Raw genomic sequence first — 57,671 nt, 5'->3', positions numbered from 1 at the left:
CAATGAGAGCAGGAATATTCACTATCCATTTTTATTCCTTGATTAACGAATACGCTGAAATCTTCTTAATTGGCATTGACAATCCTATACTTATCACGAAATTTATTACAATCTGCAATAGCGCAAATAAAAACAATACTGGAACTAATATCTCAAAATTATTCTTCTCAGCACCTATTATTTCAAATAAAGCTTGATTTATAACGGGCATATATAAGATTCCTAATCCTGCTGAAATTAGTATGGAAATAACAGAAACCGGTAAAAAACTAAACGCTAATTGCAATGTAAGCTGATTATTCGAATAACCAATTGCTTTATAAATACCAAACTCATGTTTTCTCTGTGTAATCTGTGATCTTATAATAACATAAAGGATTAGTAAAACAATTAAAATGGTTAAAGCAAAGATTACTGCAACAATCAGTATAACTAATTTCGAATACATAGATTGTGATATTTCCATATTTTTTGCATAATTTACACTGCTTATTATTTTATCATTCTGCTCACTTTCTATACGTTCGATAAACCCTTCCTGATCAACCTCATCTTTAAGATACACATATAATGAATTGGCCTGATAATCTTTTTCAATCCGCTTATATCCCTCATTTGTTAACTCACATACACTACCCTGATAATTAACACCTTGAATAAATCCTACAATTATATATGAAACAACTACATCTCCATGAGAAATCTCTATTTTATCTCCAATTTCATAATTCTCTTCAAAAATATTTCCAATTGCAATTTCTGTCTCATCATTCGGATTTCTTCCTTTATAACATAAGTCATTAGATACACGGGAAAAATCATCACATACAAATGCAGTTATACTATTTTCTGATATTTTTACATTCTGCATGCTATATTCTAATACCTTTTCAACCTGTGCATCTTTTTTTAAACCCATCCTAACGCTTTCCTCATTCGTCTGCAAAACTACGTCTGGTGTTTCCTCAAGCAAAGTTGTCATAAAATTATCTGGTTTAACAATAACATTATATAATAATGTGCTTGCAAATGCCATTAAAACCATTACAAGGAAGGAAACAGAAAATAGTAGCACATTGTGCTGTGCCGATAATATTGTGTTCTTTAAGATAATATTAAACTTTAAGTTTCCTGGTGTTTCATCCAGTGGAAGATGGTTCTTCTTTCCTTTTATACTTCCCGTAGTTCCTCTAATAGCTGTAATGGGCTGTAATTTGCGAATTCTTCTTGCCGAAAAAAGGACAAATGCTAAGGTACTGATTTCCAGCACAATCAATACCGTTAGAAACGCATTTATGTCAAATTTTAAATTAAAACTAAAACCGGATTGCAATGCTAACATATTTGAAAGTGTTGGAATCACTGTATAAGATGCTGCCACACTAATAATAGTTACTAACGTAACTATTGCCAAATATGGAAATACCATAGATTGAATAATCATTCCTCCGGTATAACCAAGTGCTTTTAAAACTCCCATGGAAGCAATCTTTTCTTCAATGGTATTCTGTATTTTAAACTTACATAAAAATATACTTACCAATAAAATGATGAATGCAAAAGCCACTAAAATTGAAATAGTCAACTTGCAGACCATCATTCTTGCCTGTTTTCCATCTTCACTACTACTTAAGGATAATAATGTTATATTCTCCTCTTCCAACAAATCATTAATTTTATTTTTAATCTTAATCTTATCTGTCTGTTCTGTTGTCCGAAGCGAGTATTCTACAACTTTATATGTTTCTAGATTTTCTAGCGTATCTTGATATACTTCATCTGGAAGATATAACCCAATAAGACCTGTACCGTAATTTCCATACTGCATCTCATTAATAACACCTGCAATTTGAAAATCATACTCATCATCACCAATCTCAAAACATATTGTATCTCCTACAGAATATTGCCCAAACTGAATATAATACTCCGGAACATAGATTGGATTCTCAAAATCTGATTTATCATCCTCTTCTTGAATTTCCAACAAATTTAATTTTCTATCCTCATCTAAATTATAAAAAATAACATTCATTGTAAAATCTGTTCCTCTAAAATCCTTGACGATAGATGAAACTTTAATTCCATCTAACTTTTCAACCTCTTCAACACCACTTATCTCAAGACATTTATCTTCCAATATATCTTCATCCTGAACTGCTGGAATACAAAAATTATAATTAGCTGTTTCTAATTCTATGAATCTGTCTTCATATGCATTCTCTACTTGAAAAGTCAAAACAAATGCAATATTTAAAATAAAAGCCGTTAAAAATATAATAATGCCATATGATATATACTGTGTTGTTTCTGATTTAAAATTATACTTAATAAGATTTTTTAATTTCCCCACATTACCACCCCATTTCAATCAGAAATTTTTCCAGCTTTGCGGTTCTATCTGTATTATTATCTTCATACTCTCCTAAATTACAATCACCACAGACCTTACCATCTTTTAAATAAATCAAACGGTTAGCACGAAGTGCAGACTGCTTATCATGCGTAACCATAATAATACTTTGTCCGTCTTTGTAAAGTTTTGAAAAGATATCTAAAACTGCTTTGGAATTATCTGAATTCAAGGATCCTGTTGGTTCATCTGCAAATACAACGTTTGGGCTATTTATAACCGCTCTTACAATGCCAACTCTCTGAGCCTCTCCTCCTGATATCTGATTTGGAAACTTTTTTTGAATGTTTGGTGGAATATTAACCATCTCAAATATTTTTTTTGCTTTTTCTACGATTTCGTTACGTTTATTGCTCACAAGAACGCCTGCAACAATAACATTATCAATTAGACTCATTCTATCCAATAAATAATTTTGTTGAAATACAAACCCACAATTTTTTCTTCGAAACACAGCCAGTTGATCATCCGTTAAATTTGTCACCATTTCTCCGCAAAACTTTACTTCACCCTTTTGAGGTCTGTCCATTCCTGAAAGAGAATATAAAAGAGTTGATTTTCCGGCTCCTGATGAACCCATAATAACGGTAAAATCACCCTTATATATATCCAAACTTAAATTTTCAAAAATTACCTGTTCCACATCTCCGCAGCGAAAACTCTTTTTTAGCCCTTTTGCCTGAATAACTACTTCCTTTTCTTTCATATCCTCTATTATTCCTTTCATTATTTAAACTATTACCTATACAAATTCTTTTTTATGTATTCTATATTTTTACATACCTAATCATTTGTCAGCCTATTCTTTGCAACAGCAAGAGGATTATTCAAAAATAGTAATATAGAAATTTTCTTTCTTGCAAGCAACTGTAGTTTACATTCCTCATTTTTGCTATTACATAACATTATTTTTTAAATAAAGAAACGATTTTTTCCTCTTCGTCACTATTATCAGCAGCAAATACATGCAATGTTTTTATTTTCTCTTTAATAAGATTTTTAATAATTTTATTCGGTCCGATATCTATGTATGCATCATAGTTTTTGTTAACCATTTCTTCAATAACCTGATTCCATAAAATGGGTGACGACATCTGATCAATCAATAATTGCGAAATTTCTGAAGAAGTTTGAAGGATTTTCCCATTGACCGTAGAAAAAACAGGAAAATTAGGCACAGAAAACTCTACTCCCTCAATCATTTTTGAAAAATCTTCCCGATAAATATTCATCAACTTACTATGATAAGGTGCACTTACCTTCATTGGTATCATTCTGTAAGGAATATACTGTCCTCCAAGTGATTCAATTTTATCATCCAGCTTTTTTTCCATCTCCTTATTTCCTGCAACCATAAATTGATTCGGGGAATTATAACCTGTTATGGCAACATACCCCTCTGCATTCATTTCCAGCAAAGTTTTTTCTAACGGTTCCTGCTCCATATCTGTAACAATTCCAGAAAATCCGAGTTTTTCCCTAAATGCATGTTCCATCAACTCGCTGCGCTTTCTTACAAAAGCAACAGCTGTATCAAATGGAATACTCCCTGTACAGACGAGTGCTGAAATTTCTCCTAGACTATGCCCTACAACTATCTCCGGCTCTTTTTCATATTTTATCATAAAATCCGTATATAACGCATAACTTGCCGTAAGAACTGCTGGTTGAGCATTTTGGGTTCTTGTTAATGTACTTAAATCTCCATTGTCTATCATTTTCCAGAGATCATAACCTAAAATTTCTGAAGATGTTTTAAAAATTTTTCTTATTTCACCACTTTTTACATACAAGCCATGGCACATATGAAGGTATTGTGATCCCTGCCCTGGGAATAGCATCGCATAATTCATACTTGTATACTCTCTTTCCTAAGGTAAGCTTTTTATGACAAACTTTCCAAATATTCTGCGAGTTCTGCAATACACTTATATTCAAAAATAGCCGCTGGATTAATCTCCACATCAAGGGTCTTTCTCATTTTATTAATAACCTTCAATGCCTGAATCGATGTAACCCCCAATTTAAAAAAGCTTGTATTCTCATCGATATCCTCTATATCACACTCCATTGTTTTGGCAAGTGCAGCTTTTAAATACTCCTTAATGCATCCTTTTTCCATATTAGTTACTCCTTATACTTTTATTTTAAAAGTGAAACTATCATACAACAGATATCTGCATTTTATTTAATTCGTCTAATATTTCAGTAACATCTGCCACAATAGAATAATCTGCATACTCAAAAATTGGTGCCTTTAGATCCCTATTAATGGCAATAATTTTCTTTGCATTCCGAATGCCAACCAAATGTTGACTGGCACCAGACACACCAAACCCTACATAAAGCTGAGGTGAAATACTTTTCCCTGATTGTCCTACCTGACGTGCTTTTTCTATAATACCGTCTTCGACTATAGGTCTTGTACCAACCACACATGCATTATATTTTTGGGCAAGTAAATAGATTGCCTCTACACATTCTGGTGAAGAGGCACCTCGTCCAATACAAAATACTGTAGCATATTTGTTTATATTTATTTCATTTTCTATCTGTTCTACCTGCTGAACTTCCAGACAAATTTCATTCTTACCATATTTGCCTTGGTCATCGTGCACTGTAAAATCAAGAACCTGCATATCTGATTTTCTATCTATCTTAGATATTTCAAAAACACCCTCTTTTACCGTTCCCATATTAATATCACAATTTATACAACTGATCTGTGCAACCACGGAATCACAAATAGCGGCACGGACAAAAAGAAAACCTTCTTTCGAATCATATAAAATTTCAATACAATCTGCAGTTAACCCTGCTTCAAAACGGGTGGATATGACTGCTGCAATATCTTTGCCTAAATTGGTTGCCTGGAAAAGGATTAATTGTGGCTTTCTTTCTTTTATAATATCAGTAATAATATCACTATATTGCCACATTCCAACATTCTTGCAAGATGTCCCAAATAACACAAGGTCTGTACCACACTCCGAAATTACTTTTATCGTGCTCTCCTTCTTCTCCCCTATATATAAAGCACAAACAGTATGGTCACTTTCATCTGCCAAGGTTCTTGCCTTAGATATAATCTGTGCCATGTGATCGTTCATCTCTGTAGAACAATCACATACTACAAGGATTTCCTTTTTGCAATTAGCCTCCAAGATTCTCCCCCTTTCCATGTTCTCCATGCTCAATAAGATTTGATAAAACTTCTGCCATTTCATGAACACCGCCATCTACTTTGACTTTTTCGCTTTTAACAAATTTGTTTCTAATTTCCTTAACCTTTGTTTTTGAACCTTTCAATCCGCATTTCTCCGGATTTATTTTCATATTAGTAGAATCAAACAATAAGATTTCTTTTTTCTTTGCTTTTTTTATGGCAAGCAAACTTGTAATTGGCAAATTAACTCTAAAATCATTAAACTTCACAATCGCAGGTAGTTTCGATTGTAATATTTGTATTACATTACCATTTCTACTCTTATAAATAACATCTGTATCCGTGATTTTTAATATTTCATTTCCATTTGCAATGGATGTAAACCCAAGTCGCTCACCCAATCCTTGAGGTACCTGACCGGTTTCTCCATCAATGGTTTTCACTCCACACACTATCATCTGAACATTGTCTAACTTAACCATTGCCTTTTGTAAAACATATGCTGTTGCTACGGTATCTGATCCTGCAAACATCTTGTCGCTGACAAGAACTGCCTCATCTGCGCCCATGGCAAGCGCCCGTCTTAAGACACTTTCTGCTTTTTTATCTCCCATACAGATACAGGTCAGACAAAAATCACCTTGATTACTTTTCTTTAGAGTAGCCAGATTCTCCAATGCCTTTAAATCATAGGGATTCATCTGAAAAGGTTCACTCTCTGTATTACCACTTTGAAATAGTAAATCTGTTTTTATCGGTTTAATACATAAAACCACTCTTTTTTCATTTTCCATTCTTTCATTTTCCATTCTTCTTTATAGACGCGTCATTTTCACCATTTCATAAATTGTATTTTTTTGCATCTCATTTGTTCCTGAATAAATACTGCAAGCAAGTGCATCTCTAAATTCTCTCTCGATTCCATATTCCTTTGTATAGCCATAAGCTCCAAATATCTGCAATGCATCACGACAGGTCTTAATGTAATTCTCACTCACATAAGTTTTAAAAATAGAAACTTCTGTATAAGCAGTTCTCTTTTTATCCTTCAGCCATGCAATCTTATACAACATCAATTTTGACATTTCTATTGCTATTTTCATCTCAGAAATCTTGTGTGAAACCGCCTGATAATCTCCTATCGGTTTACCAAACTGGCTTCTCGTTTTTACCTGTTCTATGCATTCTTCCATTATTCTTTGCATAACTCCAACATGAGGAGCAAACTCGAAACATCTTTCCCACTCAATCGCCTGAGTTAAAATATTAGTTCCTCCACCAATGCTTCCAAGAATATTTTCCTTTGGGACCTTAACATTATTTAAAATCAACTCACTTGTGGGGCAAGCATTAAGTCCCATTTTTTCAATATCTGGACCTGTTTTAACTCCTTGAAAAGCTCTCTCTACCACGAAGGCTGTTATTTTTTTTGGATTATCCTGTGTTACTGCAAAAACTATGTAAACATCAGCAATCGGTCCATTTGAAATAAACATTTTACCTCCATTTAAGATATAATGATTTTCCTCTTCTTTTGCTGTTGTCACCATGCTAAATGCATCTGATCCCGAATTTGCTTCCGTAATAGCAATCGCACCTATTTTTTCTCCAGTTATCATAACAGGAATATATTTATCCTTTAATTTCTTAGAACCATATAAATAAATAATATTCTGAGACACCCATACATGATTATTAAGCACAAAAATTAATCCATTATTTTTGCATGCATAACCCAGACTTTCATACATATATGCAGCTGTCTGGTAACTCTCGCCTAACCCTCCATATTCCTCTCCAATATTTAAGCCAAGAATCCCGAATTCAGATATTTTATTCCACATTTTGGGACTATACTTTTCCAAATACTCTTCATCGTTTAGATTTTCTCTTGCAAAATTAATAATTTCCTTTCTATATTCTTTTTGTTCTTGCGAATATGCAAATTCCACTGTCTATGCCCTCCTATACTACAACTAATTCCACATATTTTGGAATTTTTCTTTCATGAGCCATATCTGCCTCAAATACGATCAGGTTGTCTTTCTTTATTTCTTTAAATCCGTTAAATTTATATGTAATGTACATAATACGGTTTTTATCTGTTGGAACAAATTGTGCTTGCAACTTTACAGCTGCTTTTTTCGCCTCATTACAAATGTAATTTAGCAAAATATTACCTACTCCTCTTGACATAACGCGGCATGACATAATCAATAACTTTACTTCCCATACTTCTTCATTCTTTTCTACTAAAGCAAGACCAATGGTTCCATAAGTACCGTATTTATCATCCAGTCTGGTCACGAACACTTCGTATTTTTCATCTTCAATACATGCCTTTAATTCGGCATAGGAATACACATACCCCGTTGAATTCAACTGATGTGTTCTTACCGTCAGCTCCTCTACTCTTTGCAGATCGCTTTCTTGAGCTTTACTTATGTAAAAAGTCATATTCAATGAACCCAGAAATTCTTCTTTCGTTCCCTTGAAGTCCTTTTCTATACTATTCCTCGCAATATCATTCTGATACATTGCTCTTCTGTTTTTTGAGTCCGAAGTAATAAACTTTGGCATCATACAGTCCATGGAAAGAATTTTTCCGCTATCCAATGTATCAATACAGAGCACATCCTGATGTGAAAAAGACACTTCATCACGTTCAAATTCCTGATCATCTACAAACGCAAGTGTGTTTATGCCAATATTTATACTGTTTGTAATTACTTCAATTGCTTCTGATTTTGGATTCCAATTGATTTGTGGATAAATAAAATAATCCCACAAGTCAAACTCTTCCAGCTTTTTCTTTGCAGCATCATAATCGTTTTTACTGCTGATTGATTGTAAAATTCCTCTCTTATCCAACTCTTTTATTACTTCCACCACATCGTCCTTTAAAACAACATCTTCGCTCTCTAGCAATATTCCATCCCACAAGGTATTATCCAAATCCCACACAACACATTTAATCTTTGTATCTTTCAATATATTAATACCTCCACAATTCTTAATCTATTACTATAATTTATCCAAGTTTGGAGTTTACCAATGCAGCAATAGAATTAATATCTTTGAAATTATCAATATCTAATTCATGGTTCTCAATACTAATTTCGAAGTTCTTCTCGATAAAGCTAACTAACTGCATTGCAAAAAGTGAGTTAACGAGTCCTGTTTCAAAAATATTATCACCATCTGCTATATTGCTTTCATCAATAAATGATCCTAAAAATTCTCTAATTTTTTCTTTCATGTCTTATTCTCCAATTCTTATATACTTTTTTTATTTAAATTTGCCACTACATTTTTAATATTGATAAAATCCCTTTTTACCCTTCCTCCCAGTCTCTCCCATTTCCACCATGCGACGAAGCAACGGACATACTCTGAATTTCGGATCCTCATATTCCTTGTAAAGAACCTCTAAAGAATCAACTACTGTATCAATTCCTATCAAATCAGAGGTCTCTAATGGTCCCATTTTATGACCAAATGCCTTTTTGAAAATATTGTCTATCTGCTTTGCATCTGCTACTCCTTCATAAACAAGGAACGCTGCTTCATTCATAAATAAATGAGAGAGCCTGTTGGAAACAAATCCCGCACTATCATTCACTGTTTCAAAACTAATTTCAACGCTATGCAAAAGTTCTCCGACCTTATCAATTGTATTCTGCGAAGTCTTCTTTCCCAGAATAACCTCTGCAAAGTTCTTTATCGGAACAGGATTCATAAAGTGAACTCCTATTACTCTTTCTGGTGTTCCAGTATATGCGCCAATTCGAGTAATAGGTATGCAGGATGTATTTGCCAAATAAATACAGTCTGTTTTTTTGATATCTTTCAGCTGCTCATAAACTTCCTTTTTTACCTCTTCTTTTTCGTATACATTTTCTATAATAAAATCTGCATCCTGAAGTTCTTCATATTTTCTAATTATGGATATATTTTCCATTACCTCCTGCACCTTAAGAGATTTATCAAACATGCTTTTCATTTTTAAATCGCGAAAAATCTCACCCGTTGCATTTTTCAAAGCCTCTGGATCATTGTCTAAAAGCATTACACTATATCCATATTTTGCGAAACGTTGTGCCACGCCTTTTCCCATGACTCCCGCTCCGATAACCCCTATTCTTTTATTCATTGCATTCCTCCATTATATTCTTCCATTATTTTTATACTTCTATTTTTGCCATAATCCGCATTACTTCCTCTTGTCGCTGAAGCAATGAATTTATTTTTTTATCCCATCTTCCAAGTATTTTCTTTTTATATATGCATCCATCAAGTAAAAACCAAACCTGATTCGCTTTCGCAGCAACTTTGGCATCATGTGTAACAAGCATAATTGTGCTTCCTGCTTGATTTATATCAACAAATATATTCATTACCTCATCGGAAGTTTTCGAATTTAATGCACCTGTTGGTTCATCCGCAAATATAATTCTTGGATCGTTCATAAGACTTCTGCAAATACTGACTCTTTGCGCCTGACCACCGGACAGCGTACTAATGTCACGTTCCGCGAGATTTTCAATTCCCAATTTTTCCATCAGTTTTTTTGCTTTATTCTCCAGTTCATCATCTACACGTTCATGAAGAATAGAAGCTCCAAGAATAATATTTTCCATTACGGATAGACTTCTGATCAAATGTGGATGTTGAAATACATAGCCAAGCTTACGAAGTCTTATGTCTGATAATGCCTTTTCACCAAGTTCACTTATTTTAGTATTATCCAGAAAAATTTCCCCTAAAGATGGCTGATCCATTCCACTGATATTATAAAGTAAGGTAGATTTTCCTGATCCCGATGGACCCATAATTGCAATAAAGTCCCCTTCTTTTATCCCAAACTCGATTTCTTTTAATGCCTGCTGTTCGATTCCCTTTTCCATATGAAAGGTTTTACTTAAATTTTTTACTTTTAAAATTGTATTCACTGTTCCGTATCCTTTCCAATATTTCTACATTCCTTCTACAATTCTTATCTTCTTTAGTTCTTTACTTGCCACAATAACCGTAAGAAACGCTGTAATAAACATGCTCAATGGATATAAAAAATACGCATGAAAAATATTTGTAACAAATACAATTTCTGCTGCACCCATGGATGCAGTAACCATACCAACCAATGGCTGCCCCACAAGATTCACTAAAAACGCTCCGATCACAATTCCAACCAAAAGAGATAACATAATTCGTACCCCATACTGAATCCTGATATCTATGTTTTTAAAACCAAGTCCCTTCATAATAGCAATATCATCTTTGTTTCTGATAATTAACAGCTTCAAAAATACCGTCAATGTGAAAACAATGATTAACATCGCAATCAACATCGTTATAGCCGTAATTTCACGAAGTTGTGAAATAGAATCTCCCATACTTTGCGACGCATAATTATTAATATCTGTTATCTTTCCAGCAGAAAAACTGTTTCCAAATGTCTGTATCTTCTCAGATACATCTGTTCCGTCCAAAAGATTAATATTGATAACACTTCTGATTACCTTAGCATCATCTGTATTAATCATTGACTTTGCACTCTTTCCACCATTTGTAATATCTTGATATATACCACAAATACTAAAGGTATACTGTTCTCCATTCAGTGTAATTACTATCTGATCGCCAACTTCTTTATTCAACTGTGTCGAAGCAAGGTACGATATTGCTAGTTCTGATTCCTCTTCAGGTAATCTACCCTTTATACAGAAAACAGTAAATTTCCGAAAATCTCCAGTCTCAAAATTTAAATAAACATCTTCTCCTTCTTTATTCTCAGATGTTGCTGAATATGTATTATACACTCCATACAATTCTACATCATTGTCATTCGCAAGAACCTCTTCAATTGCATCGCTTTCCTCTGAAATCGTATCTCCGTTCTGCAAATCTACTCGTATATCACATTCTGCCACACCCATATATGATGTAAATTCTTTCGACTGAACTGTAGTTGTAAGTTGCAAAGGAAGTAAAATGAAAAAGGTCATTGCAATAAAAATCAATGTAATAATCAGATATGGCTTTTTATAACTTACCATATATTTTATACCTAGCTTAACATTAACCCATTGTTTTCCTATTCCCTTTAAGGAAGGGTGACGTACAACCACATCATTATTCTTCGTTCTTCTACCCTGTAATGCCTCTACAACATTAACTTTATCAGTGCGCTTTATTGCTTTTCTACAGAAGAAAAGTACCAAAAGTCCCGTAATTATGCTAGTAAAAAGCTGCAAACCATAATTTCCAAAGTTTTTGTCTACCAGCCCCATATATGAATCCAGATTTTCCTGAACAATTCCTCTGATATGGAAAGATGCATAATATCCGATAATGCAGCCAACCATAGAAATAATTAAATATTTTCTTAAGTATATATCAGCAATGAATTTCGCTGGAATACCAATTCCCTTCATCGCTGCTATATCCATATATTCCTCATCAATACATGCAATCATCGTAAAACGAACACATAAAATCGAAATGATAATCAGGAAAATTGCAACAAGGATGATCAATGCTGCCATCATAATATCTGTTAGACTGTTCAACAATCTTATTTCTGAATATGTGATGATTGGACCATTTGAAGGAAGTCCTGCTTCTAAATATGCGGCTTCCAACACATTGATCTTCTCTGTGTCAAAAACACGAAATTCAACCATATATTCAATACTTCCTATTTGTGCTTTCAGATTGTTCCAGTCTTCCTTACATAACAAAATTCTTTTTGATGAGATATAGGAAGAATTCATTTCCGAATCCCTCACAAAAGCGGAAATAACAAAGTCAATCGTTCCATTTGACGTCTTGATGCTTACGGTATCTCCTTCTTTCAGACCATACTTTATTTCATAATATACTGGTACGGCAGCTTCACCCTTTGAGACTTTAGCTACTTTGTTTTCCTCATCTAACAGATAATCAAAATTCGTATTTTGTATCACAAACGAATTATCTATTACACTTCCCAATTCGCTATTTCCGTTTTGATCAAGAACAAGAGCATCACCCTCTACATTCAGTAAAGTGACAATCTGATAATCTTTGATGTAATCATTTTCCTGTACAAACTCGTCAATCTGTTCTTCATCAATGCCACCGCTGTGCATCTGAAGTAAATGGGATGTCTGTGATATTTCAAAAAAGTTATTCATAGAACCAGCTAAGGAATACAGTAAATCTGCTGCACTTGCACTTAACATCGCAGAAATCGCAATGAATAATGAAAGTATGATACTAACTACTTTCCCTCTTTTTAATTCTCTAAAAATGATTTTTTTAAGCATAAATTTCCTTCCGTAACTTTTTTCTTTTTAAGAAGATATTCTTCTTCAACCTTTTTCATTGATTTATTACTTTTGATAATTATACTAAAAATAAACATAGATAATCCACAGAACACCATCATAAAAGCTATGCCTCGTTCTTCACCTATGCCGACAATTTTTCCAATACTTTCAGCGAGAGCACCGTCATGATAAAAAAGTGGATTAAACACATAATCTGCTAAAGGGCCTGATATTCCATATGCCACTATGTAACCGATCTGGGAAATAAGCGATATCAGTCCCCACACACGTCCCTGCGTCTCTTTTTCCAAATTACTTCTTACTAATACATCTATACATGTATTTGCAATTGGAATCATAGCAAAAAACAGAAAACCTGCAGCTGTGATAATATACAGATTCGTAATGCAGCCAACAAAGCAAATTAATATGCCCATCAATGAAAATGATATTGCAAGCGCATTTACATATTTCTTTTCAATCCCCTTAATTCCAAGTATAATGCTTGAAATTAACATGCCAATTGCGCTGACCGACGTAATAACTCCGAGCGTAGCAGAATCAGTTAATTCTAATAGCATTGGAGTAAGTAGCGTTTCCACAAAACCAATGTAGAAGGTAATCACTGTAGAAAGTGTTAATAATACCATTATTCCTTTGTTTTTTATCAAACTCTTCCAGCCCTCTGCTAAATCTGAAAAAAAACTGAATTCTTTACTTTTATCTAAATTCTGTCGTTCTTCCATCAAATTACCAGCATAAATTACAGTTAAAAGTGTAAGGAAAAATGTACATATGTCTATCATTAAAATCAGCTCAATACCACCAAGTTTTATAATTATTCCTGCTAGTGCAGGTGCAATTAAAAACTTGGCAGATGATGCCAACTGGATTAGACCGCCAGCTTTTGAGAACTGTTCAACGGTAAGCAGATCTGTCACTGTTGATTTATAGGACGGATCCATTAATGATGAAAAAATAGCACTACAAAATACACAAACACAAATCATTACAATATTATCTTTTCCCGAAAAAATCCCTGCAAGCATCACACATAGACAAATTGCTGAAAAAAAATCACCAATAAGCATTAAGATTCTTCTGCTATACCGATCTGCCAAAACTCCAGAAAACGGTGTTAGTAACACCATTGGTAGAAATGCGCATAACATAACTATGGAACACGCTGCCGCACTTCTTGTTTGCTGAAATACATAAATATTTAATCCAAATGAAGTCAGCCCACTTCCTATACTGGAAATTAACTGCCCAAACCATAACACTAAAAATACCGAATAACTATTTTTTTCTTTCATTTTTTCCCTTTTTACTCCTTTAGGTTCATATAATCGCATATCATATCTGCAACCAAATCAGCATATTTTGTCAAATACATATGTCCCGCGTCCTCTGGCATTGTTCTAATCATGCAGGCTTCATTGATATACTTCTTCCACTGTAAAAGATTCTTTACTTGCGTCATTTCATCTTTATAACACAAAATAAATTCTGCCGGAATATTAAGTGATTGCGGTGATATTTTTGATGCATCTTCTAAAATTTTATAATCCGCCCTAAAAATCGGAAGAAAATAATCCAGGAGTTCTCTATTTTCTAACAGTTCCTCAGGAGTTCCTCCCAATCTTTCCATTTCTTTTAAAAGGATTGCATCATCACTAGTAGACAAACTTTTTCCAAACATAAAGTCAGGTGCTGGGGAAGCAGATAAAATAATAGATGCTGGTTTTAACTCTGGGACATACTCCCAAAGTCTCTTTGCCAAATAATATGCAATTACTCCGCCCATGCTATGTCCAAAGAAAATACTATTTGGCTTTAGAATCTCCTTAACATGTGTACAATAAAGCTCCAGCAAATCCTCCAGATTATTATAAAGTTCTATTTCAGATCCCATATGTCCAGGTGGAAAAGCCACAAAAATATCACAGTCGCTTCTTTCATCCAATTCTTTTGCAAGCTTAAACAATGATGCGCCGCTTCCTCCTAAATAAGGAAACATCACAATCTGTCTGCCCGACTTATCATTTGTCTTAAAAAATACTTTTTTCATCCCGTCTTTTCCCTATTTTTCTATAAACTCTGGGAAACAACATAAATCACTTGTATTTAAATCTTCCCCTTTTGTTTTTCTATACCATAAATAAATAGCTCCTGCTGCAATTATGAAGAAAACCATTTCCAGAATCTGCACACTTACAATAAAATTATAAAACTGCAATTTACTACCAGAAGCTACCAACCAGAATGTGAAAACGAAAAACAATACATTTCCTCTTGTTTTATTAAAAACAAAAGCTATAAATACTGAGAAGAACATTAACTGCAATACATAAAATGGATATGCCGTTGCTGTTTCAAAGGAGGAGAACAAATATCCAGGTAATACAAATAAACCAAATATAAATCCTGTTGCAAGGCCTGCTTTTATACTGGATTTTGTTTTTCTCTGTAAATATGGAAGCAAAAATCCATACCATCCAAGTGCTCCTCCCAAAAGTCCTGTTTCCTCATAAATATTTTTCAGTAACATAATCACTCTCTCTTTGGTATTCATTGTGACTTCTGGAAGTGGAATTCCAAAAAGTATAGAACCATAATGTATACACACATAAAACACTACAGATATTCCCAATAAAATCAGGAACCAGATACACTCTTTTTTATTCGGAATTAAACGTTTCAAAAATTTTAACATTCCTTTTCCGCCTCCATATATGAAATAAATAAAAACACCTGCTATAGATGGAGAATTGAGTGATACTATTACAAAAGGATTACTTAAATCCAAAGTTCCAACATATGGTGAAAGCATATCGTAAAAAATAACATATAAAAAACTCATTCCCCAGCTCAGACCAAAGGTAATACCTATATAAATCCAAAAATATTTTTTATATCCATTATCTTTCTTGATTTTTGACGTATCTTTTTCTGCTGACATATATATCACTCCCTTTCTTTTATTCATATAGTTCATCTATTAATTGTTTTGCCTCTCTGATTGCTTGACCAGCTCTTTCTTCAAACCAGTCAACATCCTTTCTTGAAAGTGTAATATTCGGATATATACGCGAAATACTGGATACTAAAATTCCATTTTTCCGCAAAGCTGAATTTAAAATCACATCTTTAATTTGAATATCCGATGTATACTCAGATGGCTTTTTTAATTCTGTTTCGCAACAATGATATGCTCCACACAATACAGGTCCCTGAACGATCAACGGGAACTTCTCTTCCTTTGCTAATTTGCGTAATATTTCATATATTTTGTCTACATGCTCTTTCATAGATTCATAGGCAACTCCATTGTCCCGACTCAAAATGTCTATTGTGGTCTTCACTGCTGCTGTTCCTAATGGATATCCATTGAATGTTCCAGCATGAATCACTCTTTTTTCTGTTAATAACTGCATAATTTCTTTTTTTCCAGCTATGGCTGCTACAGGTACTCCACCACCAGCAATTGCCTTTGCAAGTGTTGTCAAATCCGGTGTAACTCCAAATTCCATCTGTGCACCACCAAGTCCCATTCGAAAGCCAGTAATAATTTCATCAAAAATAAGCACGATGCCATATGTATCACACAGCTGTCTTACTTTTTGTAAATATCCTGGTGCTGGCATAATACTTCCACCATTTACGCATACCGGTTCCATAATAACAGCAGCGATTTCTTCTCCATGCTTCTCTAACAGATTTTCTAACAGTTCCGCATTATTCCACTCAATTAAATAAGACTGATCCTCTAATATGCCATTAGCTCTTCCTTCTGTACCTTTTGTATCACCAATGTAATCAATTGGTATAGGATTCTCCTTATTTGTGCTATGACCACCCATAATATTATCCGCATTTCCATGATAATGATTATTAAATCTAACAAAACGATTTCTTCCTGTATACGCACGTGCAATTCTAATAGCATTCTGTACAATTTCTGTACCAGAAAGTCCAAAACGAATCATCTCAGCTGATGGAATAAACTGATGAATCGCTTCCAATGCTTCTGCATCCAAATCACAATGACTAACTGATAATATTCTGTCAATAACATCTTTTAGGCTGTCGCTATATTCTTTATTTCCATGCCCTAAAATCATTGCACCAAAACGAGCATATAAATCAAGATATTCCTTACCATCCATATCCCAAACGCGGCTATCCTTTGTTCTTTGATAATGGATAGGACTCTCTTCCCAAGGTAAATTAAAGTTATAATGCACTCCACCCGGTAATATTTTTTTTACTCTCTCATGGTATTCCTGCATTTCTGACATACGTAATAAAACCCCCTTCTTTCTGCCTTTTTGTAATACTACTTTTATTAAGATTCAATCCAAGAGATTGTTTTTTTAAATGGATACGACGGAAGTGAAATCATTCTTCCTGCCTCTTCCTTCCATACCTGTTCCCAATCAATCTGTGCACCACATGCATACAATTCTTTTAATAAAAGCTGTAAAAATAATTCTTTCTCTTCATTTTCGAAGGTACAATTTAATGTTCTTACCTCTTTTGCCTTTGATGCCACATCCTTTGTAAAAGCATCTGATGAATTCAAGCATACAATACAATCCGCCTTAAAATCATCATCCTTTTTCTTAAAACTGCATTTTCCATTCGTGGCACGCTTTATCATATCTGAAAGTAATTTCGTATCTGCTTCATCCATAGTAGCCTTTTCACTTAAAACTACAACCTTACTTCCATTCACTCTGTAACTCATTCCAACCGCTTTTTCGCCATAAATATTCTTTTTCTCGTCTATCACAAGTGCAAAGCGATATTTATAATGATTTCTTCCTTTTCCCAGAGTATAACTTATATCTTGAGGCTTTACATCTTCATCTTGTAATGCATTAATAAGATCCTTCTGTACAATAGAAAGTGTTTCCTCATCTTTTGCAGATCCTGTAACAAGATAATATTTTTGTTTAGAAATTTCCTCAGGACTTATCGGTGCATCTCTAATAATAATATGAGCATTCGTTCCTCCAATACCAAATGAACTGATGCCTGCATAGCGACAACCATTTTCAGGGCAATTCCACTCCTGTACCTCCGTGATAATTCTAAAAGGAAAATCTTTACTTTCTAATAAAGGATTCACTTCATTTACATGAAGACTTGGTACCAACTTGTTATTTTTTAAACACAATAATACTTTTATAAGTCCTGCTCCACCTGCACAAGAAAGCAAATGTCCAAAGTTCGATTTTATTGATCCTACCGGTATCTTTCGATTTTTTATTTCTTCATCCACTCCCTGAAACATATGCTGTAAAGCAGATAATTCAATTGGATCACCAATCTGTGTTCCTGTTCCATGAGCTTCAATATATGAAATATCGTTCGTTCCTACACCAGATACCGCATACGCCTTCTTCAAAACATTATATTGCCCCGCCGGATTTGGAGCCATTACACTTAAAGATGCTCCATCATTATTCATAGCTCCGCCTACAACAACACCATAAATATTCTTTTTATATTTTTTTGCATGTTCTAGGCCTTCTAAATAAACTGCAACAATACCTTCTCCAAGAAGTGATCCATCAGCATTTTTATCAAAAACCTTTGTGCAATTTCCCTTGGAAAGGATACCTGCACACTTAGCAATGGAATGCGTATATGAAGTAGGATAAATATTTGCTCCTAACACTAAGGCTCCCTCACATTCCCCTGCTTTGATCATCTTCTCTGCAATAAGAAATGAAGTCATAAATGACGAGCATGCAGAATCCACTGCTAATGCACAGCCTCTGCTATTCAAATAATGCGCTACTCTTGTAGCAATAGTACTTCCTAAATTTCCTACCATCGTTGTTGCTGGCATATGTCCTGTTCCATTTTTCTTTACATATTCAAGCAGCAGTGGATAATACGAATTTCCGCTTGTTGCTGCAATAATTGCAATATTTTTCTCCTCATCTTCTAGTACGCCCTCGCCACTGTCATCCAAGGCTTCATAGGCTACTTCGAGAGAAAGCCTCTGCTGCGGATCCATAAAATCAGCTTCTTCCTTGGAGAGATTAAAAAACTCATAATCAAAGTTATCTATTCCTTCAATTTCTCCGAAGATATCATTCCATGCTTCTTCACCGCTTAGTGCTTTTCTTTTCTCACTTACTTTATGTACACAATCCCTACCTTCTACAAGGATCTTCCATAATTCTTCCTGATTGGAAGCGCCCGGAAAACGAAAGGCCATTCCTGTTACAGCTACTTCTTTTTCCTGTTTTTCACAGTAAACCCCAGACTTTGATTTTATACTAAGGGTCTCTATATAATCTGTCATTTCCTGTATCGTTGCACATTTCACAAGAAGATTCTGATTCAACTTAATTTCAGACTTTCCATTCTTTTTCAAGGTCTCCTCTATCTTTTGAATAAGATAGAACCCTTTTACTGAGTTTCCACCAAGACTTTTAAATGATGCATGAAATGAAATACTTTCAGGATCTAAGTCTAAAATTTCTCCCCAACATTTTTGCACCTCATATACTAAACCTTTATTCTGGTCCTTCTGTATCTCGTTATCAGAAACAACGATTTCTTCAAACTTCTGTATCTTCTGTAAAATATCATCATATTTTCCGCTCTGATATTCCATTTTCATACCATAACGATCTAACTTTCCACTAGTATTCAATTTAATCTTAGGTATGGGAATGATTGGTTTTATTTCTAAACCAAATTCATTTCCCAGACAATTTTTAATTTTCTTAACCAGCGACAGATATTTTTTTTCAGTTTTCTCTAATAATTTAAACTCCAAAAAAGCAACCAGCTCTTCTTCTGATTCATTCTCCAAAGCAATAAATAATACTTTTTCAGTCCCACCTAGCTTATTCTGCACAAAAGCCTCTAAATCAGTGAGCATATAATTAACACCGTGAATAATGATAATATCTTTACTTCTTCCTGCAATATATAACTTTCCATCACGTATGAAACCTATATCGCCAGTAATAAACCATCCATCTACAAAAATCCCCTCGTTGTCCTGTTTATTACAGTAACCTTTAAAGACCGTAGCACTTTTTACGCGTATACTACCCATTTCATTTTCGTTTAAAAGATGGTTTTTATCATTGAAAATACCTACTGTAACATTCGTAACAGTCTGGCCATGTTCCAATAAAGTAATACAATCATTCAGATTCTCTCCTGCAAAATCCACTGCTTTGTTATTTTCGATCATTTTCCTTCTGGAAATCTTAAGAATCTCCCTACTACGATATCCCTCGCTAGAACATATGGTCAACACAGTTTCTGACATTCCATATCCAGCTCTGAAAACATCTTCGCCTAGATTATATGCCTGTGCAAAAGCACTCATCAATTTGGCAGATGGTTTTTCTGAACCTATATAGATGGCCAAAAGATCTGAAAGATCAAACTCGACATTTCTAATCTTTTCTGCCAACCCTAATAAAATTTGAAGTCCGAGATTATTAATACACAATCTCGTTACCTTGTGTTGTGCTACCTTCTGCATAAAGAGAAGTGGATTTCTTATAAAAATCTCCGTCCTCATGCTCCATGAATCACATCCTAATACCACCGCTAAAAGGCAGAACGTAAAGGCTCCAAAATTATGTGTATGCGGTAGCCACATTAACGGTCTTTCAAGATTGGTACAATGTTCAAAATCCACAATGTTGCAACTGGCTTCGATAAGATTTCTATTACTTAAAATAACACCCTTTTTGTTTCCTGTACTTCCAGATGAGAATTGAATATATGCTGCATCATCATTTAAAATATCAGCAATAATTCCTTCCTCTTCTGAATGCAATTCTTGTGCGAGCTCAACATTACTAATGCCTAATGCTTTTTTATAGTAATCCACTACTTCCTTATCGGTTATGAACATCGGTTTTCCCAACGTTTCCCATATTCTTATTGTTCCATTTAAAGTTTCTGAATCTGCTACGCTAAAGTCCGGCCTTGGGAGGGCGGTAATAATAATACCGCCATAAAAGCATGCCCACATTATCAAATGATAATTTTTAGCCTCTGACACGTCTACTATAATATAATCTCCCTTTTTTAAGCCTTTCTTCTGTAAAGAAGCCAAAACTCCTAAAGCAATCTTTTTTTGCGTGCAATATGTAACTTTTTCCTCGCTACCATCTTCATAAATATAGTACGTTCCATTCTCCGGTTCAATTTCTACAGCATTATCCAACATATCATATGCATGTATAAATCCGCGTGAAACGTCTTTTTTTGCTCCCTCAACCAATGCTAACGCCATTTTGTCACCTCTCAGCACATATATCTTTTTGTTTATTTCTCCAACTCAAAGGCTGTATTGGAGAGTGTTTTCTTCAATGCTTCCATCTCAAAGCCATAGGATGACTCCAAATGTACATATATCCCCATTTCATCATAACCTGCTGCAATTACAAAATCTGCAATCATATCAGTTGGTAACAACTGCACTACCTTTTCAAAAATATCACGCTCTTTCTTTTCTACATATCCTTGGAAATTCCAAAGAATAAACTTACCTCTTCCTTCCTTTGAGTATAAATCATCGAACAAATCAGTATCCTTTGTATTTGCCAGAATATGCAACAGATTTCTCCCCTCTTTCTTTTTCATCGCTTCTTCTACGGTACTCTCTGATGCATCTTCCTTTAATACGACTGGAACCAAATCAAGAAATTCTCCAACACAATTATAGTATTCCTGCCCATGTAAGTTCCTTCCATAATTTAATATCATGATGGGAATTTCTGTCGCATTAACATAGCTTTGCAAAAAGCTTTTTGTATTCTTAAGCGTCAGCTTAAAGGCTTCTCCAGAATTCTCTCCCAATTGCATTCTTAAATTAACCTGTTTTGTTTTTCCGGCTTTATTTTCCAAGGAAGTAATACAATTATGATTCAACTCATTCCAATTCAGAAGGTCCTCTTTTAATGTTTTTAAATCTTCTGAAATCACTCCATCCTTCTGTATGGACTCCGCATAATCACTGTACTTTTGCGATTCCGGCAAAGTGGTTTCATTTTGTGATAACATACATGATAAATCTTGCCGAATAATTTCTGCACTCATACCGTCAAAACAAATATGATCAAACACCCAGAGAATCAAATAGCTTTCGCCACTTTCTTTCACGCAACATAATCTCCACATAACTTCACCACTTGTTGGCTTTTGATTCATCAGATTTATATGTAGCATTTCTTCCAAGTCTTCCTTTGTACTTTCATCATAGATTGACGCATCCACAATAGAAATGTACTGAGCCAGCTGCTTACTATTTAAATCACAGTCTTTTTCCAGCCACATTTCACGCTCAAAGTCTGCAATTGAATGAAGTAACTGATGTCTATATATTTCCTGTGCAATTGCCTCTTTAAACTCTTCTGTACTCTTCCTCGTATGAATTCGCACATTCATACCACTAACTCTTTGTGTTTTCGCCAAATGCAATTTCTGAATAGGAGTCATTGAAAACTCTTCCTGCGTCTTTCTATTCTTCAATACCTGTCGTAGAATATCCGAAGTCAAACAACTATACCGAACGATTCCTTCCAATTCATCTGATTCTGCATGGCGAAGTAATTGATTATTCACTTTCTTTGTAGCATTTTGCTTCTGATTTTTATCTAATTTCTGAAATGCTGGAAGAGCAGCAAGTTCTAATGCAGTTGTATGTGTCAGTATGTCATTTACACTCACTTCATATCCTGCTTCTCTAAACTTTTGAGATATAGCAATTGCTCTAATAGAAGTTCCGCCGCAGAAGAAAAAGTTATCATTTGGCTTAATTCCCAAGTTATTTAGAACCTCTCTCATAACATCCAACACATATTCTACAGTATTTGGTAAATTGATACTGTCTGCTGTTCCCAGATCAATAGTTTCATTTTCTCCTATCTGGATTAGCTTATGATAATCTATCTTCTTGTTTGTATTTAATGGCATCTCCTTAATTAGAACAATTTTTGCAGGAATCATATATGCTGGCAGAAGTTCACGCAAATAACGACTAATATACGCAGGTGTCAAATATTCATATTTCTTTTCCTGAATCGTATAATATGCGGCTACCAACTTTGTGCCATGAGTATCTTTTTGAACGATGACAGCAGTTTCCTTCATTCCTTCTATATTGTCAAAATATTTTTCAATTTCTCTTAGTTCTATACGGAAACCGTTAATCTTCACCTGAGAATCTGTTCTTCCAATGTATATGATTTCACCATCACTTCTAAGAATTACCCTGTCCCCAGTTCTATAGACCCGCTCTTCACAATTTCCAAAAGTAATATTATGGAATTTTTCACTCGTCAGTTCTTTATTATTAATATATCCTTTAGAAACCCCGGATCCTCCGACACACAATTCTCCCGGTACTCCTGGTGGAACGATACGTCCATGGGAATCTATTACATAAAGCGTAGTATCTGTAATTGCATGTCCAATTGGAATACTTTCACAATTATCTGCGATCTCATCCACTGGATAAAACGTTGCAAATACGGTTGTTTCTGTCGGACCATAGTTATTATATAAACGACCTTTTCCAAGTTCATTCAAAGCACGTTTCATATGTGAAACGGAAAGTGCTTCACCACCTACAAATATCTTGTCAAAATTCTTCAGCATATTGATATCATAGTCAACAATCATATTAAAGAGCGATGCTGTCAAAAACTCACCTTTTATCTTTTGCTGATCCAGGATTTTTGAGAACTTAGAAAAATCTAACAGTGTATCTTTTGGAACAACAATACAATATGCTCCATTCAGTATTGTCGCAAATATTTCAAGAATTGATGCGTCGAATGCATAATTTGCTAATTGCAACAAACAATCTCCTGGTTTTACCTGTATATAATTCGGATAACAGGCAATCCTTAAAATATTCCTTCCGGAAATGGATACGCCTTTCGGTTTTCCTGTTGAGCCTGAAGTATAGATAACATATGTCTCATCATCAATTGACAATTTTTCTTCCTGTACAAACCTTTCGTTGGTAGCTTTCCATACTTCTTCATAAATAAAATTTTTATTTATCTGTAATTCTTTCACGTAACTTCCGCAAATCCCTGCAAACTCTTCCTGCACAACAGAAACATTTATATTACTATCTAAAAGCATAAAATCAACTCTGTCAGATGGATATTGAGGATCGATAGGTACATAACTTGCTCCGCATTTCAAAACTGCTATAATCGATGCAATCTGTAATGCTCCCGGCTCTAATACAAGTGCTACCCGGTCATGTTTTTGGGTTCCCATTTTCTTTAATTGGGTTCCCACATAATTCGCCATCCGGTTTAATTCTTCATATGTTGTAACTGTTTCTCCGCATTTAACAGCGATTCTTTCTCCTTCTCTTCTTACTACATCCTCAAAAATTTCCGGAATGGACTTATCCAAGCTGATATCCTGATGATGACTGATTTTCTCGTAAATCTTCTCATCTTTCTCTGTCAAAGGTATTACTAATTCTTTTAAAGGTAATTCTGAATTATCGATAATTATATTGAGTAATGAAAGGAATCTTTGTCCCATCAGTCTTATGGTTTCCTCAGCAAATAATTCTGTTGCATATTCAATATCTAATGCGTAATTGTTTTCACTCTTTTCAAATACGAACATTAAATCAAATTTTGCAATGGTATCTTCTGTCTCATATGGATATAGTTTTAATCCTTCTACATTAATTTCCTGAGTTCCTTTTGTTACATAATTCATCATGACATTAGTTAAAGACTCATTCATTCCTGTTCGGTAACGTAATTCTTCAACGATTGAATCAAACTGACAATCCTGATTTCTAAAAGCAGAAAGAATCGTCTTTTTCACTTCCTCTAACTGCTGTTTCATATTCTTCTCTTCATCAACAGTCGTACAGATTGTAATTGTATTTACGAACATTCCCACTAAATTATGCAGATCTGCATTTTGTCTTCCTTCTACAGCGGTTCCAATGATCATGCTGTTTTGCTGTGTATATTTCCAAAGCAGCAATTCCAGTGTTAAAAACAGCACCATATATGGAGTCACACCGTTTTTTGTTGAGAAGTCATCTAATCGATCAGATAAATTCATTTCAAAGTGAAGCTTTTTCCCTGCATAACTTCTCTTGGCCGGAACCAAATAGTCATGATACAGGTTTGTCTGTAATGCTTCCTCGCAGAACTGATTCATCCAATATTCCAGCTGTTGATTCGTCTCTCCGTTCTGGATTTTTATATTCTGCCATTTTGCAAAATCTTTAAACTGAATGTTTAATGGAGCAAGTATTTCACCCCGATATATTGAATAAAAATCATTCATTAAAACATCAATTGAACTTTGATCCGAAATAATATGATGCATATCCATTAGGAAATAATGTTTACTCTCTGCTACGCTGACCACCTTCATTCGTAGCAATGGTGCCTTCTCCAGATCAAATGGTCTCACAAATTCGTTGACCAACTCTGTTAAATGGTTCTTCTTGTCATGTTCCTCTTTTACAAACTTAATTGGAGCCTGAACATTTTCCGCAATATATTGAACAATTTCTCCATCTCTGATTCCAAAGGAAGTTCTGAATGCTTCATGCCTTTCAATCAGCTTTTGTACCGTATCTTTCACTCGCCGTACATCTATTTTTCCTTCTACTATGTAGATGGCTGCCAGATTATATGCTATACTATCCGGCTGCATGTTTTGAACCGTATATAAACGCTTTTGAGCTGAAGATGTCTCATAAAACCCGTGTTTCTCTAAAGGCTTAATCTCACTTTCCGATAGTTTCTGCTGTTTGTTATAAGCTTCTAAATTCTCATATATCCATGCAGAGATTTCTCCAGCTGATACCTTTTCAAATAACACCTCCTGTGAAATTGAAAGTCCAAAATCCCGCTCAATCAAAGCTGCCATTCGGATAGATCCTAAGGAATCTCCACCTACTTCAAAGAAATTACTATCCTTTGTGATATTTTTCTCTCCAAGAATTTCCTCCCAGATCTTTTTAAATTCTTCAAACACATCTTCTTCCGAGTTAAATCTCGATACGTTTTTCTGTACTTTTAATTCTTGCTTCTGTAGCATTGAATTGGATTTTACATCAGCTTCAAACTCTTCCTTTTCAAAAACGTATCCATGGATATGCAATTTTCTTCCCGGATTTATTCTGCCAGTATCTATGTTGCAACCACTTGCCCACAGGTTTCCTACTATTTGCAATAATTCTTCCTGTGATGTGATTGAATCATCATAGGACTTAGTGCTGATAGAAACAGAACATAACTTCTTATGATCAACATGCTGGTGCGAAGTATAATTTACCTGTTCATCAACTGCATCTGCACTAATAGCATTCAAGGCTTCATCAAAATCTAATCCTTCATCTATTACTGCCGTTGCAACTCTGCCTACTCCTTCGTTTTCCAATAAAACCTTCTTAACGCCATAATACTTAAACAAGCGATATAATGCTATTTCAGCTGCAGCAGCCGTAACGGTAAGCTCTGTTTCATCATATGCACCAGATGTAATTTCTTCCTCTCCATAGATTACATTCTCGATTATCTGGCTATAATTCCATTCACTGTTATCTATGAGTTCTCCCAATATTTTTCTAAAACGTCTTGCCAGTTCATGTCTTGCTCTTGAAGCCATCAATCCTCGTACAAATTGGCATAATACTTCTTTCTCACCAGATAAAATATATACGCCATTTATTCGATTATCACTTTCCTCATCCAACGAATAGATTTTAGAAGGTTGCTCCAAAATCTGTATCTTTGCTCTATTTTCTGGCACGACAATTGCCATTCTTAAAGGTAACTCTACACGTCCTACACTAAGTGTATGTGCCACATCCGCTACTGAAAAATCCTTTTCCTGCAATTCATTCAATACGGCTTTTGCAGTTTGCGTTAACGACCTCTCCGTCTTAGCACTAAATAGCAATAATCCCATATCTTTATTTTTATATTGTTTCTTTTCTGCTGGAGCGGCTCCTAAAATCGCATGAGCATTTGTTCCTCCAATTCCAAACGCACTCACAGCTACATTATTATATTTTTCCTTCAACTCCATAGCTTGTGTAGGCACAAAAAATGGCGTTCCCTCCATATGAATCATTGGATTTGGCTTTGAGAAATTAGCAATCGGTGGTATCACTCTATGATGTATTACGTTAACTGCCTTAATAAAGCCTGCTACACCTGCTGCTGCATCAAGATGACCTACATTGGTTTTTACCGAGCCTATTGCACAATTGTTTCTTTCTTCAATTTTCCATGCCTGCTTTAATGCTTCAATTTCAATTGGATCTCCCAATTTTGTTCCTGTTCCATGTGCCTCTACATATCCGATATTTTCTGGTGCAATATTTGCTCTTGTCAGAGCTTTTTCAATTACCTTCCTTTGTCCTGTAATACTTGGTGCAGAATATCCCACTTTTCCTATACCGTCATTGTTTATAGCAAAACCTTCCAGAACTGCATAAACATCATCTCCATCTTCTAATGCTTTTTCTAATGGTTTTAATACTACTACTCCGCAGCCATTACCAGACACTGTTCCTGAAGCATCCTCTGAAAATGCCCTGCAATGTCCATCCCTAGAATAAATCATGCTTTCATGCCATACATATCCTTCCTTTCTAGGATATGTAATAGAAACACCACCAGCGAGTGCCATGTCAGCATCTCCATTAATCAAGCATTGTGCTGCCTGACAAATTGCCACAAGCGATGTGGAACATGCAGTCTGAACATTTATACTTGGACCTTTCAAATTTAACTTATATGAAATCTGTGTTGTAAGGAAATCCTTGTCATTAACTGTCATAGCACTGAAAATATCTACGATATCATTATTTCCTGCAAATTTTGACATCCATAATACATTTGAACTGCTTCCTGCAAATAATGCTATCTCTCCCTCAAATCTCTTCAGATTACAATTTGCATCCTCTAAGGCATGGTAGCAGCATTCCATCAAAGTTCGTATCTGCGGATCCATAATCTGAGCCTCTCTCTTCGTCATTCCAAAGAACTTTGCATCAAAATATTGTATATCCTCCAGATAACCCTTTGCCTTTACATAAGCGGGATTTTCTATATCAGGCTTTGATATACCTGCTTCTAACAATTCTTCATCACGAAAGAAACGAATGCATTCCTTGCCCGCTTTTATATTATTCCAGAATTCATCAACATTCTCTGCTTCTGGAAATCTTCCCGCCATTCCTACTATAGCTATTTTCCCACTGCTGTTTTCCTGCCTTAATAACTCCTGATTTTTTACCTCCTGTATATTACATTTGATAAACTCATTTTCAACAGGTGCTCTTTCAGGCACTATTTTCTCATCTAACCTTAAGTAGTCTACAAATCCCTGTACTGTAGGATATTCAAATAAAATCGTCAGATCTATACTTCTTCCAAGAAGTTCTTCAATTTTATTGGCTACCAGCATCAGACTATAAGAATTACCACCGATATCAAAAAAGTTATCGTTTACTGTTACAGTTTCGTTATGTAAAACTTCTTTCCAAATATTTAAAACATCATTTTTAACACTTTGTTTATCATTTACCATATCAATAAGTGTATGCGTTTTTTCTCGAACACAACCTCCGCTTATATTTAAAATTGCGTCTGATACAATCTCTTCAAGATACTTCCTGTCAATTTTCCCATTATTATTAATTGGTAATTCGTCCATCCATACAAATCGATCAGGTATCATATATGTTGGAAGTTTTTCAGATATATATGTTCGAATCTGTGCTCCTGCATCCTCTTTACCACTATAAAACAGATATAACTGATCATTTCCATCATCATTTTTTCGTACGATGGCAGATACACTTTCTACAAGGTTACTATTTTGAACTACTCCTTCAATTTCTCCTAATTCTATTCGGCAACCGTGGAGTTTTACCTGATGATCTATTCTTCCTGATAGCACTACCTCGCCATAATTAAGCAATCTTCCTCTGTCACCTGTACGATATATACGAAGCCCTTTCAGTTCCGCAGAATTCACAAAATGCTTTTCCATCTCTTCTTTTCGATTAAGATATCCTCGCGAAACACCATCGCCCGCAATACAAAGTTCTCCAAACACGCCTCTTGGCATTAAATGCCCATTTGCATCCATTATATAAAGTCTTGTGTTTGCGATTGGACCACCTATGGATACACTGTTTGAATTTGTTAATTCTTTTGCTGTAGACCATATTGTCGTTTCAGTAGGGCCATACAGATTATAAATACGTGCCTTTGAATTTTTTTTCAAAAATTCCATTAAAACATCTGGAAAATTCTCTCCTCCTCCCATAATACAACGAAGTGTAGATAATGCTTGTCCAAAATCTTTATTTTCTACAAATACGCGTAATCTGGATACAGAGCTCAGTAAATGAGTTACTTGATATTTCACTATCTTTTCTGCCGTTTTTTTAGCATCTAACTGCTCTATCTGACTGCAGACATAAATAGAACTTCCGCTACACAGCGGTGTGATTGCTTCGTATCCGAAGATATCAAAAGAAGGCGTTGTAATACAACATACTCTATCTCCTTTTTGTCCAATTAGTCCCCGATCCTGCGTATCATAAATGAAATTCAACAGATTCTTTTGAGTAACACCTACCCCCTTCGGTCCACCTGTTGAGCCAGATGTGAATAAGATGTATGCCAAGTCATCTGCCTGTCCTTTTTCTACTCCATCAAACAATATAGATATATTCTCTTCCTTATCTATTCTACAGCTTTCGTGAAGATCTATAAAAGTACACTCACCTGTTAACCGACTTTCAACTTCCTTTTCTCCTATAACGATTTGTGCATTACTCTGCTTTATGATGTCGTTAATTCTGCCATCCGGGTATGAAATATCAATTGGCACATATGTTGCTCCCGCATATAACACTGCAAATATTGAAACAATCATGTTTTCATCTCTGCGTGGAATGATTGCTATTGGCATTTCATTCTTTGCGCCATTCTGGCAAAGTACGTATGCCAACCTCTCCACCTTTTTCCAAACTGCCTGATATGAAAACTCTTTTCCGTCACTTGTTATAATTGCCGTCTGTTCTGGCTGTTTTTTCACCCATTTACTAAACAGTTCCGGAACAGTTACACTGTAATCATAGTCTCTATATGACCTGTTATTTAGCTCTTCAATTGTCTGTTTCTCTTTTTCTGAAATAATGCCAATATCATCAATTGAATACTCTTCCAGTACGTTTCTTTCTTCCATAGAGATAGTTTTCAACACCTCAAGGAAAGATTCTGCCATTCTCTCGATGGTTGTTTTCGTAAAAATTGATGTCGCATAATCAATAAAACCACATATTTCATGTTGTTTATCTTCGTTGCAGGTTAAAAGCAGTTCATTCGACACCCGTCCTGTTTTTAATTCCTGCTGCTTAAATGTTAACCCTTCAACTTCCAGATCATGCAGTTCAATATTATGGTAATCATAGCACACATCGAGAATAGCATTTCTATCCAATCTTCTTGGGATATTAAGCTTTTCAACCAATCTATCGAACTGGTAATCCTGATTTTCCAATGCCAGCGCAACTGTATGCCTCATCTCCTGAAGATAGTTTATATAACTTTTCCCACCCTCAGGAAAAGTCCGGATAGCTAACATATTCACGAACATTCCAACACATTCTCTGATATCGTCTATCGTTCTGCCAGACACAGAAGTTCCAATGATGATCTCTGACTGTTCGGCATATTTTGCAAGTACAATACTCCATGCACTCATTACCAATATATTATTCGTTACTCCGAACTCTCTTGATCTTGCATTTATTGCATTAGACAATTCATTTCCAAAAGAAAATTCATATCTTTTTCCTTTAAACTGCTTTATAGCTGGTCTCTCGAAGTCCGTTGGCAATTCTAAATATGGTAAATCCCCAGATAAATTTCTTAGCCAATATTCCTCCTGTTTTTTCATCTCAGCAGACTGTAAATATCCCTTTAACCATACAACATAATCCTTAAACTGCAATTTTAATGGTTTCATATCCCCTATGTAAAGCTCATTAAAATCTCTCGTCACTAACTCCACAGAAGTTCCGTCCGCAATAATATGATGTACATCAAATAACATTAAGGCGTGTTTCTCATTTTGAATCAGCTTCACTCTCATGAGAGGCGCTTTATCCAGAGAGAATGGCTGTATAAACTTTCTAGCAAGCTCATCCATATCGAATTCACCTGTTATTTTTTCCACCTGGAAAGGTAATTCACACTTTTCATGAATAACCTGAACCACATCATTATCCCTCAATTCATAGGAAGAACGAAGGATTTCATGCCGATCCAATAATTTCTCAAAGGTTTTCCTTGCCTTTTCCATATCAAGATTTCCTTCGATCAATGTTGCAGAAGGCAAATTATATGCCAAATTCTCCTTGTTCATCGCATAAAGTGTATACATACGCTTCTGCGCCGGTGAGATTGGATAATATTCTGCTTTCTCTGCCTTGGGAATTTTCTTCGTGTTTTGGCTATCTCCTGATTCCTTTCGCTTATTCTCTATTAATTCCGAAAGTGCTTTTGGTGACGCATTAGAGAAAACTTCCGTCACAGATACTGATACCCCGGTTTCCTTAAGCAATTTAGCTGCCAAGCTTGCTGCCTGCATGGAATCTCCACCAATTTCAAAGAAATCACTGTCTTCATTTAAATAATCTAAATCAAATATTTCCTGGAATGCAGCCTTTGTCACATTCAATATTTCATTATCAAGAACGAATATGCTGCTTGTAGTAGCCGCCTCAGATTCAGCACTTTCCAGACTTAATCCATTTCTAATTTCACTATTTACCGTATTAATTTTGATTGGAAAATCTTTTTTATCAAAACTATAGGTTGGTAAGTAAACTCTTACCCTTTCAATATTCTGATATAATAAATCCCAATCAACTTCAAGACCTTCACACCATGCTCTACCGATTATATCTAAAAAATGAACGATTTCATGTTTGCTCTCCTTTGGATGACGAATGCAAGGAATAAATACATGTCCTTCCTTTTTCTCTTTATGTTTCGTTGCAAGTGAACAAAGCGTTCTTCCACCCACTTCAAGAAATACAATACTTTCATCCTCAAAAACACACGATAAAACATCTTCAAATTCTACTGGATGAGTAATTTGTTCTGCCCAGTATTCCGGCTTACTCATTTGGCCTAGTTCTACAGGCTTTCCTGTAATATTTGAAATTATCTTAAACTTGGGTTCTTCCATTTTTAAATTCTGTAGATATTCACCAAATTCTTTTGCCGCCGGCTGCATCATTGGTGTATGAAATGCATGTGAGGTTTTTAATACACTACAATGAAATCCTTCTTTTACAAGGATTTCCTGCAATTTGTATATTCCCTCCTTTTTACCGCTCACAACACAGCTACCTGTTGTATTACAGAGAGAGATCCATACATTTTCTACTGATTTAATATATTTCCCCAATTGTTTTCTTGTAGCCCCTACTGATAACATTACCCCAGGCTCTTGCTTTTGCATGAGCTTTCCTCTCTGCAATACTACCTTTACAGCTTCTTCAAGAGTCCATACTCCTGCAAAAGCTGCCGCAGTTACCTCGCCGATACTATGCCCGATTAGCACGTCAGGTTTTATTCCAAGTTCCATCAGTGTTGCTGCCATGGCATATTCTGTTAAAAACAATGCCATCTGACTATATCTCGTCTGATTGATTCGTTCTGGTTCTTCTGTACCATATAGAATTTCTACGAACTCATTTTCTTCTTCCGGCATTGCCTGAATAATTTTTTCGGCATAACGCTGGAATACTCCGCAAACCGGATTACTATCTGCATTTTTGTATAATTCCCGAGCCATGCCCTGATACTGGCTTCCCTGTCCGGTAAACATGAAGCAAACGCGCTTCTCTTCATTTTGGACAATTTTTTTGCCTATAAAGCTGTCCGTCTTTTTATTTCCATCCGTAACGAAAAAGCCCCTATTTAAAAATGTTTTTCTTCCCGTAGTCAATGACCATGCGGCATTTGTTAAATCTTCAATACAATTATCATTATTTTTCTCAATATATGTATAAATATCATTTACAGTTGCACTAAGAGCCGTTTCTGTTACAGCTGAAACCGGGAACAGATTATAGCGTCTTGATACTGCCTTTTCAATCTTATCCACATGCTGACCCCTATCTGCCGCATTTTCCTCTAAAATAACATGTACATTTGTTCCGCCAACACCAAAGGCATTCACACCAGCTCGTCTAGGAATATCTTTTTTTAATCGATTCCATTCGCTGCCATAATTTTTCACTATAAATGGAGTCTCTTCAAAATTTATATTATGATTTGGCGTCTCATAATTCAGTGTCGCAGGTAAATATTTTTTATCTAGGCAAAGTGCTGCTTTTATCAAGCCAACAATTCCTGCTGCGGTATCAGTATGGCCAATATTTCCTTTCACAGATCCAACCGTACAAAATTGTTTTAATGATGTACCAAATACACGACTCAATGAATCAATTTCTATCGGATCGCCTAATAACGTTCCTGTTCCATGTGCTTCAATATATGTTATTGTCTCTGGTGCAATTCCTGCATTTTCATATGCATCTTTCATCGTAATTGCCTGTCCTACAGCACTGGGAGCAGTATAACTCAATTTCGACTTTCCATCATTTCTTACTGCACTGCCCTTAATCACGGCATATATGTGATCATTATCTTTCTTCGCATCCTCCAAACGCTTCAGAACTACACTTCCCATTCCATTAGAAAATATAGTTCCATCTGCTTTATCATCAAACGGCTTGCATTTTCCATCCTTTGAAAACATTAGGTTCGACTCATACAAATAGCCTCCCTCATTCGGCCATTCTACCGTCACGCCGCCTGCTAAAGCAACATCACATTCATTCTGCTGAAGAGCTTTACATGCAAGATGCACTGCTACTAAGGACGTAGAGCAACCTGTTAATATTGACATAACTGGTCCCTTGAAATCAAACATATATGCAAGCCGCGTTGCAAGGAAATGATTTGTTGACTGTGTATAAATCTGATATGTATCACTGTATCTTTCATTTCCAAACATCATTCCCTGATACCAGATAAAATCATCTGAAGCACCTATATAGACACCTGTCCTATCATTATAGCTTCCTGATGCAATTCCTGCATCCTCCATTGCCTGCCATACACCTTTATATAATATACGAAGCTGGGGTGACATCATACGCACTTCAGCCGGAGTCACCTTAAAAAAAGCAGTATCAAATTCTTCAAGATTATCTAAGCGCCCTTTTCTTCGAATATAATCCGGATTATCAATTAACTCTCTATCTATACCTAATGTTTCAAGTTCTTCTGTTGTATACTCGTGAATACAATCTTTCTTCGAAACAAGATTCTCCCAGAATTCATGAATACTTTCTGCTCCCGGTACATCTACTGCCATTCCTATGATAGCAATATCATCATTTGATATTTTTTTACTATTAGAAAAAACTATATGAGAAGATAAAACACTATCATTGTTTAGAGAATGGATCGCTGCAGCAATTTCTCTAATCGTTGAGTTATTTAAAAGAATCGCTATAGGAAATTTTGTCTGTAGTCTCTTGCATAACAAATTATGCATGCGCACCAACGCAATTGAATGACCACCCATTTCAAAAAAATTCTCATCTATTCCGATTTTTTCTTTGTTTAATACTTCTCCCCAAACCGAAGCTACTAACTCTTCTAGCTCGCTTTCCGGTTTCGTTATAATTTTATGATCTTTTTCTTTTAATTCCTCTAATTTTGTCAATGCCTTTCGATCTATTTTTTCACTTAACGTTCTAGGCATTTCTTTTACAAATACATACTTAGATGGTATAAAAGCAGCTGGCAAATTGTTTGCTGCATATATCCGTAATTTGCTTTCTTGAATCTCTTTTGCACAACTATAGCAAAGCACGATATAGCTGTCGCCATTTGCCCTTTTACTTAACAGGCAAACACTATGGGTAATTCCCTCGTATTCCAAAAATACATTTTCAATCTCGCCAAGTTCAATTCGAATACCATTAACCTTAACCTGATGATCTATTCTTCCCAAGAACTCATAGTTTCCATCCGGAAGCATTCTCGCCAAATCTCCGGTTTTATATAATCTTTTATATTGATCTGCATCTCCTTCTTGCAAAAACGGATTATCTAAAAATGCCTTTTGGGTCAAATCATCCTTATTCAGATAACCTCTTGCCACTCCTGCACCACTAATACAAAGCTCTCCTGGAATCATAACCGGAAGCTTCTTCATATTTTCATCTACAACATAAAGGCGATATTCATTTAATGCTTTTCCAATCGGAACATTCAGCGTTTTTTCCACACGGCGCAATGGATAATGAGTCGCCCACATTGTAGCCTCTGTAGGTCCATAAACATTTTCCAAAGAAATTCCAGTATTAAGTGCTAAAAATCTTTCTACCAAGTCATGACTAATTGCTTCTCCACCGGTAAAAATCCATTTCAATGAATGTATCTTTTTACAATTCTCTTCATCTTCCAAACATTCAAAGAAAATCCGCAACATAGAAGGAACAAAATTTATATGTGTAACTCCAAAATCTTCTATAGCTTGTACAATAGCAAATGTATCTTTTTCCGCATCAATTGGAAGAATGCATAATACACCTTCTCCAACAATCCAGCCATATAATTCTGTGCCACTAATATCAAAGGTAATCGATGATTTAAACAGATATACATTCCCCTTTTCCAGCGGAAATCTTCTGTCCAAATCCTTGACCGTATTTACGATATTCTGATTCTCAATAATAACTCCCTTTGGTTCTCCTGTGGATCCAGAAGTATACTCAATATAAGCAGCATCCTGTGGATTCCTGATAACATCTGGATTTTTACAGTATTTAGACTCTGATATAATTTCGGCTACACATAACAGAGAAATATCTGTTACGTCTTCTAATCTGCTTAAAAGTTCTGCTGAGGTAAGTACCGCCGATAATCCCGCGTCCTTCTCGATATACTGAATGCGTCCATTTGTATAGGATAAATCCATAGGAACATATGCCCAGCCAGCTTTCAAAATTCCAAGTACAGAAACGACCATTTCTACAGAACGATTCATCAAAATAGCCGCTGTCTTTTTTCTTCCATCGGCCACTTGTAACTGCAACAGTCTTTTTGCAACGGCATTTGCCATATTATTTATTTCATTATATGTAAAAGAGCCACCTTCAAAAATGATTGCACGCTCTTCTCCATGCTCTGCAACCTTCTTTTCAAAAATATCAATGGAGCATTCTGGCTTAAAAGGAAAGAAAACACTTTCTCTTTCCCTTTCCTCTAAAAGTTCACGCTCTCCTGGCAGAAAAATATCTATATCAGAAATTGTCATCTTTGGAGATTTGCAAACCTGCTCCATGATTTGCAATAATCTTTTTCCAAAACATTTTACATTGTTCTGTGAAAAACTGTCTTTTCTGTACTGCAAACGAATCATGGCTTTTTCTCCAATTTTCTGATAAATTACTGTTATTTCACCTGGATAAATACAAAAATCCCAATCCTTCATCCCCACAATATACTGTGACTCCAGCTGTTCATACATATCATAAATAAAGTTATAATCAAAAACTGACTGATCGGTTAGAGAATTGCCTGACTGTCCACGGAGCATTAAATTACTTGGATAGCCGATGTTCATATATCCCATAAAAACATCTTTTCTTACTTCTTTAAGTAGACTTTCAAAAGTATCATTTTCTTTTACTTTACAAAATAATGGATTATTATAAATATAACAGCCGATTGTTTCTTCATCTTTTTTTTCCGGACGATAAGTAAACGGTGAAGCAATTGCAAAATTTTTGCTTCCTGTGCACTTCATAATACCAACCATATATACAGCTGTCTGAAACATATATTCTGAGACTTCAAGGTTTTTCACTTTGTTTTCAACTTTTTTCACTAATTCCTCTGATATAGGAATTCGAACTTCTGCACCTATCGATTTTTCCGAATCTTTATCGGTTTCCGAAAATTCCTTAATAAATTCCGGTGCAACAGCATCCTGTAATGCTTCTTTCCAATATTCCTCCTGTTTCTTGTATTTTTCATTCAATAGTTTTTCATTTTCTTTCTGAATAAATGTCGAGAAACGGGCGTCTTCATTCATTTTTACTTCAAAATGAGTATGTAAAACCATAGCCTCATAAATAGAAAAGAGCCTTTTTATAAATATATCTGCCGAAATACCATCCGCTACTAAATGATGCATGCATATCAATAAATAATTCTTGCCGGTTTTTTCTACAACATAATTCATACGAATCAGCGGAGCCTTATGTAAATCAAACGCTTTGGTAAAGGTTTTTAAAGCCACTATTCTTGTTTCCTGCTCATCCTCACATAAAACCATGGGAATATCCACTGAAATATCCTCGTGAGCTCTCATACAAATTGTTTCTTCAGTTTCTTCTACGCTAAGAGTTAATGCTTCTTGCTCTGACACACAGAAATTAGCTGCATTTTCTAATACCTTACAATCTATATCTCGTACTTCCAAAGTAATCATAATATTATAATCAATACTACCTTTCGTACCGCACTCAAAATACATTCCTTTTTGTACTTCACTCATTTCAAAACTATAGGACATTACATCATCTCCTTTATCCCTCTTATTCTATAATTCTTGTCATTTCCGTCACTATCCCCATACACCTCCAGCATATACAGACAGCACTGTAAGCATAATTTGATAAACCACATCTATTATAAGATTTCCTATATCATTAACTGTAGCCTTTCCCTGCCTTTTCATTTCTGCAATATGTGACCAAAGACCACTTACACCATAAATATACATACTCACTAATGTCCCAAGCCAAAATCCACCTTTAAACCAAATACACATTACTCCCATAACGCCCAGTCCCAATTGTGAAAAACCATATTTAATCTGAAAAGGCCCGCCTGGCCATCCCAGTGCTTTTGCACTATCTTCTGCTTTAATAATATTAGTTATCGTGCCTATAATTCCAAGAAGGCCAAACATAACTACAAATTGATGTAACAGTAATGTCGAGCACACAACCGAAACATCTCCAAAACCACCCGACACTGCCAACTGAATAACGCCTGTTATAAGGCCTGCTGCAATAAGAACTAAAATAAACATTTTTTCCTCCTCATACCTTGTTATATTATACATGTCCATCAGGACTATATATTTTTAAATTTTTTTATATCAAAGTCCTCAATATAGCTTTTTTCTCTAAGAGCCTCTAAGTTACTATTTAATTTGTTCATTTCTTTTCCTCTTACTTCTATTTATAAATTGAAGCAAACCATCCAGCTTAATTTCATTAATTGTAATCACTTCCTCTGTGCTGCATACTGACAGGTAATAGTCTGTATCAAACAGATAGCTCTTTAATCTTAATCCCTTTTGGGTTTCGCCATTTTGATTGGTTACCACACCGTCTAAAGCATTTACGGAGAAAGAATTAAGTCTGGTCGAGAGGCCTGTCCCAAGGTATTTGATGTAGCTCTCCTTGAGTGTCCAAATCTGTGTAAATCTTTTCGTTCGCTCCCTGCCAGTAGCCGCATGAATAAAGCTTTTTTCTTCTTCTGTAAAAAACTTATCAGCAATATCTTCTTTGCCTGACTGGATTTCCTCGATATCAATTCCAACTTCGCTGCTCCCATACGCAATTACTACCCACTTTCCAGAATGTGATAGGTTGTATGAAAATTCATCCATATGATTCATGAACGGCTTTCCAAATTCATTGTAAACAACGTTCATCTCTACCAGTCGACCAACTACCTGAAACAGATTATATTGAAGTAATAATTCTGCACAAACGCTCCTTTTGGAATCATTAATAAATTGAAAGCGATCTGCTCTTATGCGTCTTTCTTTTGAAACTGCATTTCTAAGCAGTTGATAGTTATCGTTATTAATTTCAGTTATATTTGTGCAATTTATAACCATCATGTTCTCCATCTTTTTACCAATTTCGTATCAACTTACAATTTTCTAATGTTTGAGAATAATTAATTTGTACTTATAATTCCTTCATTACATTATCATCTCTGGCTGCTTTAAGGTATCAAAGAATGTGGTTGTATAATCACCTGTTAAGAACCTTGAATCCTTTAAAATATTCATCAGTAGTTCTTTGTTGGTTGAAACACCCTCAACCCTCATTTCTTCCAAACATCTTAACATTTTATTGACTGCCTGTATCTTATCCTGAGCATAGCAGCTTATCTTAGATAGGAGGGAATCATAGTAGGTTGTTACTATGTTATTTACTTCATAGGAAGTATCTACCCTTACACCAAATCCACCCGGCATTTCGAATCTGGTAATCTTACCACAATCTGATATAAACGTACCGTTAAAATACTCTGCTAAAATTCTGCATTGAACTGCATAGCCCTGAAATAGTATTTCTTCCTGCTTTAATTTAAGCGGTTCACCCTGCGCAACACGAATTTGCTCCTTAACTAAATCGATTCCTGTAATCAGCTCCGTTATCGTATGTTCAACCTGCAGTCTGGTATTCATTTCCATGAAATAAAAAGATTTATCGTCCTTCAGAATATATTCTATTGTGCCTACACCAACGTAGCCGATATGTTTACAAATATCAATTGCCCCTTGATACATCCTACTTCTTGTCTCTTCGTCAAGCGTATCACATCTAGATTCCTCTATAAGCTTTTGATTCTTTCTCTGTATGGTACACTCTCTATCACCCAAATGTATTACATTTCCATATCGATCAGCTAGTACCTGAACCTCTATGTGCTTAGCATGATCTATATAGCGCTCCACTAAGATACTGCTGAATCCAAATACCTTTTCAGCTTCTTTCAGACATAATTCAAGTGCCCGAAACAAATCATCTTCCTTGTGCACGATACGAATCCCCTTGCCGCCTCCGCCATTTGTCGCTTTCAATATAATAGGATAACCAACTTTCATTGCATATTGAAAACACTCTTCATAATTACTAATTTCAACACTGTCATCTCCTATCACAGGTATATTTAATTCTTTCGCCACCTTCTTGGCTATGACCTTGTTTCCCATCAAAGAGATATTTGCACTGCTTGCACCAATGTAATCAATATCACAGTTCTCACATAGTTCACTAAAATCTGCATTCTCAGCAAAATATCCAATACCAGGATGAATTGCATCCACCTTATAATTTGTTGCCACGGCTAATACATTATATGCATTTAGATAAGAGTCCTTGCCTTGAACGTCTCCGATACAGACAGAATAATCGGCAAGTCTTGTATGCAAAGCTCCTTTATCAGCCTTTGAAAAAACGCTAACCGTCTCTATCCCCATTTCCTTGCAGGCACGAATGATTCGTACTGCACTATCTCCACGATTTGCTACCAATATTCTCTTATATTTATTATTCATTTTTATCCACTCTAATCTTTAATATTGGTTGTTCATATTCAACTAAACTACAATCCTTTACAAATATATCAATAATAGTTCCTGAAGCCGGAGCCGGAATATCATTAAATATTTTCATTGCCTCAATAGAACAAATCACATCACCCTTATTTACATGAATATCATTATTTACAAGCTTTATTTGATTACTAAACTCAACTCTTCCTACAAAAGGAGATACAATTGTTACAATATCCTCATTTTCCTGCCTACCTATTTGTGAGAAATCTGTTATTGCATACTCATCTAAATTAATTTTAATATTACCATTATTTAATTTAGAAGCGTCTTCCACAGTTCCCTTTTGACTGTGATCTGCTTCCACTTCTACCTTACTAAAGCGAATTGAAAACAGCTTGTCTTGATAGTCAAATGACACTAGTTTCGATTGTTCGCACTGCTTAATTAACTTATCAATAACATATAATTTGCTATTTAAATCATCCATCTTATTTTCCCTCATTTATGTATTTTATGAAAAAAAAATTTCACTTCCTATACTTCTATACTTTGCTATTCTTTCCTTTCTTAATTCATTTCCGTCTAATCGACTACAACGAAGCAGCTCCCGTTCAATACTCTGTTTAATCTTTCCAAATATGATGTTCTCTCTTCCCTCTTCGCTTATGATTTCATCTATAATTCCATAATTTTTTAAATCACCTGCAGTAACTTTTAAATTACCTGCAATATCTGGAGCTTTTCTGGAATTCTTACATAAAATACTTGCACAGCCTTCTGGCGAAACGACAGAATAAATGGAATTTTCCAGCATAATTATTCGGTTTGCAACACCTAATGCTAGCGCGCCTCCACTTCCTCCCTCTCCAATAATAACGGATAGGATCGGAACTGTATAATTAGCCATTTCATACAAATTTCTTGCAATTGCCTCTGCTTGTCCGTTTTCTTCCGCAGAAATACCCGGAAATGCTCCTGGTGTATCGATAAAGCAAATAATGGGACGTCTAAATTTATCAGCCTGCCTCATTAAACGCAAGGATTTTCTATAACCCTCAGGCTTAGTCATTCCATATTGACGATATTTCATCTCTCTTGGGTTATTCCCCTTCTGCTGTCCAATTATAGTGACCGCTTGATGATTCAATAATCCGATTCCTCCAACAATAGACTTATCATCCCCGATTCCTCGGTCTCCATGAAATTCAATAAAAGAGTCAAATACTTGATTGATAATATCTAAGGACCGAAATCTAGAAATTTTTCTTGCTAATAAAACTTTGCTCCATGCACTATTATCTCCTATTTCCTCAACACTACTGTTTTTCACCATAACCCCCCCATATCTTATTATTAAACCACTGAGAAACATTTTTAATTGTTTACTCCTGCTTAAATATCTTGTTATATTCCTGGCTATGAATCTTAAGTATATCACCAAGCGTTTCTCTTAACCTTTTTCTCTCTACAATCAAATCAATATAGCCATGCTCAAAGAGAAATTCCGAGGTTTGAAAATTAGACGGAAGCTTTTCGTTGATTGTCTGTTCAATTACCCGCTTTCCTGCAAATCCAATTAATGCCCCTGGTTCTGCTAATATAATATCTCCTAAAAAGGCAAAACTCGCACTGACTCCTCCTGTTGTAGGATTTGTTAGCACACTAATATACAATCCCTTAGTCTCGCTAAAGCTTGATACAGCTGCAGCCGTTTTTGCCATCTGCATTAGTGAAAAAATTCCCTCCTGCATTCTGGCACCGCCCGAAGCAACAAACATTACAACCGGAAGTTTTTCTTTCTTTGCATCTTCAAACAATCTGGTTACCTTTTCACCAACAATGACTCCCATACTACCCATCATATATCTAGTGTCCATTACTCCAACCATAACCTGCTGCCCACTGATGCATCCTCTTCCTGTTACAACCGCTTCATTTAGATTAACTTTACTCACTATACTCTCATGCTTTTCACAATATCCAGGAAATTTAATGGGATCATAAAATTCAGTATGTATATTAGTTTCTTCAAATGAATTTTGGTCAATTATCATAGAAAGTCTTTGGCTATAATCCAATGTTTCATAATAGCCACATAAGTTACAAATATAATTATTTTCGATGATTTTTTTACTTTCATTAATACCACCACACCTATTGCACTTAATAAATAAATTCTGTTGCATTAATCCTCTCCCCTCCAAACATACCCGTATTTGCTTGAAATCTCGTCATGGTACGATTTTTGATTATGAATATTTTTGATTTCATAATACTTGATTTTTAGAATTCTTCTCTCCATTTTCAAAAGTGACAATATTCTCAATTATACAGCTGCTTCATTATAATAACCGTACTTCATCTATGTAATATCCTTTCATTAGGCGTGATAATTATCTTGTATTTCATTATTTTTAAGTCTATCAGTTCATTTTGCAGAACCATTCTTATCAGTTGTAATATTTATTAATGAACTAGAATCTACAAAAAGACATGGAATGGAAATAATAAAATGATGGTCAATACGTTAAGATTGAATGAAACTATAAGGTTTTTTTATCTATTTTATCCCTCATATTAACATTTTTTATATTCACCAAACATTACATAATAGTTATATTTTGGCAAGCAATTTTTATGCTAATTCTATTTTTCAGAGCTTCATTCACAATGTCCAGGTACTGACCCTTAAATTCACCACTCTCAGGTAATCCAGTCGATGAACGCTGTCAGGTAGGTTTACCCGTTTTTCAGATTTTTACTATGTTGGGTTGGATATACTATCAATATTACTTGTCGAAGATGAGCCAAATGCTTGTAAAGAGTTTGTTGATTGCCTAGGTGAAGAAGATGATATTTCTCTTATCGGAATAACCAACAGTTCAATAAAAGCATTAGATTATGTACCAGATTTAATAATTTTAGGTTTATAATTGAATAAAGGAAGTGGATTATTTTAATTGCAAGACCCTAAAACACCATCTAACCCACGCTTTTTGTTGGACGGGTAGTACAAAAACAAATTCGCTGGCTAAGTAGAATTCTGCATTGATTTCGCCCAATGTAATAGAAAAATGTTCTTTTAGGGGGAAATATTTATTTTTACTTAGTAAAGTATTAATGATTTTTTAAACCATTTAAATAATTATCCATAACCTCATTACCTTCATCAAAATTTATACATTATATGCTGAATTAAAAATAATAATTTATGTTGCAATAATTATTTTAAGAATTATTTTTTATCTATTTTATCTATTTTCAAATTTAAAGTTGCAATTATTGTATATATTTTTATATTATCACATAAATTAACATTATTATATAATTTGTATAATTTAATGTATGTTTTTGTAGAAATTAACCGTTTACTTCAGCATGAAATATCATAATACCATAATTCACGAAACCATATTTTATGCCTCATAATTATTCCATCTTTTAATTGCTTTCACCTATTTAAGTTTCTCCATTAAATTTGTGTATAAAAAAGCCCCATAGAATAGAGCCAGAAAGAAGATTTTTTACTTTAATCCTTTTTCTGACTTCTATTCTATAGGGTTTATTTTAATTCAGAACAGTTCTTTATTACTTTTGCTCTTCTACTTCAATTTTTTTAATCTCTTTTGTTCTGATTTCTTTACAAATATCATTTATGAAAGTATCTATAAATTTTTGTCCTTCATCTCCAAGGTAACGGCTTCTTACAGATACTAAGCCTTCTTCCTCTTCTTTTTGTCCAACTACCAGCATATAAGGAACTCTGTCAAGTCTTGATTCACGGATTTTATAACCGATCTTTTCTGCACGTTCATCAACGCTGCAGCGAATTCCATTATCTTTTAGCTGACTTTCTACTTTCTTTGCATAATCATGATATTTTTCTGAAATAGGAAGTATTCTTACCTGTTCAGGACATAACCAGGTTGGGAATAATCCGGCATATTTCTCAATCAGCCAGGCAAGGGTTCTTTCATAGCAGCCCACGCTGGTTCTATGAATAACATAAGGACGAACTTTTTCACCGTTCTGATCGATGTAGTACATATCAAACTGTTCTGCAATCAATGCATCCCATTGAATGGTAATCATAGTGTCCTCTTTGCCATATACATTCTTAGCCTGTATATCTACTTTAGGACCATAGAAGGCAGCTTCTCCTTCTTCTTCTGTAAAAGGAATTCCAAGATCAATTAATATATTTCTGATTCTTCCCTGAGTTTCTTCCCAAACTTCTTCAGTACCGATATATTTTTCTTTATTATTAGGATCCCATTTGGATAAACGGTAAGTTACATCTTCTTCAAGGCCTAATGTTTTTAAGCAATATCTTGCAAGATCAAGACAGCCTTTAAACTCTTCATCCATTTGATCCGGTCTTACAATTAAGTGGCCTTCAGAAATAGTGAACTGACGTACACGAGTTAATCCATGCATTTCACCGGAATCTTCATTTCTAAAAAGTGTAGAAGTTTCACCATAACGAAGGGGAAGATCTCGATAGGATCTTTGTGCTGATTTATATACATAGTACTGGAAAGGACAAGTCATAGGGCGAAGGGCAAATACTTCTTTATCCACTTCTTCATCACCAAGTACAAACATACCTTCTTTATAATGGTCCCAGTGTCCGGAGATTTTGTATAAGTCACTCTTTGCCATAAATGGAGTCTTTGTTCTTACATAGCCTCTTCTATCTTCTTCATCTTCAATCCATCTTTGCAGTGTTTGGAGAATCTTAGTACCATTAGGCATAATAAGAGGTAAACCCTGACCTATAACATCTACAGTAGTAAAGATTTCCATCTCACGTCCAAGTTTATTATGGTCACGTTTTTTAACATCTTCCAAATGAGCTAAATAGGCATCCAGATCTGCATTCTTGGTAAAGGCAGTACCATATACTCTGGTAAGCATCTTATTCTTCTCACTGCCTCTCCAATAAGCACCGGAGGAAGAGATTAATTTAATAGCTTTAATACTCTTTGTACTCATTAAGTGAGGGCCGGCACATAGGTCAACAAAATCCCCTTGTTTGTAGAAAGAAATAACCGCATCTTCCGGAAGGTCTTCAATTAATTCAACTTTATATGGCTCATTTTTATCTTTCATAAGCTGAATTGCTTCTGCTCTGGGAAGAGTAAATTTCTCCAGTTCTGCTCCTTCCTTGATAATCTTTTTCATTTCTTTTTCCAGTTTATCAAGTGCATCTCTATCAAATGGTTCTACATCAAAGTCATAGTAGAAACCGGTATCAATAGAAGGTCCAATTGCAAGCTTTGCATGGGGATACAATCTTTTAACTGCTTCTGCCAACACATGTGAAGCAGTATGTCTATATGCTGCTTTACCAGCATCCTCATTAAAGGTTAATATATTTAATTCACAATCTTTATCCACTACGGTTCTTAAATCCACTACTTCACCGTTTATTTCACCGGCACATGCCATTCTGGCAAGGCCTTCGCTAATGTCCTTTGCAATATCTATAACGGACATACTGTTTGCATACTCTTTTGCTGATCCATCTTTTAATGTAATCTTCATATAACCATGCTCCTTTCAAAATGTTGAAAGAATGAATTATTTTCAACCCATTCTTCGTTCATGATTCCTTCGAAAAAAGACGATAAAAAAATCGTCTCTTTCGAATTACTATCCAGTAAATCGAAAGGGACGAGTATCTATTCACTCGCGGTTCCACCCTCATTGGTAATGTATCATTACCCGCTTCTTTCTGATTATAACGTAATCACCGGGCCGGATTAGAGCCACTCAGAGGTAGTCTTCAGATGATTCCTATTAAGATATTCTCAGCCAATATATCTCTCTCTGTAATATTTCACATCTTACTCGTCTCTTCAACGTATTAGGTGTTTAGAATTTTTAATTAATTTTTATTATAACATTGCAAATTTCTTTGTCAAGAGTAAAATACCTGTAGTACTGTAAAATAATTCTTTATATGTTCCCAATCAATCTATCTTTCACTACTGCGAAGAACTCTCTAATATAATAATTCAATGTTAAAACATGATCCGAAGGTGCTCCAAGGCCCTGTGCCTTCAATCCCTGCCTTTTAGCAATTCCCATAGCCCGGTATACATGGAAACGGCTTGTTATAAGAACAACAGGTACCCCTTCTTCTTTTAGAAACTTTTTGCTGTATTTCATATTTTCATAAGTATTAACAGATTGATCTTCTTTTATAATCCGGAATGGCTCAATCCCTTGTTTTACCAAGTAACTGCCCATCGCCTCCGCTTCTGATATATCTTCTCCCTCTCCTTGTCCTCCGGACACAATTACTTTCGCCTTTTTATTCTCTTTAAGATATTTACAGGCGGTATCCATACGTTTTTTTAATGTTTTGGATAATACCCTTCCCTTTACTTGAGCACCCAGTACGATTACATACTCTGCCGATGTACTTACTTTTTTACATCCTGCCGCAATAATTCGTATTTCTGTCAGAATAAAGATGGCGGCACCTAAGATTAATATAATAACTGCCACTGGCTTAATGTATTTCCAAATGGCAATTTTGTCTGTATCCATCAAAGGATAAAGGAATGCTGCAAGTATTAGAAGCATTCCTGTAACTATCCAAAACTGCAAAAAAGAGGCTTTGGGTCCTGCATATAGTATGATTATTCCAAAGTATAATATACAACATACGCCTATTAATAAAAATGTAACTGTAAACAGATTCATGAATTACCCCTATCTACGAGATAAACGTCTTATTTTTCTCGACTCATATTCTTCACGCTTCTTCGATATGGCATCCCGTTTCATAACTTCTTCATAAACTTTTTCTACGTTTCTTGCAAATGCTTCCGTAGACAGTTTTTGTACATTCTTTCTTGCATTTTCGCCATATGCTATATCTGACTCACCGAATAGCACTGAATCCAGGCCTTCTAACAACCCTTTTCGGTCTGTAAAATCATAGCCATTCCAGCCCGGAACCAAAATGTCATCTAAACATCTGTCCCGTCTGGCTACAATAGGAAGCCCTGCAGCCATGGCTTCAATATATGTCAGCCCTTGTGTCTCGCTGGTAGAACCGCTTACAAATACATCACCCATTCGGTAAAACAATCCAATATTATCCCAAGGCTGTGCTCCGGTAAACAAAATTTTTCCGCCCAAATTTCGTTCTGCCACCATTTGTTTCAAGGTTTCCATCTCAGGCCCATTGCCTACAATAACAAACTTTACATTTTCTCTTTTACTCATGTATTCCGGCATTGATTCTATGATTTCACTAATGTTTTTCTCCTTGGAAACACGTCCCAGATAAAGCATTATTTTATCCTGTTCCTGAATATCATATTGCTTTTTTAATCTTAGTACATCTTCCTTAGAATAAAGAGCAGGATTAAACTTTTTAAGATTCACCCCTGTAGGTACTATACTAATTTCTTTATGAACACTGTAAGTTAATAATAAATCTTTTACTTTCTGGGTAGGTACAATAACTTGTTCCACTGTATTGCAGCACACTTTAGTAAAGACTCTGGCAAATGCCTTAGCCCTTTTATCCAGAGTCTTAAAATGTGTTAAATAATGAGTATAATCTTCATATATGGTATGATAAGTATGCACCATAGGTAACCTTAATTCCCTTGCCATGATTCGGCCAAATATACCTAAAGAGAATTCCGTATGGGTATGGATTAAATCCAGATCTAATTTTTTTATAATAGAAGCCAGTTTAGGCAGATAAAAGATGCCTACTCTTCTTTCCGTAATTAAAGCAAAAGGTATACTGGGTACTCGAAATACATTATGTTCATATTCCGGTGAACCTGGTGTTGTTGTTGTAAAAACATAAACTGTATGCCCAATTTGCTCCAATTCATTCTTTAGTATATAAACAGAATTTGCAACTCCATTAATTTCCGGATAATACGTATCTGTAAATAAAGCTATGTTCAATTTATCTCTCCCTTTCCCCACCTAATACACTATGATACATCTAATATTTACTAAATCCCAACTATTATACTATTATTTATTATATATTACAACTTGCATAATTTAGATTCTCTCCCTATGTTTATGTTGTTTTTCTATGCAGTTTTAATATATATTTTCTCATTTCAACACATATTAATTTTCGCTAATCAATTTATCTTTCTCTAATATATGTTGGCTAAGCCAGTCCCCAATAAAGGTAAGAATGTCCAATAGCATTTCTGTCTGATTCTTATCCACCTGTTCAAAATCAATTCCATTCACTTTTTCCATAAATTGTTCATGGTCAACAACCTGGCTGAACAGTTTTTTGTACCCGATTTTTTTCATATATGCTTCTTCACTTGCGAAATGAAATTTTGCATACTCTTTTAACTCATTGATTATGGTTACAATGTGGTCAAACTTATCTGGAATAAACTCGTCCGCAAATACATCGTAAGCGGATTGTGCAATTCGAAACAGTTCTTTGTGCTCCTCATCAATTTGCTTAATGCCGGTGTAATATTCTTCTTTCATTACAAACATAATAATCTCCCTTCTGCTGAAACACCATGAACTTAGGCATCAGCACAGATTTGTTAATCCCTCTTTTTTTGCAGCATAATTTTATATTCTATATATAATGGGGGATAAATGTTTCGACGCCCATATACTAGATTGGGTTTATTGCATTAATTTATTATTGTAATTTAACCATGACATTATCTCGAATATTTAATTTATCGGCTTCCACATCACAATCCACAGCAAGTATATGAACGCCTTTTTCCTCCGCTTCTCTCAGAGCCTGACCAAAGGCAGGATGAGTGACGTCATTGGGTTCAAAATATTTAACATCCTTCATTTGTACCACAAAGATGATGTATGCTTCATATCCTTCTTCCATGCAGGAAATTAGTTCTTTTACATGCTTAACGCCCCTTTCTGTAGGAGCGTCCGGGAACCTGACTATTCCTTTTTCTTCAAGGGTAACACCCTTTACCTCTATATAAATCTTTTTATTCTCTGTCTCCACATATAAATCAAATCTAGAATTACCATATGTTTTTTCCGTCTTTACTAATTTAATATCAGAAAATAATCCACCGGATTGAATCCATTCATAAACTACTTTATTTGGTGCCTGGGAGTCCATATTAATCATTCGGTTCCCTTTTTGAACACCAATCAGGTCGTATTTTGTCTTTCGGTTAGGATTATCCTGTTCTTCCAAATAAACGGTAACCCCCGGTATTAGCAATTCCTTGCAGCGTCCGGTATTTTTTACATGGCAGGTTTTTACTTCTCCATCCACCTCTACATAGGCAATAAAACGATTTGGACGGGACTTAAATATTCCTGCTTGTACTTTACTATATTTCATAATAACCTCTATTCTGATGGTTTAGCGCTTCTCAACCTAAGCTCCAAACTATGTATTCTTTCACGCTAAAACAAATGGGTCCTCTTTCCCATTGTATATTGAGTCTACAAACATTTTTAGTCTTTGTCAATTACTTCATAATAATTTAACACTTTTTTTACTTCCCTTTTACAGGGAGTTAGCTTATAATGGATTATAATTAAGGAAAGATTCCTAGTTAAAATAGTATAATTATTGTTAGTAATTGCATATACTGATAAGACGAAAGGAAGTATGATAGTATGAAAAAATTCGGTAAATTCTTGTTTGGGACTGTTTCCCTTGCTACTTTAGCATGTGGAGCTTACTATGTTTACAAAAATTTAATTAACAAAGACTCTTCTGATGATTTTGACGAGTTTGAAGATGAATTTGAAGATTTCGATGATGAAGATGAGGATGCTCCGGAAGTAGAAAAAAAAGATACTCGTGAATATGTATCCATCAATTTCACCTCTGAAGAAGCTGCTTCCAATGACTCGGAAGAAGAACAATAAAGTCTGAATTTAAGAATAACCGACTATTCCAATAAGGTAATAGCCGGTTATTTTCTTATCCTAAAGCAATATCTAATGTTGTCATTACCATAAATCCCAGCATAGCTCCGATAGTTGCCGCATGTCCATAAAGGTGAGAATCATTCTGTGATTCCGGTATTAGTTCTTCTACTACTACAAATACCATAGCACCTGCTGCAAAGGATAGTGCATAAGGCAAAATAGCCCCGACGCTGCTTGCAAGCATTGCTCCAAACACTGCTGCAATCGGCTCAACAATTCCCGATGCCTGCCCATACATAAAGCTTTTTAATCTGGAATGTCCATCTCTTCGTAAAGGTATAGACACTGCTGCTCCTTCCGGAAAGTTCTGCAGTGCAATACCAATAACCAGTATAATAGCTCCTGCAGTAGTTGCCTTTTCTGTTGTTCCTATAGAACCAAATGCTACACCAAAGGACAAACCTTCCGGAATATTATGAAGTGTAATTGCCGTAACCAATAATACGCTGCGACGTATGCTGTCTCTGGAAACTTTACCAATTCCACCTCTGGGCTTATCTTCCACGTGATGAACATGAGGAAGCAATTTATCTGCGCCAAATAAGAATAATCCTCCAAGGCCAAATCCTATTACTACAGGAAACCAAGGAAGGGGAGTATCCTCCGATAATTCCAACGCTGGTAACAACAAGGACCAAAAGGAAGCTGCTAACATAATACCGGATGCAAAACCTAACATAAGGTTTAAAACCTTTGGTTTTATCTCTTTAAAAAAGAATACCATGGCTGCACCGGCTGCTGTTACGCCCCAAGTTACAAGTCCCCCTAGAAAAGCCATTAAAATTGGATTCATATATTATATCCTCCTAGTTCTTAACTTTATTCTAGGGTTGTAGATTCCGCTTTTAAAAAGCCTTTCATGAAATTTTCGTCAAGACTATGGCTTACGAATTAATTATCTATATTCATTTAATCTGCTCTTTAATTGTTCTACATCCCCTATAATGGTATACCTTATTATATCACGATTATTATCATCTGTCTTTAGTTGAATTTCATTTCCTACCAATATAGTATAAGTTAAATTATCCTGGGTTGTAAATACAATCTGATAATCCCACAAATCTTCCCCCTGACTTTCCGAGGTATCTTCTTCCTGTTCAGCCGGCAGCAGGGAATATTCATTTAACATAAGAAGAAAATCATCGATTTTCTCCGGTTCCTTAAAGGCTGTACTTTCTTTCTTGCTATTTATAATGGAAAAAGAACTAACCTGTTCTGCCGTGAAAGGCAGAATATCAGAAAATATCATAGTTCCTGCCGAAGATATGCCCATCTTGGCTTCTTGGGGTTCCGTCTCTAAATTAAATTTATCGGCACCTTCATCAGATAAAGCATCCTTACCGTCTTTAGCCACTTTTTGATCTGCCTCCGCTTCTCCTGCGGTAATAGAATAGATTTCTTTATCCTTCTGTACCTCAGTATTTCTCTCTAAAGTTCCGTTCTCCTGCCGTTTTAATGACGACGAATCTGAGGTATCCTCAGCAGAAGAATTCGTCTCATTTTCCATGCTTTTACTGGAGCCCGGTAAATATTTTAATATATTCAAACCAATCAATAGTAACAGAAGCACAGCCGCAATACCGGCTAATCTAAAGATAGGGAATCGGTTTTTCTTTTTACGCTCTGTGGACGTATTCGCTTCCTGATTATCTTCTTCCGGGGTTAAAGAATCCTTACCGGATTGAATTGCCTGTAATGTTTTTTGAATCAGTTCTTCCGAAACTACAATGTTATCTTTGTCAAAAGAAGCATTAAGATGGTCTTTTAAATGAATACTATTATATTCAAATTTGATTTCCTTATCTAAGTGGTTCTCTGTAGAAATCTTGTCTCCATCCATAGAACCATTTCCATTTTTCTGTTGATTATTAAGTTTATGTTTTTGGAAATCCATCTTACAACCTCCCTTCCAAACAAGTCTTTAGTTTCTCTTTCGCCCTGGATAAACGGCTTTTAGCTGTTCCTTCTGCTATCTTTAATATATTAGCTGCATCGCTTATGGTCATGTCATGATAGTAAACACATACAATAATATCTTTATATTTGTCCGGCAGTTTCATAACCGTTTCGCGAATCAGCTGATTCTGGTCTTGTTGTTCTACAGCTGTGTAATCATCATCTGTATGTATGGTATTTTCCTCATATTCTGTCATAGGTACTACTTTTTGATTCCATGCACTTTTTAAATAATCCTTACATGTGTTAATGGTGATTCGAATAATCCAAGTCTTAATACTGCTGTTTCCTTGAAAGGTACTGAGATTTTTGTTTACTTTAATGAATACATCTTGAAAAATGTCTTCTGCCAAATGACTATCTTTTACATACATAAAAGCAGTACGTAAAACATCATTGCCATATTGCCTTATCAAGGTTTCAATGTGGTAAACAGGCTGTTTCTCCTCGTACATTGAACTCTTCCCCCTATATTCTATTTATGCGGATAGGTTAGCTTCATCTCCCACTTTCTATTTTTATCCGCTAAAGAAATTTGTTGGCTGCAGTATTAGTATACTCTTAAACATTTGACGATGTAAACTAAAAAATAGTTCCCATGAAATAATTGGATAACATAATTAAGATACTAATACTGCGTAAATAGTTATTTATTACAGATATATTTATATCAGGTTAAATTTCTTTAATCCATGATAAATACCGTCCTCTTTAATTGACTTTGTCTTATGTTTAATTCTTTCCAGTACTTCCGGATAGCTATTACCCATTGCAATTCCGGTAGCAACGTATTCTAACATCTCGATATCATTACTACTGTCACCAAATGCATAAGTATCTTTCTGATCCATGTTAATGTGTTCTAATAATCTTTGTATACCAGTTGCTTTATTAATTCCACGGGGTACTAATTCAAACATCTGTATTCCGTGATAAATAGGATGAAATTTCTCTTCCAATTTGGGCATAACAATATCACGGTTGCTTTCCTCCGATAAAGTACAAGACATTTTATTAATGCATATATCCATATCAGAATCTAATGCTTTTATTTTTTCTTCCCCGAAATATTTAAAAAGGCTTACGATATAATTGTACTCTTCTCCCTTGTCTTTTTCTTCGTAGTAGAGGCATTCCGGCCCCTCCAAAATATACCTTACTTTATTTTCTTGAAGAAATGCCATGATTTCGGTTACTAAGCTATCTTCCACTACTTTGTTCTCAATTATTTTACCCTCATACTCAACATAAGTACCGGCACCTGCTATAATTCCCTTAAAGCCCAATTCAATTAAATTATCCGGAACAATAGGTCTGGTTCTTCCTGTACAGATAATGGGAATATGTCCATTATCAAGCAATTGGCCGATGGCCTCTTTTGCTGAATCAGGCACACCTATATCTGGTAAATACAAGGTTCCATCTATATCAAAAAATACTATTTTCTTATTCATGTCTGTAATCTTACTCCTTTCACTGAGCTGCCTGGGTTAAAGTATAAAGATTTGCATAGATTCCTTTTTGATCTAACAATTCATTGTGATTACCTCTTTCTGCGATTCCCTCTTCTGTTAATACAATAATGTCCTTAGCATTGCGAATGGTGGATAATCTATGGGCGATTACGAAGGTGGTTCTATTTTTCGCTAATCTTTCTAAAGATTCCTGTACCACTTTTTCACTTTCATTATCTAATGCTGAAGTGGCCTCATCAAAGATAAGAATCGGCGGATTCTTTAAAAATACTCTGGCAATACTTAATCTTTGTTTTTGCCCTCCTGAGAGTTTAACACCCCGCTGCCCAATGTAAGTATCATATCCATCCGGAAGTTCCATAATAAAGTCATGGGCATTGGCATTCTTTGCTGCCTCGATTATTTCTTCCTCTGTTGCATCTATCTTACCATACCGGATATTTTCCATAACGGTACCGGTAAATAAATATACATCCTGCTGTACAATGCCAATATTTTTTCTAAGTGATTTTAATTTAATATCCCGTATATCCATTCCATCCAATGTGATGGCACCACCGGATACTTCATAAAATCTTGGGATTAAACTGCACATAGTGGTTTTTCCTACACCAGAGGAACCTACTAAAGCGATATATTCTCCTGCTTCTACTTTCAGATTAATATTACGGAATACATCGGAAGTAGTTTCATCATATTTAAAGGAAACATTCTTAAATTGAATTTCACCTTTTACATCCTTTAGCTCCACTGCATTCTTCTTATCCACAATATCCGGATTAATATCCATAATTTCCATGAAACGATCAAAGCCTGTAATACCATTTTGGAATTGCTCTGTAAAGTTAATCAGTTTTCTAACAGGTTCAATAATATTATTAATATAGAGTAAAAAGGTTAAAAGGTCACTTACTTCAATGGATCCATCTGCGATTAATAAGCTTCCACCTACGATTACTGCAACACTAATCAGATTGGTAAATACACCAAGTCCGGAATGAAAGGTTGCCATCTGCCAATAACTGTTTCTTTTACTTTCTACAAATCGTTTGTTACCTGCATGGAATTTATCCAATTCCTGATTCTCGTTGGCAAAGGATTTTACTACACGAATGCCTGACAGATTATCTTCTATTTGTGCATTGATTTCCGCAATTCTTTCTCTGTTCTTTCTAAAAGCGCGGTTCATCTTATTCTTCATAAAATATGCAAATAGAAACATAATAGGTAAAAAAGTAAAAACTATTAACGTTAAGGGGAGATTGATATTGATTAAGATGACGAAAGCACCCACGAATTTAATAATAGATATAACAATGTCTTCCGGTCCATGATGGCAAAGTTCTGTAATATCAAATAAATCGTGGGTAATTCTTGCCATTAACTGACCTGTTTTCTGATTATCATAAAAGTTAAAAGATAATTTTTGATAATGTTCAAAGATGTCATTACGCATATCAAATTCCATATTTGCTCCCATCATATGTCCTTTGTATGCAATATAGAAGTTACAAAACATTTCTAAAATAGCCAGCCCGATCATCAAAAGTCCCAGCTTAATAATAGTATTCATTGCTTGGCTGATTTCATAGCTCCCCAGCAAATCATTGGTTATGTATCTGACTATCAAAGGATAAAGTAGCGTGATGCTTGCTGCCAGCAAAGCGCAAAACATGTCGGACAGGAAAAGTCCTAAATATGGTTTATAGTAGGATAAAAATTTCTTCGTTTTTCTGCTCATAACTCCTCCACTTTATTTATTACTTGTTCTATATAACAAGTTATATAGTTACATGTATTTTCGTAGAATACACAGTACATAGTTACTTCTCCATTATAACAGATATGATATGTAATTTTTAATGGATTAATTAATTATCATAACATCTCTTCTCTGTTTAGGCAACTCAAAAGATTGAAAAAGAGGCTGTAACAGCCTCTTAAAATGTATGCTTTATCTTGATAATCTCTTGGATAAATCATATAAGTATTGGTCAATATCTTTCTCCATGGATAAAGCTTCTTGTATATCAAAGTCAACGAATTTGCCATCTTTATGTGCTACAACACGTCTTGATGCACCTTTGTAAAGTAAATCAACTGCATAAGCACCCATAGTGGAAGCATACACCCTATCTCTGCAGGTAGGACTTCCTCCTCTTTGGATGTGACCTATAATGGTAGCTCTGGTTTCAATTTCTGTAGCTTCTTCGATTCTTTTTGCCATTTCGTAAGAATCACCAACACCTTCTGCATTTACAATAATATGATGTTTCTTACCGCTTTCTTTCCTTCTAATAATATTGTCTATAATTCTTTGTTCATTATAGTCATATCTTTCTGCAATCAGAATATCTTCCGCTCCGTTGGCAATACCACACCATAAGGCTATAAATCCTGCATGTCTGCCCATTACCTCTATAATACTGCATCTTTCATGGGAAGTGGATGTATCTCTAACCTTATCGATTGCTTCCATCGCTGTGTTTACTGCTGTATCAAATCCTATGGAATAATCGGTACAAGCAATATCTAAGTCAATAGTTCCAGGTATTCCTACCGTATTAATGCCTCTCTCAGCAAGCTTTCCTGCTCCTCTAAAAGATCCGTCACCACCGATTACTACTAAGCCGTCAATATTATATTTTTGACAAACTTCAGCGCCCCTATCCTGGCCTTCTTTTGTGGTAAATTCCTTACATCTTGCTGTATATAGAATGGTTCCCCCTCTTTGTATAATGTCAGAAACGTTTCTACCATCTAGATCAACAATGTCTTCTTCTAATAAACCATTAAATCCTCTTCGTATCCCCTTAACTTTTAAACCATATCCAAGGGCAGTTCTCGTTACCGCTCTAATAGCAGCATTCATGCCCGGTGCATCCCCACCGCTCGTTAATATACCAATTGTACCAACTTTGTTTGCCATCGTTTCCTCTTTCCTGTATACTTCAAGGTGATATACATTATAAATTGCTTGTTTACATTGTACTGTAAGATTCAAATCTTCTATATTTTAATGCATTTTTCTGGCTTTTTCAATACTCTTTTCTACTACTTGAACATTGTGATCTCCATATTTTTCTTTCAATTTCCTAATCAAGTCACTTTCCACATTGATGTTCTTACTTTGAGGAAGATGTTTTATTGCTTTTTCACATTCTAAATAAATGGTAACGGAATCATCACCATCAGATTGGCTCAATAATTCATATAAACTTTGTTCATCTTTTACAAAATTCTCTTTATCAGGATATTTGATCCACACTTCTTGGGGAATGGCTTCAAAAGGTATTACATCACTGCATATTAACTTAGCAGGCTTTTCTTCTTCCGCTGTTACTTTTCCCCGAACAAAGACTTTACTATCCTCTTGTAATACTATTTTATATTTTTCATAGTCTCTTGGAAAAACTATAATTTCAACAGTACCAACCAAGTCTTCCAACGTGATAAAAGCCATCATAGAATTAGTCCTTGTAGTTTTTACTGTTTTGGAAACAACCATTCCTCCTATTGTTGCATAAGCACCATCTTTTGCTTTTGCTTCCCTAGTTTCCTCATCAAGGACAAAGTCTAAAGTAGAATTGGTAATATTTTTTTTCAATAATCCTTCATATTGATCAAGAGGATGCCCACTTACATAGATACCCATAACTTCTTTTTCAAAAGCCAGAAGCTGTTCTGAAGAATATTCTCCAACATCCGGCATATTATTTTCATAATCTGCTTTTTCTTCTTCTCCTACTAAATCAAAGAAAGAGATTTGACCGCTTAGATTTTTCTTCTTATCCTGAATTACATCATCTAACACCTGAATGTAAATCATCATTAATTGTTTTCTGGTTCCCGGAAGGCTGTCAAAGGCTCCTGATTTAATAAAACTTTCTACAGTCCTTTTATTTACT

The 57,671-nt window shown here is 35.1% G+C and carries 37 protein-coding genes and 1 other annotated feature (1 of these 38 cut by a window edge); of the genes, 1 reads left to right on the top strand and 36 read right to left on the bottom strand.

The window, feature by feature from the left end:
- Nucleotides 1-31: 31 nt before the first annotated feature.
- From RT261_RS08005 to sfsA, 29 genes are all read right to left on the bottom strand, one after another.
- A complete protein-coding gene (locus RT261_RS08005; RefSeq protein ID WP_313131538.1) occupies nt 32-2,353 on the bottom strand; it encodes an ABC transporter permease in 2,322 nt (773 codons plus the stop codon).
- A gap of 1 nt (nt 2,354) precedes the next feature.
- Nucleotides 2,355-3,140 (bottom strand): ABC transporter ATP-binding protein, encoded by a 786-nt coding sequence (locus tag RT261_RS08000; protein WP_313131535.1) that lies wholly within the window; start codon nt 3,138-3,140, stop codon nt 2,355-2,357.
- Between the two features lie 178 nt (nt 3,141-3,318).
- On the bottom strand, nt 3,319-4,266 hold the full coding sequence (locus RT261_RS07995; protein ID WP_313131533.1) for an ACP S-malonyltransferase: 948 nt from the start codon (nt 4,264-4,266) through the stop codon (nt 3,319-3,321).
- 32 nt (nt 4,267-4,298) lie between these two features.
- A complete protein-coding gene (locus RT261_RS07990) occupies nt 4,299-4,535 on the bottom strand; it encodes an acyl carrier protein (protein WP_313131530.1) in 237 nt (78 codons plus the stop codon).
- Nucleotides 4,536-4,575: 40 nt separating this feature from the next.
- On the bottom strand, nt 4,576-5,577 hold the full coding sequence (locus RT261_RS07985) for an electron transfer flavoprotein subunit alpha/FixB family protein (RefSeq protein WP_313131528.1): 1,002 nt from the start codon (nt 5,575-5,577) through the stop codon (nt 4,576-4,578).
- Complete coding sequence (locus RT261_RS07980; protein ID WP_313131525.1) at nt 5,567-6,388, bottom strand: electron transfer flavoprotein subunit beta/FixA family protein; 822 nt, start codon at nt 6,386-6,388, stop codon at nt 5,567-5,569. The genes RT261_RS07985 and RT261_RS07980 overlap by 11 nt, the downstream gene beginning before the upstream one ends.
- Nucleotides 6,389-6,394: 6 nt before the next feature.
- Nucleotides 6,395-7,531 carry an acyl-CoA dehydrogenase family protein gene (locus tag RT261_RS07975; protein WP_313131523.1) on the bottom strand — a complete coding sequence of 379 codons (1,137 nt, stop codon included), beginning with the start codon at nt 7,529-7,531 and terminating at the stop codon, nt 6,395-6,397.
- 13 nt (nt 7,532-7,544) lie between these two features.
- Nucleotides 7,545-8,570 carry an HAD-IIIC family phosphatase gene (locus RT261_RS07970; protein WP_313131520.1) on the bottom strand — a complete coding sequence of 342 codons (1,026 nt, stop codon included), beginning with the start codon at nt 8,568-8,570 and terminating at the stop codon, nt 7,545-7,547.
- Between the two features lie 40 nt (nt 8,571-8,610).
- On the bottom strand, nt 8,611-8,838 hold the full coding sequence (locus tag RT261_RS07965; protein ID WP_313131518.1) for a phosphopantetheine-binding protein: 228 nt from the start codon (nt 8,836-8,838) through the stop codon (nt 8,611-8,613).
- 54 nt (nt 8,839-8,892) lie between these two features.
- Entirely contained in the window at nt 8,893-9,732 is an 840-nt protein-coding gene (locus tag RT261_RS07960; protein WP_313131516.1) for a 3-hydroxyacyl-CoA dehydrogenase family protein, read from the bottom strand.
- 31 nt (nt 9,733-9,763) lie between these two features.
- Nucleotides 9,764-10,531: an ABC transporter ATP-binding protein gene (locus RT261_RS07955; protein ID WP_313131513.1), complete on the bottom strand. Its 768-nt coding sequence runs from the start codon at nt 10,529-10,531 to the stop codon at nt 9,764-9,766.
- A 24-nt stretch (nt 10,532-10,555) separates the two neighbouring features.
- Nucleotides 10,556-12,889, bottom strand: a complete 2,334-nt coding sequence (locus RT261_RS07950) for an ABC transporter permease (protein WP_313131511.1) — start codon at nt 12,887-12,889, stop codon at nt 10,556-10,558.
- Nucleotides 12,859-14,208, bottom strand: a complete 1,350-nt coding sequence (locus RT261_RS07945) for an MFS transporter (RefSeq protein ID WP_313131509.1) — start codon at nt 14,206-14,208, stop codon at nt 12,859-12,861. Before RT261_RS07945 ends, RT261_RS07950 begins: the two co-directional genes overlap by 31 nt.
- 11 nt (nt 14,209-14,219) lie before the next feature.
- Nucleotides 14,220-14,963, bottom strand: coding sequence for a thioesterase II family protein (locus RT261_RS07940; protein WP_313131507.1), 744 nt, complete (start codon nt 14,961-14,963; stop codon nt 14,220-14,222).
- A 12-nt stretch (nt 14,964-14,975) separates the two neighbouring features.
- Nucleotides 14,976-15,854, bottom strand: a complete 879-nt coding sequence (locus tag RT261_RS07935; RefSeq protein ID WP_313131504.1) for a hypothetical protein — start codon at nt 15,852-15,854, stop codon at nt 14,976-14,978.
- Nucleotides 15,855-15,873: 19 nt separating this feature from the next.
- Entirely contained in the window at nt 15,874-17,193 is a 1,320-nt protein-coding gene (locus RT261_RS07930) for an aspartate aminotransferase family protein (protein WP_313131502.1), read from the bottom strand.
- A gap of 47 nt (nt 17,194-17,240) precedes the next feature.
- Nucleotides 17,241-21,179, bottom strand: a complete 3,939-nt coding sequence (locus RT261_RS07925; protein ID WP_313131500.1) for a beta-ketoacyl synthase N-terminal-like domain-containing protein — start codon at nt 21,177-21,179, stop codon at nt 17,241-17,243.
- Nucleotides 21,180-21,211: 32 nt separating this feature from the next.
- Nucleotides 21,212-37,570, bottom strand: coding sequence for a non-ribosomal peptide synthetase/type I polyketide synthase (locus tag RT261_RS07920; protein ID WP_313131497.1), 16,359 nt, complete (start codon nt 37,568-37,570; stop codon nt 21,212-21,214).
- A gap of 69 nt (nt 37,571-37,639) precedes the next feature.
- Nucleotides 37,640-38,110, bottom strand: coding sequence for a DUF6790 family protein (locus tag RT261_RS07915; RefSeq protein WP_313131494.1), 471 nt, complete (start codon nt 38,108-38,110; stop codon nt 37,640-37,642).
- 114 nt (nt 38,111-38,224) lie between these two features.
- Nucleotides 38,225-38,941, bottom strand: a complete 717-nt coding sequence (locus RT261_RS07910; protein WP_313131492.1) for a 4'-phosphopantetheinyl transferase family protein — start codon at nt 38,939-38,941, stop codon at nt 38,225-38,227.
- Nucleotides 38,942-39,016: 75 nt separating this feature from the next.
- Entirely contained in the window at nt 39,017-40,381 is a 1,365-nt protein-coding gene (locus RT261_RS07905; RefSeq protein WP_313131491.1) for an acetyl-CoA carboxylase biotin carboxylase subunit, read from the bottom strand.
- On the bottom strand, nt 40,374-40,868 hold the full coding sequence (locus tag RT261_RS07900) for an acetyl-CoA carboxylase biotin carboxyl carrier protein (protein ID WP_313131490.1): 495 nt from the start codon (nt 40,866-40,868) through the stop codon (nt 40,374-40,376). The genes RT261_RS07905 and RT261_RS07900 overlap by 8 nt, the downstream gene beginning before the upstream one ends.
- 24 nt (nt 40,869-40,892) lie before the next feature.
- A complete protein-coding gene (gene accA / locus RT261_RS07895) occupies nt 40,893-41,714 on the bottom strand; it encodes an acetyl-CoA carboxylase carboxyl transferase subunit alpha (protein WP_313131486.1) in 822 nt (273 codons plus the stop codon).
- A 49-nt stretch (nt 41,715-41,763) separates the two neighbouring features.
- The gene (accD, locus tag RT261_RS07890; RefSeq protein WP_313131484.1) at nt 41,764-42,567 is read right to left on the bottom strand and encodes an acetyl-CoA carboxylase, carboxyltransferase subunit beta; all 804 of its coding nucleotides are present in this window, start codon (nt 42,565-42,567) and stop codon (nt 41,764-41,766) included.
- 1,402 nt (nt 42,568-43,969) lie between these two features.
- Nucleotides 43,970-45,928, bottom strand: a complete 1,959-nt coding sequence (gene thrS, locus RT261_RS07885; protein ID WP_313131482.1) for a threonine--tRNA ligase — start codon at nt 45,926-45,928, stop codon at nt 43,970-43,972.
- Nucleotides 45,929-46,050: 122 nt separating this feature from the next.
- Nucleotides 46,051-46,255, bottom strand: a binding site (T-box leader).
- 87 nt (nt 46,256-46,342) lie between these two features.
- Nucleotides 46,343-47,095, bottom strand: a complete 753-nt coding sequence (locus RT261_RS07880; protein ID WP_313131479.1) for a YdcF family protein — start codon at nt 47,093-47,095, stop codon at nt 46,343-46,345.
- 9 nt (nt 47,096-47,104) lie between these two features.
- Nucleotides 47,105-48,325 (bottom strand): glycosyltransferase family 4 protein, encoded by a 1,221-nt coding sequence (locus tag RT261_RS07875; RefSeq protein ID WP_313131477.1) that lies wholly within the window; start codon nt 48,323-48,325, stop codon nt 47,105-47,107.
- Between the two features lie 174 nt (nt 48,326-48,499).
- Nucleotides 48,500-48,892, bottom strand: coding sequence for a bacteriohemerythrin (locus RT261_RS07870; RefSeq protein WP_313131474.1), 393 nt, complete (start codon nt 48,890-48,892; stop codon nt 48,500-48,502).
- Nucleotides 48,893-49,046: 154 nt separating this feature from the next.
- Nucleotides 49,047-49,730 carry a DNA/RNA nuclease SfsA gene (gene sfsA, locus RT261_RS07865; RefSeq protein WP_313131472.1) on the bottom strand — a complete coding sequence of 228 codons (684 nt, stop codon included), beginning with the start codon at nt 49,728-49,730 and terminating at the stop codon, nt 49,047-49,049.
- Nucleotides 49,731-50,011: 281 nt separating this feature from the next.
- On the opposite strand from sfsA, the gene RT261_RS07860 reads away from it, so the two are divergent.
- On the top strand, nt 50,012-50,266 hold the full coding sequence (locus RT261_RS07860; RefSeq protein ID WP_313131469.1) for a hypothetical protein: 255 nt from the start codon (nt 50,012-50,014) through the stop codon (nt 50,264-50,266).
- Between the two features lie 55 nt (nt 50,267-50,321).
- On the opposite strand, the gene RT261_RS07855 is transcribed toward RT261_RS07860, so the two are convergent.
- The 7 genes from RT261_RS07855 to RT261_RS07825 form a co-directional block, all read right to left on the bottom strand.
- Nucleotides 50,322-51,122: a ZIP family metal transporter gene (locus RT261_RS07855; protein WP_313131467.1), complete on the bottom strand. Its 801-nt coding sequence runs from the start codon at nt 51,120-51,122 to the stop codon at nt 50,322-50,324.
- 102 nt (nt 51,123-51,224) lie between these two features.
- On the bottom strand, nt 51,225-52,226 hold the full coding sequence (locus RT261_RS07850) for a hypothetical protein (protein WP_313131464.1): 1,002 nt from the start codon (nt 52,224-52,226) through the stop codon (nt 51,225-51,227).
- Between the two features lies 1 nt (nt 52,227).
- Nucleotides 52,228-52,743: a sigma-70 family RNA polymerase sigma factor gene (locus RT261_RS07845; RefSeq protein WP_313131461.1), complete on the bottom strand. Its 516-nt coding sequence runs from the start codon at nt 52,741-52,743 to the stop codon at nt 52,228-52,230.
- A gap of 210 nt (nt 52,744-52,953) precedes the next feature.
- Nucleotides 52,954-53,742 (bottom strand): Cof-type HAD-IIB family hydrolase, encoded by a 789-nt coding sequence (locus RT261_RS07840; RefSeq protein ID WP_313131459.1) that lies wholly within the window; start codon nt 53,740-53,742, stop codon nt 52,954-52,956.
- A gap of 19 nt (nt 53,743-53,761) precedes the next feature.
- A complete protein-coding gene (locus RT261_RS07835; RefSeq protein ID WP_313131457.1) occupies nt 53,762-55,504 on the bottom strand; it encodes an ABC transporter ATP-binding protein in 1,743 nt (580 codons plus the stop codon).
- A gap of 213 nt (nt 55,505-55,717) precedes the next feature.
- Nucleotides 55,718-56,692 carry a 6-phosphofructokinase gene (gene pfkA, locus RT261_RS07830; RefSeq protein ID WP_313131454.1) on the bottom strand — a complete coding sequence of 325 codons (975 nt, stop codon included), beginning with the start codon at nt 56,690-56,692 and terminating at the stop codon, nt 55,718-55,720.
- A gap of 87 nt (nt 56,693-56,779) precedes the next feature.
- Nucleotides 56,780-57,671, bottom strand: partial view of a DNA polymerase III subunit alpha gene (locus tag RT261_RS07825; protein ID WP_313131452.1) — the 3' portion only. 2,597 nt of this gene lie beyond the right edge of the window; only the last 892 of its 3,489 coding nucleotides appear in the window; the start codon falls outside the window, past its right edge; the stop codon is at nt 56,780-56,782.

Source organism: Anaerocolumna sp. (assembly GCF_032079385.1).
Lineage (GTDB): Bacteria > Bacillota > Clostridia > Lachnospirales > Lachnospiraceae > Anaerocolumna.
The sequence above is the reverse complement of the archived record's forward strand: the minus strand, read 5'-3'. Positions and strand labels throughout refer to the sequence as shown.

Coding starts and splice junctions, on each gene's coding strand:
- RT261_RS08000 (WP_313131535.1), bottom strand. CDS start 3,140: ATGAAAGGAATAATAGAGGATATGAAAGAAAAGGAAGTAGTTATTCAG.
- RT261_RS07995 (WP_313131533.1), bottom strand. CDS start 4,266: ATGAATTATGCGATGCTATTCCCAGGGCAGGGATCACAATACCTTCAT.
- RT261_RS07990 (WP_313131530.1), bottom strand. CDS start 4,535: ATGGAAAAAGGATGCATTAAGGAGTATTTAAAAGCTGCACTTGCCAAA.
- RT261_RS07980 (WP_313131525.1), bottom strand. CDS start 6,388: ATGGAAAATGAAAGAATGGAAAATGAAAAAAGAGTGGTTTTATGTATT.
- RT261_RS07965 (WP_313131518.1), bottom strand. CDS start 8,838: ATGAAAGAAAAAATTAGAGAATTTTTAGGATCATTTATTGATGAAAGC.
- RT261_RS07960 (WP_313131516.1), bottom strand. CDS start 9,732: ATGAATAAAAGAATAGGGGTTATCGGAGCGGGAGTCATGGGAAAAGGC.
- RT261_RS07950 (WP_313131511.1), bottom strand. CDS start 12,889: ATGCTTAAAAAAATCATTTTTAGAGAATTAAAAAGAGGGAAAGTAGTT.
- RT261_RS07945 (WP_313131509.1), bottom strand. CDS start 14,208: ATGAAAGAAAAAAATAGTTATTCGGTATTTTTAGTGTTATGGTTTGGG.
- RT261_RS07940 (WP_313131507.1), bottom strand. CDS start 14,963: ATGAAAAAAGTATTTTTTAAGACAAATGATAAGTCGGGCAGACAGATT.
- RT261_RS07935 (WP_313131504.1), bottom strand. CDS start 15,854: ATGTCAGCAGAAAAAGATACGTCAAAAATCAAGAAAGATAATGGATAT.
- RT261_RS07930 (WP_313131502.1), bottom strand. CDS start 17,193: ATGTCAGAAATGCAGGAATACCATGAGAGAGTAAAAAAAATATTACCG.
- RT261_RS07925 (WP_313131500.1), bottom strand. CDS start 21,179: ATGGCGTTAGCATTGGTTGAGGGAGCAAAAAAAGACGTTTCACGCGGA.
- RT261_RS07920 (WP_313131497.1), bottom strand. CDS start 37,570: ATGAGTGAAGTACAAAAAGGAATGTATTTTGAGTGCGGTACGAAAGGT.
- RT261_RS07915 (WP_313131494.1), bottom strand. CDS start 38,110: ATGTTTATTTTAGTTCTTATTGCAGCAGGCCTTATAACAGGCGTTATT.
- RT261_RS07910 (WP_313131492.1), bottom strand. CDS start 38,941: ATGGAGAACATGATGGTTATAAATTGCACAAATATAACTGAAATTAAT.
- RT261_RS07905 (WP_313131491.1), bottom strand. CDS start 40,381: ATGAATAATAAATATAAGAGAATATTGGTAGCAAATCGTGGAGATAGT.
- RT261_RS07900 (WP_313131490.1), bottom strand. CDS start 40,868: ATGGATGATTTAAATAGCAAATTATATGTTATTGATAAGTTAATTAAG.
- accA (WP_313131486.1), bottom strand. CDS start 41,714: ATGGTGAAAAACAGTAGTGTTGAGGAAATAGGAGATAATAGTGCATGG.
- accD (WP_313131484.1), bottom strand. CDS start 42,567: ATGCAACAGAATTTATTTATTAAGTGCAATAGGTGTGGTGGTATTAAT.
- thrS (WP_313131482.1), bottom strand. CDS start 45,928: ATGAAGATTACATTAAAAGATGGATCAGCAAAAGAGTATGCAAACAGT.
- RT261_RS07880 (WP_313131479.1), bottom strand. CDS start 47,095: ATGAATCTGTTTACAGTTACATTTTTATTAATAGGCGTATGTTGTATA.
- RT261_RS07870 (WP_313131474.1), bottom strand. CDS start 48,892: ATGTTTGTAATGAAAGAAGAATATTACACCGGCATTAAGCAAATTGAT.
- sfsA (WP_313131472.1), bottom strand. CDS start 49,730: ATGAAATATAGTAAAGTACAAGCAGGAATATTTAAGTCCCGTCCAAAT.
- RT261_RS07860 (WP_313131469.1), top strand. CDS start 50,012: ATGAAAAAATTCGGTAAATTCTTGTTTGGGACTGTTTCCCTTGCTACT.
- RT261_RS07855 (WP_313131467.1), bottom strand. CDS start 51,122: ATGAATCCAATTTTAATGGCTTTTCTAGGGGGACTTGTAACTTGGGGC.
- RT261_RS07850 (WP_313131464.1), bottom strand. CDS start 52,226: ATGGATTTCCAAAAACATAAACTTAATAATCAACAGAAAAATGGAAAT.
- RT261_RS07845 (WP_313131461.1), bottom strand. CDS start 52,743: ATGTACGAGGAGAAACAGCCTGTTTACCACATTGAAACCTTGATAAGG.
- RT261_RS07840 (WP_313131459.1), bottom strand. CDS start 53,742: ATGAATAAGAAAATAGTATTTTTTGATATAGATGGAACCTTGTATTTA.
- RT261_RS07835 (WP_313131457.1), bottom strand. CDS start 55,504: ATGAGCAGAAAAACGAAGAAATTTTTATCCTACTATAAACCATATTTA.
- pfkA (WP_313131454.1), bottom strand. CDS start 56,692: ATGGCAAACAAAGTTGGTACAATTGGTATATTAACGAGCGGTGGGGAT.